44 protein-coding genes and 2 pseudogenes (1 of these 46 running past the window's edge) are annotated in these 57,671 nt (G+C 50.4%); 25 read left to right on the plus strand and 21 right to left on the minus strand.

The genetic code is table 11. The features are described from left to right. On the minus strand, window positions 1–440 hold a 440-nt coding region (locus tag B5F34_RS08385), incomplete at its 3' end, for a tetratricopeptide repeat protein (protein ID WP_239448889.1). A gap of 424 nt (window positions 441–864) precedes the next feature. On the opposite strand from B5F34_RS08385, the gene B5F34_RS08390 reads away from it, so the two are divergent. Further along, a complete protein-coding gene (locus B5F34_RS08390; protein WP_087337300.1) occupies window positions 865–2,796 on the plus strand; it encodes an alpha-L-fucosidase in 1,932 nt (643 codons plus the stop codon). A 1,235-nt stretch (window positions 2,797–4,031) separates the two neighbouring features. On the opposite strand, the gene B5F34_RS08400 is transcribed toward B5F34_RS08390, so the two are convergent. Beyond that, entirely contained in the window at window positions 4,032–4,445 is a 414-nt protein-coding gene (locus B5F34_RS08400; protein ID WP_087337306.1) for a PH domain-containing protein, read from the minus strand. A 493-nt stretch (window positions 4,446–4,938) separates the two neighbouring features. Here B5F34_RS08400 and B5F34_RS08405 point away from each other — a divergent pair, with 493 nt between their 5' ends. Genes B5F34_RS08405 through B5F34_RS08415 form a run of 3 tightly spaced genes read left to right on the plus strand, consistent with a single transcriptional unit; the run spans window position 4,939 to window position 6,105 of the window. Continuing rightward, window positions 4,939–5,265: a multidrug efflux SMR transporter gene (locus tag B5F34_RS08405; protein WP_087337309.1), complete on the plus strand. Its 327-nt coding sequence runs from the start codon at window positions 4,939–4,941 to the stop codon at window positions 5,263–5,265. A 12-nt stretch (window positions 5,266–5,277) separates the two neighbouring features. Further along, the gene (locus B5F34_RS08410; protein WP_087337312.1) at window positions 5,278–5,598 is read left to right on the plus strand and encodes a multidrug efflux SMR transporter; all 321 of its coding nucleotides are present in this window, start codon (window positions 5,278–5,280) and stop codon (window positions 5,596–5,598) included. A 12-nt stretch (window positions 5,599–5,610) separates the two neighbouring features. Continuing rightward, window positions 5,611–6,105, plus strand: a complete 495-nt coding sequence (locus B5F34_RS08415) for a 5-nitroimidazole reductase NimB (protein ID WP_063854490.1) — start codon at window positions 5,611–5,613, stop codon at window positions 6,103–6,105. 955 nt (window positions 6,106–7,060) lie between these two features. Here B5F34_RS08415 and B5F34_RS08430 read toward each other — a convergent pair. The 5 genes from B5F34_RS08430 to B5F34_RS08450 form a co-directional block, all read right to left on the minus strand. Beyond that, on the minus strand, window positions 7,061–7,432 hold the full coding sequence (locus tag B5F34_RS08430; RefSeq protein WP_087337315.1) for a hypothetical protein: 372 nt from the start codon (window positions 7,430–7,432) through the stop codon (window positions 7,061–7,063). Window positions 7,433–7,443: 11 nt separating this feature from the next. Next, window positions 7,444–8,655 (minus strand): site-specific integrase, encoded by a 1,212-nt coding sequence (locus tag B5F34_RS08435; protein ID WP_065739606.1) that lies wholly within the window; start codon window positions 8,653–8,655, stop codon window positions 7,444–7,446. A 322-nt stretch (window positions 8,656–8,977) separates the two neighbouring features. Next, window positions 8,978–9,430, minus strand: a complete 453-nt coding sequence (locus B5F34_RS08440) for a hypothetical protein (RefSeq protein ID WP_087337318.1) — start codon at window positions 9,428–9,430, stop codon at window positions 8,978–8,980. 15 nt (window positions 9,431–9,445) lie between these two features. Beyond that, entirely contained in the window at window positions 9,446–10,654 is a 1,209-nt protein-coding gene (locus tag B5F34_RS08445; RefSeq protein ID WP_087337321.1) for a DUF4221 family protein, read from the minus strand. Between the two features lie 157 nt (window positions 10,655–10,811). Then, the gene (locus tag B5F34_RS08450; protein ID WP_087337325.1) at window positions 10,812–11,075 is read right to left on the minus strand and encodes a hypothetical protein; all 264 of its coding nucleotides are present in this window, start codon (window positions 11,073–11,075) and stop codon (window positions 10,812–10,814) included. A 318-nt stretch (window positions 11,076–11,393) separates the two neighbouring features. On the opposite strand from B5F34_RS08450, the gene nadB reads away from it, so the two are divergent. Together nadB and B5F34_RS08460 are read left to right on the plus strand one after the other, a co-directional pair. Continuing rightward, window positions 11,394–12,983, plus strand: a complete 1,590-nt coding sequence (nadB, locus tag B5F34_RS08455; RefSeq protein ID WP_087337328.1) for an L-aspartate oxidase — start codon at window positions 11,394–11,396, stop codon at window positions 12,981–12,983. Further along, a complete protein-coding gene (locus B5F34_RS08460) occupies window positions 12,952–14,337 on the plus strand; it encodes an MATE family efflux transporter (RefSeq protein WP_087337330.1) in 1,386 nt (461 codons plus the stop codon). Before nadB ends, B5F34_RS08460 begins: the two co-directional genes overlap by 32 nt. 20 nt (window positions 14,338–14,357) lie before the next feature. Here the strand turns inward: B5F34_RS08460 and B5F34_RS08465 are convergent, their stop codons facing one another. Genes B5F34_RS08465 through B5F34_RS08480 form a run of 4 tightly spaced genes read right to left on the minus strand, consistent with a single transcriptional unit; the run spans window position 14,358 to window position 16,242 of the window. Continuing rightward, a complete protein-coding gene (locus B5F34_RS08465) occupies window positions 14,358–15,095 on the minus strand; it encodes a M48 family metallopeptidase (protein WP_087337334.1) in 738 nt (245 codons plus the stop codon). After that, window positions 15,068–15,502, minus strand: a complete 435-nt coding sequence (locus tag B5F34_RS08470) for a DUF4870 domain-containing protein (RefSeq protein ID WP_087337337.1) — start codon at window positions 15,500–15,502, stop codon at window positions 15,068–15,070. The genes B5F34_RS08465 and B5F34_RS08470 overlap by 28 nt, the downstream gene beginning before the upstream one ends. Then, window positions 15,499–15,897: a DUF2752 domain-containing protein gene (locus B5F34_RS08475; RefSeq protein WP_087337339.1), complete on the minus strand. Its 399-nt coding sequence runs from the start codon at window positions 15,895–15,897 to the stop codon at window positions 15,499–15,501. The genes B5F34_RS08470 and B5F34_RS08475 overlap by 4 nt, the downstream gene beginning before the upstream one ends. Window positions 15,898–15,906: 9 nt before the next feature. Next, window positions 15,907–16,242 (minus strand): TM2 domain-containing protein, encoded by a 336-nt coding sequence (locus tag B5F34_RS08480; RefSeq protein WP_087337546.1) that lies wholly within the window; start codon window positions 16,240–16,242, stop codon window positions 15,907–15,909. Window positions 16,243–16,684: 442 nt separating this feature from the next. On the opposite strand from B5F34_RS08480, the gene B5F34_RS08485 reads away from it, so the two are divergent. Continuing rightward, window positions 16,685–18,070: an alpha-L-fucosidase gene (locus B5F34_RS08485; protein WP_087337342.1), complete on the plus strand. Its 1,386-nt coding sequence runs from the start codon at window positions 16,685–16,687 to the stop codon at window positions 18,068–18,070. A gap of 135 nt (window positions 18,071–18,205) precedes the next feature. Continuing rightward, complete coding sequence (locus B5F34_RS08490; RefSeq protein ID WP_087337343.1) at window positions 18,206–20,560, plus strand: glycoside hydrolase family 3 N-terminal domain-containing protein; 2,355 nt, start codon at window positions 18,206–18,208, stop codon at window positions 20,558–20,560. Window positions 20,561–20,566: 6 nt separating this feature from the next. Here the strand turns inward: B5F34_RS08490 and B5F34_RS08495 are convergent, their stop codons facing one another. Beyond that, window positions 20,567–22,843, minus strand: a complete 2,277-nt coding sequence (locus B5F34_RS08495; protein ID WP_087337346.1) for an alpha-N-acetylglucosaminidase — start codon at window positions 22,841–22,843, stop codon at window positions 20,567–20,569. 1,173 nt (window positions 22,844–24,016) lie between these two features. On the opposite strand from B5F34_RS08495, the gene B5F34_RS08505 reads away from it, so the two are divergent. The 8 genes from B5F34_RS08505 to B5F34_RS08535 all read left to right on the plus strand — a co-directional run bounded on the left by B5F34_RS08505 (window position 24,017) and on the right by B5F34_RS08535 (window position 35,142). After that, complete coding sequence (locus B5F34_RS08505) at window positions 24,017–26,314, plus strand: TonB-dependent receptor (RefSeq protein WP_162609304.1); 2,298 nt, start codon at window positions 24,017–24,019, stop codon at window positions 26,312–26,314. 62 nt (window positions 26,315–26,376) lie between these two features. Next, window positions 26,377–26,604 carry a hypothetical protein gene (locus tag B5F34_RS08510; RefSeq protein WP_140392986.1) on the plus strand — a complete coding sequence of 76 codons (228 nt, stop codon included), beginning with the start codon at window positions 26,377–26,379 and terminating at the stop codon, window positions 26,602–26,604. A gap of 140 nt (window positions 26,605–26,744) precedes the next feature. Next, window positions 26,745–28,058 (plus strand): radical SAM protein, encoded by a 1,314-nt coding sequence (locus tag B5F34_RS08515; RefSeq protein ID WP_087337357.1) that lies wholly within the window; start codon window positions 26,745–26,747, stop codon window positions 28,056–28,058. A gap of 64 nt (window positions 28,059–28,122) precedes the next feature. Then, window positions 28,123–30,327, plus strand: coding sequence for a peptidase domain-containing ABC transporter (locus B5F34_RS08520; RefSeq protein ID WP_087337360.1), 2,205 nt, complete (start codon window positions 28,123–28,125; stop codon window positions 30,325–30,327). Then, on the plus strand, window positions 30,324–30,464 hold the full coding sequence (locus B5F34_RS17560; RefSeq protein ID WP_162609305.1) for a hypothetical protein: 141 nt from the start codon (window positions 30,324–30,326) through the stop codon (window positions 30,462–30,464). The genes B5F34_RS08520 and B5F34_RS17560 overlap by 4 nt, the downstream gene beginning before the upstream one ends. A gap of 221 nt (window positions 30,465–30,685) precedes the next feature. After that, window positions 30,686–33,505, plus strand: coding sequence for a leucine--tRNA ligase (gene leuS / locus B5F34_RS08525; protein WP_087337363.1), 2,820 nt, complete (start codon window positions 30,686–30,688; stop codon window positions 33,503–33,505). A gap of 4 nt (window positions 33,506–33,509) precedes the next feature. After that, a complete protein-coding gene (locus tag B5F34_RS08530) occupies window positions 33,510–34,418 on the plus strand; it encodes a YitT family protein (protein WP_162609306.1) in 909 nt (302 codons plus the stop codon). A gap of 145 nt (window positions 34,419–34,563) precedes the next feature. After that, window positions 34,564–35,142 (plus strand): non-canonical purine NTP diphosphatase, encoded by a 579-nt coding sequence (locus tag B5F34_RS08535; protein ID WP_087337366.1) that lies wholly within the window; start codon window positions 34,564–34,566, stop codon window positions 35,140–35,142. 295 nt (window positions 35,143–35,437) lie between these two features. On the opposite strand, the gene nadA is transcribed toward B5F34_RS08535, so the two are convergent. Continuing rightward, window positions 35,438–36,376 (minus strand): quinolinate synthase NadA, encoded by a 939-nt coding sequence (gene nadA / locus B5F34_RS08540; RefSeq protein ID WP_087337369.1) that lies wholly within the window; start codon window positions 36,374–36,376, stop codon window positions 35,438–35,440. Window positions 36,377–37,160: 784 nt separating this feature from the next. On the opposite strand from nadA, the gene B5F34_RS08545 reads away from it, so the two are divergent. Beyond that, window positions 37,161–37,691, plus strand: coding sequence for an RNA methyltransferase (locus B5F34_RS08545; RefSeq protein WP_087337372.1), 531 nt, complete (start codon window positions 37,161–37,163; stop codon window positions 37,689–37,691). 445 nt (window positions 37,692–38,136) lie between these two features. Next, complete coding sequence (locus B5F34_RS08550) at window positions 38,137–39,099, plus strand: YitT family protein (RefSeq protein ID WP_087337375.1); 963 nt, start codon at window positions 38,137–38,139, stop codon at window positions 39,097–39,099. A gap of 225 nt (window positions 39,100–39,324) precedes the next feature. Here B5F34_RS08550 and B5F34_RS08555 read toward each other — a convergent pair whose 3' ends face one another. After that, entirely contained in the window at window positions 39,325–39,933 is a 609-nt protein-coding gene (locus B5F34_RS08555) for a DUF4294 domain-containing protein (RefSeq protein ID WP_239448893.1), read from the minus strand. Between the two features lie 300 nt (window positions 39,934–40,233). Here B5F34_RS08555 and B5F34_RS08560 point away from each other — a divergent pair. The 3 genes and pseudogenes from B5F34_RS08560 to B5F34_RS08570 all read left to right on the plus strand — a co-directional run. Further along, a pseudogene (locus B5F34_RS08560) lies at window positions 40,234–41,547 on the plus strand (alpha-L-fucosidase); the annotation flags it as partial. Between the two features lie 90 nt (window positions 41,548–41,637). Further along, window positions 41,638–43,647, plus strand: coding sequence for a helix-hairpin-helix domain-containing protein (locus B5F34_RS08565; protein WP_087337377.1), 2,010 nt, complete (start codon window positions 41,638–41,640; stop codon window positions 43,645–43,647). 102 nt (window positions 43,648–43,749) lie between these two features. Further along, window positions 43,750–44,523, plus strand: a complete 774-nt coding sequence (locus tag B5F34_RS08570; protein ID WP_087337380.1) for a radical SAM protein — start codon at window positions 43,750–43,752, stop codon at window positions 44,521–44,523. 244 nt (window positions 44,524–44,767) lie between these two features. On the opposite strand, the gene B5F34_RS08575 is transcribed toward B5F34_RS08570, so the two are convergent. Together B5F34_RS08575 and B5F34_RS08580 are read right to left on the minus strand one after the other, a co-directional pair. After that, complete coding sequence (locus B5F34_RS08575; protein WP_343224306.1) at window positions 44,768–45,553, minus strand: hypothetical protein; 786 nt, start codon at window positions 45,551–45,553, stop codon at window positions 44,768–44,770. Between the two features lie 148 nt (window positions 45,554–45,701). After that, a pseudogene (locus tag B5F34_RS08580) lies at window positions 45,702–45,848 on the minus strand (NAD(P)H-binding protein); the annotation flags it as partial. Window positions 45,849–46,086: 238 nt separating this feature from the next. Between B5F34_RS08580 and B5F34_RS08585 the strand changes: the two are divergent. From B5F34_RS08585 to dacB, 4 genes are all read left to right on the plus strand, one after another. Next, entirely contained in the window at window positions 46,087–46,461 is a 375-nt protein-coding gene (locus B5F34_RS08585) for a helix-turn-helix domain-containing protein (protein WP_087337387.1), read from the plus strand. 343 nt (window positions 46,462–46,804) lie between these two features. Further along, window positions 46,805–48,160 (plus strand): dihydrolipoyl dehydrogenase, encoded by a 1,356-nt coding sequence (gene lpdA / locus B5F34_RS08590; RefSeq protein ID WP_087337390.1) that lies wholly within the window; start codon window positions 46,805–46,807, stop codon window positions 48,158–48,160. A gap of 104 nt (window positions 48,161–48,264) precedes the next feature. Beyond that, window positions 48,265–49,479 (plus strand): TlpA disulfide reductase family protein, encoded by a 1,215-nt coding sequence (locus B5F34_RS08595; RefSeq protein WP_087337393.1) that lies wholly within the window; start codon window positions 48,265–48,267, stop codon window positions 49,477–49,479. Continuing rightward, complete coding sequence (gene dacB / locus B5F34_RS08600) at window positions 49,476–50,930, plus strand: D-alanyl-D-alanine carboxypeptidase/D-alanyl-D-alanine-endopeptidase (protein ID WP_087337396.1); 1,455 nt, start codon at window positions 49,476–49,478, stop codon at window positions 50,928–50,930. Before B5F34_RS08595 ends, dacB begins: the two co-directional genes overlap by 4 nt. 13 nt (window positions 50,931–50,943) lie before the next feature. Here dacB and B5F34_RS08605 read toward each other — a convergent pair whose 3' ends face one another. The 5 genes from B5F34_RS08605 to B5F34_RS08625 all read right to left on the minus strand — a co-directional run. Continuing rightward, entirely contained in the window at window positions 50,944–52,131 is a 1,188-nt protein-coding gene (locus B5F34_RS08605; RefSeq protein ID WP_087337399.1) for an electron transfer flavoprotein subunit alpha, read from the minus strand. Between the two features lie 18 nt (window positions 52,132–52,149). Continuing rightward, window positions 52,150–52,929, minus strand: a complete 780-nt coding sequence (locus B5F34_RS08610; RefSeq protein WP_087337402.1) for an electron transfer flavoprotein subunit beta/FixA family protein — start codon at window positions 52,927–52,929, stop codon at window positions 52,150–52,152. Between the two features lie 42 nt (window positions 52,930–52,971). Further along, a complete protein-coding gene (locus B5F34_RS08615; protein ID WP_087337405.1) occupies window positions 52,972–54,198 on the minus strand; it encodes an FAD-dependent oxidoreductase in 1,227 nt (408 codons plus the stop codon). A 9-nt stretch (window positions 54,199–54,207) separates the two neighbouring features. Further along, a complete protein-coding gene (locus B5F34_RS08620; RefSeq protein WP_087337408.1) occupies window positions 54,208–55,536 on the minus strand; it encodes a DUF5690 family protein in 1,329 nt (442 codons plus the stop codon). 511 nt (window positions 55,537–56,047) lie between these two features. Beyond that, on the minus strand, window positions 56,048–57,671 hold the 3' portion of the coding sequence (locus B5F34_RS08625; protein WP_087337411.1) for a beta-N-acetylglucosaminidase domain-containing protein. Its footprint extends 935 nt past the window's final position; only the last 1,624 of its 2,559 coding nucleotides appear in the window; the start codon falls outside the window, past its right edge; it ends in the stop codon at window positions 56,048–56,050.

The raw sequence follows: 57,671 nt of genomic DNA on the forward strand, positions 1-57,671 counted from the left end.
CCCATCTGCGAGATCGTACGACTGCGCAAGTCCGTCATCTCCCCTTCGGGCATCGCATCCAACGCCTGCTGGAAATAATCCAATGCCTGCGGCGCATCACCCAAGTCGCTTGCCACACGACCGGCATAGTAATAGGCTTCAGGCAGGTGGAGGCGGTCCTGTTTATCCTCGTAATAGCGAAGCACCTCCAGCACCAGGCTGTCTGAGGTGTGGGGAAGATATGCCTTGTCGCGTGCCTTGACGCACAGCAGCTGGTAATACATCCGCACACGTTCCCCCTCCTGCTCCATCTGCGGGCGCAGGGAATCCAGCAACGCCACGGCACGCTCCGGACACACCACAGACAGGCTGTCAGCCACATACAAAGCCGACGGATAACGCCCGGACGAACAGGAAGCCAGGAGCAGCACAGACAGGCAAAGGAGGAACAGGTGTTTCATGCTGCAAACTTACATAAAAAACTTCAATTTTTTATGAGGGTGCAATAAAAATCAAGCCCTTACCCGTATGCTCAACATCCATGCTCATTTGAACAGGCGCTCTTACAAAAAAACAGAAAAGATTTGTTCCCTATCCGGAAGATCTATATATTTGCACCAGAGGGTGTGTCAAAATAGATATTCCCTATCATTCTGTCACCCCGAGCTTAGTCGAGGGGTCTCACTATGCGTCATGTGAGATGTTTCGACTTCGCTTCGCCCCGCTACCAATGACAGACTATACCTTAATGAAATAGTCAAAAAAGGTTTTGAGCGAAGCTAATGATAGTGATTTTGAATTTTGACACACCCTCAGTCAACCCTGCTAATCGACAGGCTACCGACAAACCAGACAACTTCTAATTCTAAACAAAAAATAAAACAAATGAAAACGACTATTACACAACGACTGATTTACACATGGCTGCTATGCATCACACTGATTACGGCACAAGCACAACCAGCCGACACGACGAGCTTGTCGTGGTTCAGAAATGCTAAATTCGGACTATTCCTCCATTGGGGACTTTATTCCCAAACTGCCGGCGACTGGAAAGGACACCCCGCACAGGGAGGCGAACACTTCATGCTGTATGAACGCATACCGCTGAAAGAATATGCACGGATAGCCGATAACTTTAACCCTACGGAGTTTGATGCCCGACAGTGGGCCGAAACCGCCCGCAAGGCAGGCATGCGCTACGTAATCATTACCGCTAAACACCACGACGGATTTGCCATGTACAACTCCCCCAGCAGCAGTTACAATATCGTGACATGTACCCCCTGGGGCAAAGATCCCATGAAAGAACTGGCAGAAGCATGCCGACGGGAAGGACTGAAATTCGGATTCTACTATTCATTAGGCAGAGACTGGGAAGATCCGGACGTGCCTACTAACTGGCCCGTCAAAGCCGGACGGAGCAACACTTGGGATTATCCGGACGAAGATGCCAAAAAACTTCCTGCTTACATAGAAAGAAAAGTAAAACCACAGTTGCGAGAACTGCTTACACACTATGGTCCCATAGACTTTCTATGGTTTGATACGCCGGAACTCGTCACCCGTGAACAAAGCCTGGAAATCAGGAAACTAATACATTCGTTACAACCCCAATGCCTCATCAACAGCCGTATCGGAAACGGAATGGGAGACTATAGCATAGTGGAACAGAAACTGACCGGCCAGATAGATAACCGACCGTGGGAAGCCTGCCTGACCATGGGTAGAAACTGGTGCTATAACCGCTATGACACCGTCTACAAGAAACCTGATGTCATGATACGCCATCTGACAGACATTGTAAGCAAGGGCGGCAACCTGCTGCTGAATGTCGGACCGGACGGCAAAGGAAGATTCCCCGCTTTGGCCGGCCCCGGACTGAAAGCTTTCGGTCAATGGCTTGCCCTCTACGGAGAGGCCATCTACGGCACACGACCCTGGCGCACCTACGGAGAAAACTATGACCGACACGTACAGGAAGAAAAAAATGAAAAGGAATTCCATGATGCCGTGTACGACGGTACCCCCCAGGAAATCATACCCGACTTCAGATACACGCAGAAAGGCCACGCGGTATATGTCATCGTACGCCACGTCAAAGCAGCGTCTTTCCTGCTTTCTTCTTTCTACCCATCGGACAACATTGTGTCGGTGGAAAGCATAGACACCCGACAACCCGTCCGCTGGAAACTGACTGACCGAGGATTGCAAATAGAACAAGACACTGCCCCACAACGATTTCCTGTCTACGTGCTGAAAGTAAACATGGACCACGAAACTACGTCGGGCGACGAACAGGGACTCGAAACGGGCACGGCTTCAGCAGAAGAAGACTATGCCATCAGAAAACAGACCGAAAGCTGGTGGCCGCAAAGCATGGAAAACCACGACAAACGCATGGCATGGTGGAGAAAGGCCCGTTTCGGATGTTTCGTGCACTGGGGAGTATATGCACAAGCCGGAGGAACCTGGAAGGGGAAACATACCTTAGGGTATTCGGAACATCTGATGAGGCAGCAGCGGATTCCTCTGCAGGAATACACGGACTCGCTGATAAGGCCGTTCAACCCCACAGCATTCGATGCAGACCAGTGGATGAAACTGGCCCGTGATGCCGGCATGCGTTATTTCATCATCACGGCCAAACACCACGACGGTTTTGCCATGTTTCCAAGCGACGCATATCCGTATGACGAAAATGGAAACAGACCCCATGGCAGAATTGGCACGGGCAGCCAGGAAATATGGCATCCGGTTCGGCTTTTATTATTCACATGCTTTCGATTGGGAGCATCCGGACGCACCGGGCAATGACTGGGAATATGAAAACCCCGGAGGAGACAAACTGCTGTATGGGGCAGAATGGTGGCGTGAGAATCCGGATTTCGTGGAAAGAGCACGCAAGTATGTCGACCAAAAAGCCATCCCCCAACTGGCAGAACTGATACACCGATACCACCCGGACATTCTCTGGTTCGATACTCCTCACAAACTCCCGCTGTCGGAAAACCTGCGCATCCTGCAATTCATACGGGAAACCGATCCGGACATCATTGTGAACGGACGACTTGCAAGAAATGAAAAACAGCAGTTCGGAGATTATAACAGCACGGGGGACCGTGCCGCTTTCTTCTTTCCGGAAAAGGGCGACTGGGAATCCATACCTACCACCAATGAATCTTACGGATACAACGAAAATGACCATTCGCACAAGCCCGCTTCGCACTTCATACGCTTGCTGGCATCGGCTACGGCCAGGGGAGGTAACATCCTGATGAACGTAGGTCCCAAAGGCAACGGGGCGATAGACGAACCCGACCTGAACATCCTGCGGCAAATGGCACAATGGATGGCTCTGAACGGTTGCAGCGTGCATGAGGTGGGACCATCGGGACTGCCTGCCCAATCATGGGGAGAAACCACTCTGCGCGGAGATTCACTGTTCCTGCATGTATTTCAATATCCTGCCGACGGCAAACTGTTTTTAAGCGGCATGAATGCCAGTATAAAAGAGGCCTCATTCCTTGCTTCCGGAGAAAAAATCAAAACGAAACGTATCAACGACTCCGACTGGCTGCTTCAACTGCCGCAGGGGGAAATGAAATGTGCAGATACGGTCATCGTGGTACGCAAGAAAGGAACCATCATTCCTACCGATACCAGACTGCTGGACGAATACCTCCCCAACATACTACTTGCATTCGATGCACGACTATGCGGAGAAGGGTGGCAGCATGGAGATGGGAAAGTGGCACGCAACTATCTGAGCAACTGGACCTCGGAGGATATGAAAATATCCTGGAGCGTAAAGAATAACAAAACGGCCCGCTTTGAAATGATATTGGAATATACAGGAGCTTCCGACAAGGAAAACGGAAGCATGCAGCTCCTCATCGACGGCAAGGCTTGTCCCTTCGACTACCGCGCAGAGGTAGGGAAAACGACCCGGCAAACCATTGCCACCGTCTGCCTGAAGCCGGGCACACACCTCATAACCCTGCAAGGAGACAGACGGGAAGGAAGGGAATATCTGCGCCCCATGAGCCTGACTATTCAGAAAATTGCCGGCCGGACTTGAGCCGATCCCGCAGCACACGGATAAACTCCTCTTCACCGGCAGGCATGAGCGCATCGTGTCTGCCGTCTTTGTAACGCACCAGCACGTAGTGCACCACAGCATAACCTGCCACCCGCATGGACGAAACCTGCCCGACGGATACAATGTCCGACAGAGGACGCTCGCGCAAACGGCTAAAGCGCCCGTGGCTGATTTGCAGCGTACCTCCGGCCGTCACCGTATAAGTGGTATGGATAAGCCGCTCGATGAGGAACACCAACCACAGCATCCAGAAAACAGCCAGCAGGGGCCGCTTGTCCCATAAGAAGTAAACGGCCAGAAAAGTTACGATAGCCAGCATAAAGTATTGCCCGAACACAATGCGGGCGTGAAAAATCCGGTTCATTACATTCTGTTTTGCGCACAAAGATACACTTTTCAGACGAAGTTATCCCCACGCTGATATCATTATAAGTAAATGTGCAAAATTAAATGATACTAAACACGGAGACACAAAATCACAGAGTTTTTATTTTCTGTAAGACATATCCTCACGGAGTCACAGAGTTATTCCCCTCTTTCGTGTGTGGCGAAACCGCGGACTCCCTGTCCTCCTCTCATCATTTTCAACAAAAATCCGATATGTAAATAGGAATATATTAAAAATAAACAACTTATGAACTTTTCTCAAAGAGTGAGGTAATGACTTGGAAACAGTTGCTAATTCTGTGATATGCGGTATATTTCTGTCAAACAACTCTTGTTTGGTACAAAGGTACAAAAAATCTGATAAATGAAGAGAAATGTGGCTTTTTTATCAAATGTAAAATGGAATATGCTGGAAAAGCCTTATCTTTGCATACAAATTTTACATATTATCAAAGAAATAAGAAAGCCGTATGAACTGGATTATTCTGATTGTTGCCGGATTCTTTGAATCCGGCTTTGCTTTTTGTTTGGGGAAGATGAAAGAAGTGTCAGGCACCGAATGGTATCTTTGGGGTACTGGGTTTCTTGTCAGCCTTGTACTGAGCATGACGCTACTCGCCAAGGCTGTGCAAACTCTGCCCATTGGCACAGCCTACCCTGTGTGGACAGGCATCGGTGCAGTGGGAACAGTGCTGCTTGGTATTTTATTTTTCCATGAGCCAGCATCGTTTCTCCGCTTGTTCTTCATCACCACACTGATAGCGTCTATTATTGGTTTGAAAATGGTATCACATTAAAACCTTGCCGGTATGGATTGGATGATTTTGATTGTTGCCGGATTGTTTGAGACGGCTTTTGCTTTCTGTCTTGGCAAGATGAAAGGAAAGCGGGGCGAAGAATACCGCCTATGGGCTATGGGCTTTATCGGATGCCTCATTGCCAGCATGTGGTTGCTTGCTGTCGCTGTACAGACTTTGCCCATTGGTACAGCCTATCCGGTATGGACGGGCATCGGAGCGGTCGGGACGGTATTGCTTGGCATTGCATGCTTCCATGAACGGGCTTCTTTTGCCCGCATCTTCTTTATGGTGACACTGATAGCGTCTATTGTTGGTTTGAAAATGATTTAATAACAGATTGATATGTTTAGAGAAATGCGACGTAAGCGGCAATTATTGCCAACAGAAGAAAGCGTTGCCATCCTTGAAAGGATGACGAACGGAACATTGGCTCTTCATGGGGACGATGGTTACCCGTATGCCGTTCCCATCAGTTATGTATATGCTGATGGCAAAATATATTTCCATAGTGCCATGAAAGGTCATAAAGTGGATGCCATTTTGCAGAATGACAAGGTATCATTCTGCGTGGTAGAACAGGATGACATCAGACCGTCTGAGTTTACCACTTACTTTCGAAGTGTGATAGTCTTTGGCAAAGCCCACATATTGACGGATGAACTCGAAAAACGTGTTGCTTTGGGTTTATTGGCAGACAAGTATTCGTATGGCGAAGCTGGCATGGAGGCTGAAATAGCCAAAGGGTTCAATCATTTGTTAATAGTGAAAATTGCAATTGAGCATATTACAGGCAAGGAAGCCATAGAACTGACCAAAAATAGGAATGACCGTCCTTGACATTGCGACCAACGGGAGGACAGCAAGCGGTTTTGGTCTGCCCAAAACACAAACTTGCTACCATTGAAAAACAGAGTTCTGACTTTTGAGTAACTTACCAGCTTTTGGATAAGTTCAAGGATAGCTTGCCGCTTCTGGCTGAATCAAATGGGGTGTCCAGAGGGGTGTAACTCCGTTGGCTCATTAGGGTGTTTTTAGCATGAGCGAAGCGGTGCGTGAAGAAAACGCCCTAATGAGCTATGGCTTTTTGTTTCCCAAAAGCCTGCGGCGGTATCGGGGGCTGTCGGATGCCTTTTTCTTTTCGCCAGTCTTATAGGACATTCCATGCTGTTGTACCAACACGATTGCGTGTCCGCACGTGAGCATGGATTGTGCTGCCGTTCCCACAGCGGACTTGTTGAGGGGCGAAAATCTGATGAAATGATGAATGGACGACATAGCTTACTGACAACCAAAGAAATATACTTTCAACATCTTTTCATCAAACCGCTCGCCAAAAGAAAAGTGATGAATGGCATTGTGTTTCCATTCTCTTTTCATCAGCTCAATCCTTTTGTTGAGGGTTTGATGAGGATGTAAGTCACTGTAATTCTTTATGTTTATATACACTTTCATCAATTCATCAAAATAACAAATTCTTCTCATACAATTATCGTGTCGTATCCGGCAGACTTGCAGGCAAGTCCGATAGTGTTGAATTGTTGAGGAGCGGAAATAACACATTGATGTCCTGCAACATATACCCTCAACAACCGCTTAACAGACCCGTTCACAAAACATTTGGAGGCGAAAAGAAAAAGGAAAGGCGTTGCGGTGTGCAGTTTGCCTTTTCTTTTCAATAGCCGTTTCTTTCTATTGAGTGTTTGTTGAAAGTGTATCTTATTATATATCAACATATTGTTTACTACATTCAACAATTCAACAAAATATGACGGTAAGATTGGCGATTATCACCCTAACACCCACACCTTTGACCGCTACTCAATGCAACCCATAGGACTTGCCTTTCTTTTCGCAAGCACAGCCTTTCCAATAAAGCATTACGCACCATTATCGCATTTGAAGTATTGATACGGAAAGCGAGTGCCACGACCATTGGCAAGGCGTACACGTCCGTAAAGTAGCCGTTGGGCAGCTTGATGCGCCTTTCAACCTCACAAGGATTCAACACTCCGCTCTTGTACACGGCTCGGATGGCGGCACGGAGTGTCGGGGCGATTACATAGAATAGCTTTACCAACTCCATTTCACTCATCCAAACATTGGCGGTATCGGACGGTACGGCAACCCTGCCGTACCCGTCCATCGTGATTGTTGTCCGTTTCATACTCTGTGCGTTTATATGGTGAAACGTCCGTTTACCTTGCTCTCGAAAGCGGATATGTCGTTTTCAAGTTTCTTGTTCGTCACCTTCGCGTAAATTTGCGTTGTGGTGATATTGGTATGCCCCAAAATCTTGCTTACGCTTTCTATCGGCATACCGTAATTGAGAGCCAAGACAGCGAAGGAGTGGCGGCTCAGGTGGAATGAAATCGGCTTTTCTATCCCGCATTTCTTCGCCACAGCCTTGATGCGCTTGTTCACCGTATCAAGCGAGCCGATGTTGAACAGCCGCTTGTCTTTCCTGAACGGCTCGTAACGCTTGATAATCTGCATGGGGATGTCCATCAGCTTAATTTGGAACGGTACGCCCGTCTTCTGGCGTTTCGACACAATCCACGGTGTACCGTTCATCTCAACGATGTTGTCGGTGGTCAGGTTCCTAATGTCCGTGAACGAGATGCCCGTCCAACACCCGAACAGGAACAAATCCCTTGCCAATGCGAAATTGGGATTGTCCAGCTTGATTGCGCCCAATGCTTGGATTTCATCCTCAGTCAGAAAGCCACGCTCCTTGTGGTCGGGGTCGACGTGGTACATCGCAAACGGGTTTCTCGATATCTTGCCGTTGTAGTGCGCCGTGGTGACGATGTGTTTCAACGGTATGGAGTATATCCACACGGATGATTGCGCCAGCCCGACCTCGTTTCGCAGGTACAGGCAGTAGTCACGGATGAAATCCTCCGTCAGTTCGTTCATCGCCATGTCCGTCCGCTTGTAGTGCCTTGTTATGAACTCTGCCACGTATTTGCGGACGGTCAGGTACTTTTGGTACGTGCGCTTGGAGCGGTCTTTGCCCACCCGTTTGGCAAACGCCTCGTTCTCCTTGTCAAAGGCACGCAACAATGTCTCATACTCCGTGCCGATACCTTGGTAGGCATTGCGCACCATTTCTGCCGTGACAAACGCCTCGCGGTCGGAAAGCCGCTGGTAGTGCTTCGTTATCTGCGCCTTGATGTTGTCAAGGGCGTAGTTTACTGCCACCGCCTCACGACTCTTGCCTTTCGCCCTGTTGCCTTTGGCATCCCACAAATCCTTGGAGATGCTTTGTTTGCAACTGAACTGCGCGATAGTTCCGTTGATTGTAACCCGTCCCATGATGGGGACAATTCCGTTCTTCTCCTTGCTTCCGTTTACATAGAAGACTGTCTTGAAAGTGCTCCTCATAATCCTACTTTTTTGTTTGGTGCAAAATTAGTTTACGGGAGTTGTAAAGGCAGAATGTAAACCTACGCAGAACGCAGAAATAGAGACCGTTAGTGTTAAATGGGCATCAGGTATCGGGTAATGGTTTGGAAGTGCATCTGCTGCTGCAATCTGCCTAAATCCGTTTTCCCGAACTTATGCCGTTCTGTGCCACTCGAAGCCAAACTCTCTGACAGTCAGTGAGAATGCTCAAATTCGCTTATTTTTGCTCTTTATCCTATTCTTTTCCGACAAAAAGTTACGATACTTTGTATCTCTGCGTCTGATATAAACTAAATCTGATTGATTACTTATCATCCACCCTTATCATCCGCTCATCTAAATTGGCAAATCTTTCCGGCCTGCCTTCTTTCAGATAAATCAGACACGGATAAATGCACTTGTCATACTCCGGGAAATAAAACTTGCTGTTTTTATCTATATAAACATTAGGCAACGAAAATTTTTCGCGCCCCATTTTTATCCACAAGTTTTTTACTGAAGAAACCCGCGTAAAGATAAACAGAGTCGAACTATCACAAGCATGGGTAACAAAAAAATTCTCAGCCTCAGTAATACAGCCATTACAACCTGCTCCCGGAATCAGCACAACATACCGATAATGCCGCAACGTATCGATAGGAAACTCTATAGTAAGCATCTGACTCACACGCTCTTCATAAGTGGGAAAGTTGCAAGCCAACAGGGTTGCCAAAATGCCCCCAAGCAAACAGGTCCGCAAGGACTGTTTGTCCTCCATCCAAAACGTCCCATGCTATTCCTGAATAACCACCTGATATTGGCAGAAGGTCACCTCATCCTCCGAAGTAACCCGCAACGACTTGATAAACAATCCTTCCGGAGTGACAAACGCATTGTAGGTGTCATAGCCCACATTAGATTCCGGGAGCTGTTCCTCGCCTAGGTATTGCAGGTCTTTGTCGAGCACAATGAGGACCACCGGCTTGTTGTTGAAGAAGTTTTTCAGGGCATCCTCGCGCGGCAGGCGCACAAAGCGATAATACAATTGCCGATAGGGGTCGTAGAAAACGGCATCGTATGAGGGCTGGGTCTCATACCAATCTTCCACAGCATCGGCCGGAGCCCCCTGGTACATATATTCTTTAGGAGCGGTAGAGAACGGTTTGATGCTCTTCACCAGCCGGCTGCCTGCATACAACGAATCGCTGACCCCCGTCTTCGGGTTGTATCGCCACAGATTGTGGTCGGCAGCAAACCCCACCAACACGTTGCCCTCGCTATCCAGAGCAGTGTTGATAGAGCGGTAATAACCATGGGCACCCCAACTCCACTTCCGGTAGATTTCCGGATAGCGGTTGGCATAGCGTATCTCTCCAGTAGCTAGGTTGTAGTGCAAGGTGGTATAGACCCTGCCGGTGGTCTCGATGCTGCTCTCGGAATAATAGCCGCCTGCCATGCTCACTATGCCGTCGGCATATAGGATGGGATTGTCCGTGGACACTTCCGGATTGGGCAAAACCAGGTTCTCGGTCTGCTGCTGCTCCATGTCCATCAGGACATAACGCTGCTTCACATGCCCTTCGCTGTCGACCAACGCCAGGCGCCCACTGCCGGACTGGTAGGTAAGGATACTGTCTTTGTTAATGTAATGATAGCCTTGCAGTATGCCCACGCCGTTATTTCCTTCTTTCTGGAAAACAAGAGTGTCCAGCAATTCGCAAGTACGCGCGTCATACAAATAAATGGCGTTCAGGTACGTATTGAGAAACGAGAACATCGGCAAGGTGTCGTTCTCTATATATTGCACGTATTTAAAGGTAGCCGTACTGCTTTCGTCCAGCGGAAAAACCTTCTTGCCCACCTGCTTCAAGGTGCAACGGTCTTCATAATCATTGACATGGGGATTGCGCACTTCCTTGACACTGCACGAAACGACCAATAAAGAAAAAGACATCAGCAACCCTGTCGCCGATGTCAGTCTGATATTAAATAAAGGTTTCATTTTCTTCTTTTATAAGTATGTTTTCTTATAAGAATTCCATTCGCAAGTGAACCGGATTCAATGTCCACTCGGCATTTGCAATCAAACACTTCACGCAAAGTTGGACTATGATGAATCTTGTTCCCTTGCCTATACATCTTTTTTTCTCCGTTGTTTTTTAAGGAATAATTGAGGTGTCTACTGTAGTAGTGATGGTTTGAACCCACGTGGCATAGCAGTCTTTCTGGGCATTTATTTTAATATCTTGGCAAGAACTGCCATTGCCATCTTTGTCTTTCACGCAAACCTTCGTGTTCTCTCCTACATTCCCAAGGCAACTACGCGCTATGGTAACCGTTGTGTCAGACTGGTCGTTAGACCCTGCGTATACACCTAAACAAATCAGTGCACTTACGCCCGAAATCAGAAATAACTTTTTCATGATATTTATTTTTTAAAAATGACATGGCAAATATAACTATACAAAATAACAAAACAATCTTTATGACGTTTTTTTAATTTTATTAGCACGGGAGTATCTAAAAACATCGGCAGAGTCATCCGTATTCTCATCCGCACTCCGCGATATCCCCTTCTAAATTGGAGAAGGATTAACGAAGCTTGTCTCATGAAAGCCTCTGAGGTATTGGGGATAGAACATCTTCTGAACAACTTTCATAGGCTTTATTTAATCTTACACTACATTTTCATCTGTTTTTCCATCGGAATCCATACCTTTGCACCATAAATACAAAAACGTATGGTAAGAAAGTTCGATTTCCTCGTCGTCGGCTCGGGCATAGCCGGGATGAGTTTCGCGCTGAAAGTGGCGCACAAGGGAAGCGTGGCCCTCATCTGCAAGGCCGGCATGGAAGAGGCCAACACGTATTTCGCACAGGGAGGTATCGCGTCGGTGACCAATCTGGCAGTGGACAACTTCGAGAAGCATATCGAAGACACCATGATTGCGGGCGACTGGATCAGCGACCGCGCCGCCGTGGAGAAAGTAGTGCGCAACGCTCCGGCACAAATCCGGGAACTCATCCAGTGGGGCGTGAACTTCGACAAGAAGGCCGACGGCACCTTCGACCTGCACCGCGAAGGCGGACACTCGGAATTCCGCATCCTGCACCATCAGGACAACACAGGCGCGGAAATCCAGACCAGCCTCATCGAAGCCGTAAAACAACATCCCAACATCACAGTATTTACCAACCACTATGCGGTGGAAATCATCACGCAACACCACTTGGGCATCATCGTGACGCGCTACACACCGGGCATCAAATGCTATGGCGCTTACGTGCTCAATGAAGAAACAGGCGAGGTGGACACCTTCCTCTCCAAGGTGACTGTCATGGCTACCGGTGGCTGCGAAGCCGTATATCTGCACACCACCAACCCGCTGGTGGCTACGGGCGACGGCATTGCCATGGTCTACCGTGCCAAGGGAGCGGTGAAAGACATGGAGTTCATCCAGTTTCACCCCACGGCCCTGTATCATCCGGGCGACCGCCCCTCGTTCCTCATCACCGAAGCCATGCGCGGCTATGGCGCCGTGCTCCGCACGCTGGACGGCAAGGAGTTCATGCAGAAGTATGACCCGCGCCTGTCGCTTGCCCCGCGCGACATCGTGGCACGCGCCATCGACAACGAAATGAAGCAGCGCGGCGAGGACCACGTTTACCTGGACGTGACGCACAAAGACCCGGAGGAAACGAAACGCCACTTCCCCAACATCTACCAGAAGTGCCTCTCCATCGGCATCGACATTACCAAAGATTACATCCCCGTGGCGCCTGCGGCACACTACCTGTGCGGCGGCATCAAGGTGGACCTGGACGGACAGAGCAGCATCCGCCGGCTGTATGCCATCGGAGAATGTTCGTGCACAGGCCTGCACGGAGGCAACCGTCTGGCAAGCAATTCGCTCATCGAAGCGGTGGTTTACGCCGATGCGGCTGCCAAACATGCCCTGAGCGTGCTGGACCGCTACGACTTCAACACCGACATCCCCGAATGGAACGACGAGGGCACCATCAGCAACGAAGAGCGCATCCTCATCACGCAGAGCATGAAGGAGGTGAACCAGATTATGGAATCGTATGTGGGCATCGTGCGCAGCAACGTCCGCCTGACCCGCGCCTGGAACCGCCTGGACATCCTCTACGAGGAGACGGAACGCCTCTTCAAGAGCTGCAAGGCCACTCGCGAACTGTGCGAACTGCGCAACATGATCAACGTGGGATACCTCATCACCAAACAGGCCATGGAACGCAAGGAAAGCCGCGGCCTGCACTATACCATCGACTATCCGCATGCCGCAACGCCCGCTCAGTCCCGGCAATAACGACAGCCGTGCCTACGAAGAGCGGCTGGGCACGGAACGAATGCTGCCGTTGGTGTTCCGCATGGCGCTGCCTGCCGTTGTGGCACAGTTTGTCAACCTGCTGTATGCCATTGTAGACCGCATCTATATCGGCCATATCTCCGGCATCGGCACCGACGCCCTGGCCGGCGTGGGCGTCACCACGTCGGTCATCGTGCTCATCTCGGCCTTCTCGGCCATTGTGAGCGGAGGAGGGGCACCGCTGGCCGCCATGGCGCTGGGGCACGGCGACCGCGGACGGGCGGGGCGTATCTTGGGCAACGGACTTGTGATGCTGGTGGGATTCACCGTGCTGACTTCCGCCATTGCTTATACATTCATGGAACCCATCCTGCTGATGACCGGCGCCTCGCACCAGACACTACCCTACGCCGTGGATTATCTGTCGGTCTATCTGCTGGGCACGCTCTTCGTGGAAGTGTCGGTAGGACTAAATACCTTTATCAATGCGCAGGGACGGCCTGCCATCGGCATGTATTCGGTGCTGATAGGTGCCGTGCTCAACATCGTGCTCGACCCCGTCTTTATCTTCGGACTGGACATGGGGGTGCGCGGTGCGGCCATCGCCACGGTCATCTCACAGGCATGCAGTGCGTTGTGGGTAGTGGGCTTCCTCTGCTCGAAGAAAGCCTCGCTGAGGCTGGAAAGGAAATACCTGAAAGCCGACCGGCGGGTCATCTTATCCGTACTCGCGCTGGGCGTATCGCCTTTCATCATGGCAAGCACGGAGAGCATGGTGGGTTTCGTGCTCAACGGCAGCCTGCAACGCTTCGGCGACATCTACGTCAGTGCCCTTGCCATCTTGCAAAGCGCCATGCAGTTTGCCTCGGTACCGCTCACGGGATTCGCACAGGGCTTCGTGCCGATAGCCAGCTACAACTACGGACATGGCGATACGGCGCGTGTCCGCCAATGCTTCCGCGTGGCAGTGACGGTGATGTTCTCGTTCAACTTAGTGCTGATGCTGTTGATGATTCTCTTCCCCACGGTCGTAGCCTCCGCCTTCACGACCGACCCGAAATTGTTGGAAACGGTGCGCCAGACCATGCCCGTATTCCTGGCAGGCATGACCATCTTCGGCTTGCAGCGTGCCTGCCAGAATATGTTCGTCGCCTTGGGCCAGGCCCGGATCTCTGTGTTCATCGCACTGCTGCGCAAGGTTTTCCTGCTCATTCCGCTGGCGTTGCTGTTGCCACACGGCATGGGGGTAATGGGCGTGTTTGCCGCCGAAGGCATCTCCGACGCCACAGCCGCCATCTGCTGCACGCTGCTCTTTGCCTGGCAGTTCCCGAAGATACTGAAGAAAGTGGCTTGATTCTTTTAAAATCCACTCGCTTACTTATCCGCTTCGCTTAACTGCCGGATGCGCCGTGCCCGTTCCACCGAACCGGGATGCGTGCTAATCCATTCGGTCAGGGCGGGAAGGTCTTCTTCGGCAGAAAGACGGAGCAGGAAATCGGCCAGCCCGTTGGGGTCGATACGGGCGGCAAGAAGATAGCGCACGGCGAGTGCATCGGCTTCGCTCTCCAAGGTACGGTCATAGGCGGTGGAAGAGAGCACGCGGGCCACTTCGCCCACGGCTTCTGTACCGCTGCTGCCCGACGTCATGGTGATGAGCGCGGAAAGCCCAAGTTCTTTCACCAGCTTCTGCATGACATGCCCTTGTGTCAGGTGGGCAAGCTCGTGGGCAAGCACACCCGCCAGTTCGGCTTCGCTGCGGCACGAATCCAGCAGGGCGGTGTGTACCACCAAGTGGTTGCCGGGGCAGGCAAAGGCATTGACCTCTTCGTCTTCTACCAAATGGAGGGAGGCGAAAGAGCGGTCGATGTCGTTGGCACGGCACAGGGTGGTGAACAGCGTATCTACGGAAGCCAAGCGTGTGGAATCGTCCACGAATTGGACGTCGGATGAATAAAGCTCCCACCACCATTCACCCAGTTTGTCTTCTACCACGGTCTCTTTCAGCCCGAAAGCATTCAGCCAGTCAACCCGGGAAAAGGCAAAAAGTACCACCGTGAAGGTAACGACGGATACGGCTGCCTGCGTCAGGACTTTTCGGAGTTCGGTCGGCATAACAAATCGGTTAAGGGGGCATAGACATACCAGTCCACCTGACGGCCTTTGTTGACGGCCACCATGGTGTGGAACGTGGCGATGAAATCCACCAGGTTAAACAAAATCACCGTAAAGAGATAAGCAAAATAGAACGAAGAGAGCGGCACCACGTCGAGCAGGATGCGCACGCTCCACCAGAACAGCACGCAGTTGACCACAAAGAGCGGCACTTGCGACACCAGCGCCTGCGTGCAGTGCCAGCGCACGAAATACGTCTTCCGGCGGTTGGCCAAGTAGAAGATAAACGTAGCCGCCAGGTTGACGATGGGAAACGGAAGCCCCACCATGACCACCAGCAGCGACATCAGGTAGCTGTGCGCGGCCGCCTCGCGCTCATGTTCCTGCGGCAGGTAATAATCTTTCATAAAGCTTTGCTAATGTTCCAAATCCAGTTGGCGACAATGACGAAAACAAAAGTCAGGAATACCGCCCTGCGGTGCAGCAGAGCATCTATCTGAAGAAAACAGCGGTAGAGCGTGTCGCGGCGGCACAAGACATCTGCCACCCACCACACCGGCACCCCCACCAGCATCAACGCCAACACAAGGCCCAGTGGATTAAGCGTCAAAGCCTGCCCTACGTTGCCTTGCCAAAGGGCTAACAACGCCCGTGTAGACCCGCACGCCGGACACGGCAAACCCGTGAACTGGCAGAACAGGCACAAACTGTCGCCATCGGAATGCCTGTATGCCCATGCCAGCCAGGCATAGCCCAACAGCATGAGCACGATGACCAGCCGGTAAAACGCACTCCGCGTCATGTAGATTCCTTACAGCATCGTCTGGAGCTTCTGCATGTTGCGGTCGCGTGCCACGCCCATCACGAGGAACCAGTCGACAATGGTCCAGATACCGGCGCCTCCGCAGGTGATGAGTTTGATGACACCCAGCCCCATGTCGCCCAAGAAGAAACGGTCGATGCCCAGCGAACCGCCGATGATGGAGATGATGAGCGTGATAGTGGGGTCTTTGAATTGCAACGCTTGAATCATCGGCCACTTACTGTCGTCGGCAGCCAGAAGAAATTCGCGCACGGCACTAATTTGATAGTCATGAAAATACTTGCCGTTTGCCATGATGAAGGCATCTACTTTCTGTGAATCCATAATTCTTGAAGATTTTAAGTTATGATAGGGACAAAGGTAGCGAATCTTAATGAGAATATGCCATAAATCTTCCGTTTTTTTCACTTTCCATTCTCCAAACAGTTCGCTGCCAAACCACAACCATATCCGGCAAAAGGAAAGCATTTTCCGGATGAGGTAAACTAAGAGCCTGCTTCCAAGCGACAAGCAGCAGACTTCCGGGCGATAAGCAGCGAGCTCGTTATATATTAGAAGCAGCCTGCTGACAGTCAGCAAGATACAGGCATCCTTCTCCGGGTGACGGACAAAATCTTTCAACGGAAAATTAAGAAACAGGCTTTAAATTGTTTCTCCATTTTGAGAACTCGCCCCAAAATATTACCTTTGCGATAAAGAAATTCTGCCTTTGGCAGAAACACAGACTGATACTTTTATTTTAAAAACCTTTATACCAACAAACAACATGAGACACAAAAAGCAATTACTGACTTGCCTGGCAGCCCTCGGCATGACTCTTGCCCTCCAGGCACAACAAGTACAAGGCTTTGTACATCAACAATCTGAAGCATCCGGCTACGTATGGCCTACAGACTCAGAAGTGTTAAACAAACTGGACCAATGGCAAGACCAGAAATTCGGCGTCCTGCTCCATTGGGGACTGTATTCCGTGCCCGGCATAGTGGAATCATGGTCTATCTGCTCGGAAGACGTAGACTGGATTTCCCGCAAGGGCAACATGTCCTACGACGAATACAAGAAGTGGTATTTCGGCCTGAAGGACCAATTCAATCCCGTCAACTTCAATCCCGAACAATGGGCCGATGTCATGAAGGATGCCGGTATGAAATACGTCATCTTCACCACCAAACACCACGACGGCTTCTGCATGTTCGACTCCCAATACACCGACTTTTCCATTGCCAACGGACCTTTTAAGAACAATCCGCGCAAAGACGTCGCACGACATGTGTTCGATGCTTTCCGGCAGAAAGGATTCATGACGGGGTGCTATTTCTCCAAACCCGACTGGCATTGCGAATGGTTCTGGAATCCGTATTTCGCTACTCCCAACCGCATGCAGAACTACAAACGTGAACGTCATCCGGACTGGTGGCAAAACTATGTGCAGTTTACACAAAACCAGCTGAACGAACTGATGACCCATTATGGCAGTTTCGACATCCTGTGGCTGGACGGAGGCTGGATAACCGGCGACGAAGTAGGACTGGACGACATATTGGCGAAAGCACGCAGGCAACATCCCGGACTGATTGCCGTAGACCGGAGCATCCGCGGGAAAAATGAAAACTACCAGACTCCCGAACGAGGCATCCCCGAAACACAACTGAACTACCCGTGGGAAAGCTGCATCACCCTGAGCAACGACTGGGGGTGGACACCCAATGCTCCGTATAAACCTGCAGAAAAGGTCATCGCCACGCTGGCCGAAATCGTAGCCAAAGGAGGATGTTACTTGCTGGGCGTAGGACCTACACCGGACGGCGTTATCGAACCGGCCGTGGTAGAACGCCTGCACAAGGTGGGACAATGGCTGGAAAAGAACGGAGAAGCCATCTACAACACCCGGACCACTCCGCTCTATAACGACGGCAACATCTGGTTCACTGCCAACAAAGACGGGAAAAAATTATATGCCATCTACACCATCCAGGAAGGGGAAGAGCTTCCGGAAACCATCTCCTGGACTGGCAACGTACCCCGGGGCAAGATGATACTTCTCTCCAATGGCAAACGGGTAAAATACCGTTGCGACAACGACAGGGTAACCGTAACCCTGCCTAAAGGATTGCCCAACGAATCGCTGGCTTTCTGCTTTGAGAAAAAATAGAAAAAGAAGCACAAAAAACAAAGCAGATACGGAAGGACGGTCGAGCCAAGCAGACAACAGGTGCTTGGCTCGGCTCCATATTGGGCAGAAACTACTTCTTAATGACTTTTATCATTCTATTCAAAAGAAAGAACCATGACTATCCGAACATTCCTATGGGCTCTTGTCTGCCTTTGCATACCCAAGGTACAAAGCCAGGAACCACTCTACAGACAACCCGGTGCGCCCATAGAAGACCGGGTGAATGATTTGTTGGAACGGATGACGCTGGATGAAAAGATAGGACAACTGTGTTGCCCGTTAGGCTGGCCCATGTATGAGAAAACCGGAGCGCAGGAAGTAACCTGCTCCGAAGCCTTCCGACAACAGATGGACAAAGCCCCCATAGGTTCCTACTGGGCCACCCTGCGTGCCGACCCCTGGACACAGAAAACCTTGGAAACAGGACTGAACCCCGAACTGGCAGCCCATGCACTGAATGCCCTGCAACGCTACGCCGTAGAACATACCCGACTGGGCATACCCATCCTCTTTGCCGAAGAATGCCCGCACGGACACATGGCCATCGGTACTACTACCTTCCCCACTTCATTGGGACAGGCATCTACCTGGAACGAAGACCTTATCCACCGCATGGGCGAAGCTATCGGCCTGGAGGCACGGGTACAAGGCGCACATATCGGCTACGGACCGGTGCTGGACATCGCCCGTGAACCCAGATGGTCGCGCGTGGAAGAGACATTTGGCGAAGACCCTTATCTGACCGGTGTCTTAGGTACTGCCTTCGTAGAAGGCCTGCAGGGACATGACCCGAAAGACGGACGGCATGTCTATGCCACCCTGAAACACCTGGCTGCCTACGGCATACCGCGCGGAGGACACAACGGAAATCCTGCCGACGTAGGCATGCGCGCCCTGCTCGATGAATACTTGCCTGCCTTCCAACGGGCTGTAGAAGTAGGAAAAGCGGCTACCGTCATGACTTCCTACAACTCCATCGACGGCATTCCCTGCACAGCCAACGATTACCTGCTGGACACCCTTCTGCGTAAACAGTGGGGATTCGAAGGCTTTGTCTACTCTGATTTGGGAAGCATCGATGGCATGACAGGCACCGTAGCCAAAGACAAAACCGATGCAGCCATACAGGCTTTGCAGGCCGGAACCGATATGGACTTAGGTGCCAACTCTTACAGCCGCCTGGCAGAAGCAGTGAAGCAGGGACGGATAAGCGAAGCATACGTGGACCGCGCCGTGGCACGCATACTCCGGCTGAAATTCCGTATGGGACTGTTTGAAAACCCGTATGTCGACCCGGACCGCGCCAGAAAGACAGTCCACTCGGAAGAACACCGGAAACTGGCACGTGAAGTGGCCCGCCAGAGCATCGTCCTGCTAAAAAACAACGGCGTCCTGCCCTTGAGCAGGAACCTGAAACGAATAGCCGTAACGGGACCTAATGCAGACATGATATACAACTATTTAGGAGACTATACAGCCCCGCAGGAACGCAGCAAGGTAGTAACCTTGGTGGACGCGCTGCGCGCCCGCCTGCCACATACAACCGTGGAATATGTCAAAGGCTGTGCCATACGCGACACGACCCGCACCGATATTCAGGCTGCCGTAGAAGCTGCCCTGCGTGCCGATGTGACCCTGGTCGCCGTGGGCGGTTCCAGTGCCCGCGATTTCAAGACTCATTACCTGGAAACGGGGGCAGCTACCGTATCTGCAGAAGAGGAAGAGTTGCTCTCTGACATGGAATGCGGAGAAGGATTTGACCGCTCTACCCTAAAGTTACTGGGCGACCAGGAGAAACTCATACGCGCACTGAAAGCTACCGGCAAACCGCTCATCATCGTCTACATAGCCGGACGACCGCTGGAAATGAACCTGGCATCAGAAGCCGGTGACGCCCTGCTGATGGCCTGGTATCCGGGAGAGCAGGGAGGTCATGGCATAGTAGACGTACTGATGGGCGAATATAATCCCGGCGGACGACTGCCCATGTCTATCCCCCGGCATGTAGGGCAGTTGCCTGTATATTATTCGCAAGGCAGGCAACGGGATTATATGGACAGTCCCGGCACACCACTCTACGCTTTCGGCTACGGACTGAGCTACACCACCTTTGCTTACAGCGACCTGAAGTGTATGCCGGGCGACGGGACAAACCAAGATGTGTTGCAAACCGTGAAATGCACCGTAACCAATACGGGCAAACGTGCCGGAACGGAAATCGTCCAGCTTTACATCAACGATGAAATAAGTTCCGTAGCTACGCCTCCCCTCCGCCTGAAAGGATTCAAGCGACTGGAACTGCAACCGGGCGAAAGCCGGGAAGTCACCTTCCGGCTGACATACAATGACCTGGCCATCCACGACCGGCAGATGCGTTTCCGCGTAGAACCCGGTGTGTTCCATGTCCGGATAGGCAGTTCGTCGGACAACCTGCCGCTGAAGGGCAGCTTTGAAGTGACAGAAGAATAAAAAGCGTTATCTCTTCCCCAGATTCTCAAAGATATTTCCTTCGCGGATGGTGTCGGCTTTGGTAGTCTCTCCATAATATTCGCGGGCAAGCATGGCATACTTGCGGTACATGCGGGCGGCGGTTTCCAATTCATCACCGGCAACAAGGGGAACCCGAATGTTATGGGGAGCAGCTACAAACTGAAGCTCCCAGTCGGCCAGCCTGTCATAAAAGTCATTGGCACGGAAAGCTTCCCTGCCGTGTGTCTGCGGCAAGCCTTCTTCTACATAAGGCAGGCCTTTATCCAGGTGCTCCTGCAGCATGGCATAAAACTTCTCCCAACGCGGACGGTAATAGTCTTTTATCAGGCCGGTCCATTCCCGCCAGGAATAGTCAAAGATGAGCGGATCGCCATCACCTCCCCAGATTGTCACAAGTGCGGCAGCATCTTTCTCCAGCAAGGCTTTTTCTTCTTCCGTTTCCCCCCACGAGCGGGCCTGCGACAGCCAGCAGTCAAAATTAAACTCCGTCCGCGTACGCAACAGGGTGCCTACATCATCCAGCATTTCCAGGAAACGGCGGCTGTGCAAGGCAAAAGCTTCTTTATCTTTTTGCACAAACGCTTCGGCAACCCGGCGGTGGATAGCCTGTCCGAGATTGGACATCAGCTGGCGCTGCACATCGACAATGTCAAAACGGTAAGGCTTCGAGTCCTTCAATCGTGCGGAATCTTTCAACAGCAGACCTTCGGCCTCTATCAGCAGCCGCGGGTCATAAGGAATGCCCAGACCGGCATTCGGACCCGACTTCTTCACGTTCACAGCCGGACGGGCTGCAATGATGGAACTGCGTTCCGTGCCGTCGGTTCCGGGACGGTACGGTCCTTCCAGCAAGCACTTCCAAGCCTCCACGGCTGCTTCAGATGCAGCACCGTAACGTCTCTGCGCATATTGTCCCAGCCAAGCGGCTATATCGACCGAATCGTGGTGCAAAGGCATTTCAAACAACAAATCATAATAAACAGGATTCTGTCCGATGGCCTCCATGAACAGCCCCGAACCACACACATGAGAATTCTTGGCTTTGGCCCTCTCATACGGATTGCCGGCAATCATCCTCAAGTCGCCGTGCAGATTGACGCGCCCTCCGAAATTGTGCAGGCTACCCGCCACCAGCGGATACCCCCAGGCCGCACTGTCGCGCCGGCTGATGGCACCGTTTATATCCAGAATAAGAAGGTCTTCCTTAGGTACCGCTTTGACAATAGATTCACGGAGGCTCCATCCCTGCATGGCCCAAAGAGCTTGCGGGTCAAAATCCTTAAACAACTTGTGAATAGCATGCCCCACCGCACCGAGGTATTCGGGCGTATCGACCGGAGGCGCACTTTCGTGAAAAGGATCGGCTGCATAGACGCCATAGGCACCGAAGAGACGTTTCTCTTCCTCCAAGAAATCGCGCCCCAACACCTGAAAGAGCGAATCGGTAGGGTCCAGTTGCGCCGCGCCCGTAAACCCGCACCACGAAGGCTGTAGCCTGATTTTGGCTTCCGGATATTTATCCTTCAGTTCGCGGGGCACGTAGCCCGAAAAGCCTTGCTGAAGCGGCTGCATCCCTAACTCCAGTTCGCGTTCCATAATCTGCCTTCCCAATTCGGCATGTTTCTCTATCCACGACTTGGGCAGCGGTCCGCCATAGCTCTGCAGGTTCTGCATCCATTGCCAGGCAAAATGGGCGGGTCCGGCCAGGAAACGGCGGGCTTCTTCGTCGGTAAACCCATGTTTCAGCAACGTATTGTACCACACAGCCTCCAGCCCCACCACCGACAATGGCATGTTGATGGAATTCATGGCCATATAGTCCAACTCACGCTCCCACCGCTTCCAGTCCCACCAGGCAGCCGAATAGCTCAGGGTGCAATAGTTCATATATACCCGGTATTTCCCGTTGATTGTATTCTTCACCGGCTTTTCGGGCAAAGGCAATCGCTCCGGCAGGTGCAGCTGGTCGCCAAACCACGACACGTGCGCGTGGCAAGTATATTTCAGATACTGGTTGAAAGCCGTAGCGAGCGCGATGGTATTGTTTCCCCGCAACACTATCTTTCCGTCGCCTGCATCAATCTCGTAGGCATCTTCTCCGTCCACCTGCCCTATCAGCTCCAGCCGAAATTGTTTTCCGTAACCGGGTGTCACACGTTCTATCAAATCATAAGCCGCTTCGATGCGCGGATCTTTCTCACTACAGCCGGTCAACCAGAGTGCCAGCCATACGACCCATAAACCTATCAGTCTTGTCTGCATAATAAAAAAAGTGGTGTGTTGATTTTGTTTGGACAAAGGTAAGATATTTGAAAGAATTACCCAAACACTCCTGCCAATAAAACGCAAGGCTTTCCAACAAATAGCGCCGTGCCCTCCTTCCTGCCTGCCCAATGCTTCACCTATCTGACAACAAGCAAGATGCCACAAAAGAAAATACTTTCACGGCATCCGTACCCCGGCTTTCCTTCTCCTTGCAAGAGCTATCTTACACGCGCTCCATCTATATAAGAAGCAGGCTTCAAAGCCCTTCGCTCCCGGCTTCTTATATATAAGCAGTATCACGCATTCACCTTCTTATAGCTATTTGAAAATGAGCGAATTGTTGTGAAAGCAAGGCTCTCACACCTGCTTTCACCTCTGCTCATTCGGTTGTGAATGCCGTGAAAGATGCGTGAAGGATGTATCTTTCACAACAACCGGCTGAACCACAACGGGTTATTCGTGCGTGAAGGCGTGAAGCCGGGTTGAAGTATCTTTTCTTTGTAGGGTAGGAAACCGGTTGAAATAGTCAATTTGCTTTCACACGCTTCGCATGGTAAGCATCTGGGAACAAACAAATTGCTGTGAAAGCAAGCATCTTCCGTTTTATTCCTGCACCTCTTGACAGAAAGATAACCCACCCGGTATCTTTCTTCGAACCAATGTCATAGTCAGCTTGCTCAAAGTCACAGTCAGCTTGCCCAAAGTCATAGTTAGCCCGCTCAAAGTCACAGTTAGCTTGCCCAAAGTCACAGTTAGCGCCCCGGTTTGCAAAGTTCGTTTCCTGTCACATACCGTCTGTTCGTTTATGGCAGCGGTTCGCTTTGTCTCTGTCATATATATGCCGTGTCTTTCCACCCTATATGGAGTAAGTTCCACCCCTTATATCCGGTTCGGACAACAAGTGAAAGGGCAGTAAATTGCAGTGCAACGCCAAACCTGCTTGCATGGAAAAAACCGCGAAAAATTATTTCCAAAAAAACAAAGCAGATATTTGTTTTTATAAAAAATATACCTACTTTTGCTATTATAAAAAGTCTTGCGATACCTCAATCGCCAATGTACGAAGGGTAAAAGACAAATAAATTGACCCGTAAAACTTGATTGTCTAATCATTAAAATGCTAAGAACATGAAAACAAAAAATCTTCTTAAAACTCATATATATATATATATGAAACGATTTTTTTTCATCTTCCTGACCTTTCTCATCGCCACACAAGCCCTCCATGCACAAACGGAAGTGAAGGGCAGCGTATATGACGCCGGCAAACAACCGATGGCGGGCTGTTCGGTATGGTTTCTGCAAGCCGACTCCATAGTAGCAGGTTGCCTGACGGATGAAGAGGGACGTTTCACCCTGAAGGGACTGGCTGCAGGCAGCTACTTATGCCGGGTGACCATGCTGGGCTACAAAGCTGCCGAACAGACCTTCAGCCTGCAGCAGAAAGTACGGCTTTCTGCCTTCACCCTCCAGGAAGACCCCACCTTGCTGAAGGAAGTGACCGTGACCGGCGACCGGCGGGACGTGGTAAAGACTGCAGCCGGCTCCATGACCTATTACCTCTCCGAACGGGCCAAACAATCCAGAACCGCCTACGAAGCCCTGAGGGAAATACCCAAACTGCAGGTAGACCCTGTGATGAACACCATCAAAATGAACGGGACAAGTGTACTTATCCTGATAGACGGCGTGAAGCGCCCCAACTACCTGCAGGTGCTGGACCCCGCAATGATAGAATCGGTGGAAGTGGTGGAGTCGCCATCGGCGCGTTACATGGGCGCGGAAAATGTGACGCAAATCCTCAACATTCACATCAACCGCGCCAAAGTGCGCCCTTACGTGAACGTAAATGGTTGGGGAAGGCAGTCCCTCAATACCAACTTCGGCGTTTACAATGTCGGCGCGGAAATAGGAAATGCCACTTCGTCCCTCTACCTCACTACCCAGCAATTCTACTTCAAGAATGACCAGACAGAGAATTCACAACACTCCGTCTCCGGCGACCTTTGGCAGGAAAGATACAACAACCGATCCTACAATTCACACAGTTATTACGTGGGTTTGGGCGGCGACCGGATTTTCTCTGACCGCCATTACGGCTCTTTCAGCCTAACTTATATCGCCAACCCCATGAACTCAGACTACAAAAAGTGGGGTCGGGTGGGATATCTGTCGGACGGCAGTTCGTCGGACATGACCGGATGGCAGCAGGATGAAAGCACTTTCCACTCTGCCAACGCTTACCTGTATTATAAATACACCATCGCTCCCCGACATACCTTGGAGTTGACCGGCAATTATGCCTTCAGCAGCTCCGGCTCGCAGAACGAAAGCAACGAAGTGAACGACTTCTTCAGCAACTACGGTTATATGAAGACGGACAACAGACGCCACTCCGCACAACTGGACGTGGACTACACCAAAGTGTTCAACAACCGCTATGTGCTCACGGCAGGCTCCAACACTTCGTTTGCAGCCACCAACCTCGACAACCTCGCCGACAATCTGCCCATCTTCGACTACGACCGCTGGCAGGAGTATCTGTACGTAGGATTCAACAACAACAGCTCGGCAGACAAGTTCAAATACAATTTCTCGGTGGGCATGGACATGCGAGTTTTCCGGCTAAACGGAATAAAACGCCATTATGTCGAATGGGTGCCCGCCGCTTCGCTGGCCTATACGTTCAACCAGACGCACTCGTTGGCGCTCAACTACAATCACCAACGGTCAGAACCCAGCCTCGCAACGCTGAACCCGCACAATATGTCGACGGACAGCCTGTATATCCAGGTGGGAAATCCCAACCTGACTCCCGGCCGCTGGGATAGGATAAGGCTGGCCTACCGGCTGAACTATAAAAAACTGTTTGTGGAACCTTTTGTACAAGAAACGTTCTATTGGAATTTAGTAACTGCCGTGGGTTCGGTGGAAGACAATATTTATACCAACACGTATGTAAATACAGGAAGTTTTCATGTATTAAACGCGGGCATAAGCATCAACTACAACCTGCCTTTCGGAAATCTGTATGGTTCTTCCTACTTCCAAAAACGATATGACAAAGAGATGGTGTTCACCCCGAACAACGGAGCGTGGGTGACTAACTTCTCAGCCAACTTCTTCTATAAACAGTTTTCACTGAACGTGAACGTGGGAGGGCAAACAGCCACTTATGACCGCAACAGCAAATCAAAAGGCGCTGCCTGGAGCAATGCCAGCCTCTCCTGGAACCTGCCGAAAGGCTGGCAGGTGAGCGTGGTTGGCGAGGGATTCATATACCCCAAGTTGAGTTACAAAACGTGGGTGCAGCAAGAGAACTACCAATCGTACGGCACCAGACTCATGAAAGACCGCAACCTGCGGTTCTTAGTGGGTGTGACCTATACATTCAGGAACAAGGCGGAACGCAAGCAGCGCCAACAGAAACGGTTCAATTCAACAGATACCGAGATACAGGGAATGTAACGCGCGCCTGAAGTCTGACAATGAAAGAAAAAAAAATGTTTCACTCTAAAAAACGATGAAGTATGAAACAAGTAAAAACAACTGGAAACCTACCTATGGATGGCATGGAAATCATGAATGACGAACTGATGTTCGTGACAGGCGGCGCCGCCTCACAAGGCAGCAGCGACAGCGGCTGCGAATGTGAAGCCGGCAAGGATTGCGGCTGCGACTGTTCGGGCGGCAAAGGCTGCGGCTGCGGCTGCGATGGCGGCAGTGGTTGCGGATGTGGCTGCCACAAGGACGAATGACACAACTAACGGCCTATTCCGCCCTTGCGGAGTCGAAAAATCGCCCTATGTAGATACAGACGGTTTTTCGACTCCGTCTTCAGAAAATATTCTGCGCACTAAACAAATCAACGTTTGTCATACTTACATTCTATTACCTCATGAAAGCAAGCTATTATAACCTATACGTCCCCCACAAAGAACATTTCATCTGCTACAACACCAAAAACGACATTTTCTGCCTGCTGACCGACCGTAACCACGACTTGCTGTGCAACCATCTGCCACAATTGGCCCAAGCAGCCCCCCGCGTATACGAACAACTGGTAGAACAACGCTTTATAGTGGACGACGATGCCGATGAATACGGAGAACTCTGCGCCGAATACGACACAGCCATACACAACCCCAACGTCTATTACCTGACCCTGCTCCCCTCGCTGGACTGCAACCTGCGTTGCTGGTATTGCTTTGAAAAACACGTGAAAGGCAGTCACCTGACCCCGGAAAGCACCCAAGCCATCCTGGCCTACGTGCGCCGTCTGTGGGATGAACATCCGCAACTGGCACATCTCAACGTGGAAATGTTCGGCGGAGAACCCTTGCTCTATTTCCGCGAAGAACTATATCCGCTGCTGGCACAAATCAAACAGGATGCCGAAGAACGGCAACGCAAAGCATCGTTCTTCTTCGTCACCAATGCCGTCTGCATCACACCGGACACCCTGCCCTTGTTTGACCGGCTGAACGCCTCGTTCCAAATCTCCATCGACGGCTACAAAGACCGGCACGACCGGGTGAAATTCATACCCGGCACGCGCGAAGGTACCTACGACCGAATGATAGAGACCGTTTACAGCCTGACGCGCAACCTGAAGAACACCTACATCAACCTGCGGCTCAACTATGATGACGAAACACTGCCCCACATGGCAGACCTGATACAAGACCTCATCGACGTTGACCGTCACAAAGTGGGCGTACACCTGGAACGGGTGTGGCAGACCGGACATTCGGCCAAACATGACAACCAAGCCCTGAAAGCCGCTATCGACCTGTGGATGCTGAACGGATTCAAAGTGTCATACATGAACTTGGGAAGGCGCAGTTTTTCGTGCAAGGCATCAGCCGTCAACCAAGCCATCTTCTCGTATGACGGAACGGCATACAAATGCTCCGGACGCGACTTCACTCCCCAACACTGCGAAGGCACGCTCACCGCCGACGGCTTCCTGCATTGGGATGCCGGCAAGCTGGAACGCCGGATGAACATCGTCACGTATGACAACGACTTGTGCCGTTCCTGCAAACTGATGCCGCTATGCTGGGGCCCGTGTTGCCAAAAACAACTGGAAAGTCCGTCGGACCTGGAACGCTTCTGCCAGAAACGGCACATGGAACTGAGCATGCCCGATTACATCTGCTACCAATTCAACGAAGCCTGCATAGAAACCGAACTCCGCACCCCATCCTGACAAGATTCCCGTTTCCTTTGTTTCTCCCCGTCCTGTCCCGTTTCCTGCCATCACAGTTCTCCTTATGTTCAAACGAAGTTTCCCCTACCTCAAACAGCCGGATGCCATGGAGTGCGGCGCAACCTGCCTGCGCATGATAGCACGCTATTATGGCAAGACCTACTCGGCCGAAGCCATGCGGAGATTATGCGTGCCTGGACATAACGGAATATCCCTGCAAAGCCTGAACGAGGCTGCCCGGCGGATAGGGTTCCGCACCGTATGCGGACGGATGACCATAGAAAAACTGGTAGAACAGCATCCCTTCCCCTGCATACTTCACTGGAACCAGGAACATTTCGTGGTCCTGTATGCCGTAAAACAAAACCGGCACGGAACCAAAACATTCTACCTTGCCGACCCCGGACGGTATCTGCGCACGGTAGACGAAGATACTTTTTGCCAATCGTGGACTTCGAACGACAAAGACGCACAAGCCAAAGGTATCCTGATGGCCCTGCAACCTACCGACGAATTCTATGCCGGACAAGGCGAGGCAGGCATGGGATATTCGCTTACTTTTCTTTGGGGGTATCTGAAAAACTACAAGGGCCTGTTTGTCCAACTGCTCATCGGGCTGTGCATCGGCTGTGTATTGCAGTTGGTATTTCCCTTCCTGACACAGGCTATCGTGGATAAAGGCATTGCCGGGAAAAACCTACACCTCATCTACCTCATCCTGCTGGGACAGTTGATGCTGGTGGTAGGACGTACCTCGGTCGATTTCATACGCCGCTGGTTGCTGCTGCACATCAGCATACGCATCAACCTGACATTGCTGTCCGACTTCTTCCAGAAGCTGATGAAGCTACCTATGCCATTCTTCGATACCAAATTGAAGGAAGATTTGCTGCAACGCATCAACGACCATCAGCGGGTAGAACAATTTCTGGGCACACAGACACTGAACACTTTATTCTCCATGTTCAGCTTTCTGGTGTTTGGAGGAGTACTGCTGTATTACGACAGCCGGGTATTTGCCCTCTTCGCCGCCGGATGCGGGCTCTATACCGCATGGATATGTGCTTTCCTGCGGAAGCGCAAGGCCATAGACTATGAATTCTTTGACCTCTACGCCCGTCGACAAAACAAAACCTTGCAAATCATCGACGGAATGCAAGACATCAAACTGCAAAACTGTGAACAACGCAAACGATGGGAATGGGAAGACACACAGGCCGATGTGTTCCGCACGCAAATGGCATCCATCAAGCTGCAACAGACACAGGAAGCCGGCAGCTTGGTTATCAACGAAGTGAAAAACATCCTTATCACCATTGTGACGGCCACCGCCGTAATAGACGGTAGCCTTACCTTGGGTATGATGTTATCCATACAATACATTATCGGACAACTGAATGTGCCCATCGAACAGCTGATGAGATTCATCTATGCCTGGCAAGACGTACAACTCAGCATCGAACGTATCAACGAAGTACATAAAAAGAACGATGAAGACCAGGACCGGCATGCCACCCCTGCGCAAACAGACCGGGAAGACATGGTGCTGGAACACGTAACATTTGCTTATCCCGGCACCACAAACAATGTACTGAAAGACATCTGCCTGACCATACCCAACGGTAAAGTGACAGCTATCGTGGGAGCCAGCGGCAGTGGAAAAACCACACTGTTGAAATTACTGTTGGGATTCTACCAACCTCAATCTGGACAGATAAAAATAGGAAAAAATAACCTGAAAGACATAAACCTGGCTTATTGGCGCCAATTGTGCGGTGTAGTGATGCAAGACGGATATATCTTCTCCGAATCCATTGCACACAACATCGCTTTGAGCAACGAGGAAACAGACTATGCACGCATGGAACAGGCTGCACAAAAAGCCAACCTTACGGAAATGGTGCAACGGTTGCCACTAAAGTACGACACAATAATCGGAGCTAACGGGCAAGGTCTCAGCCAAGGACAAAAACAACGCATCCTGATAGCCAGAGCTGTTTACAAAAATCCTGCTTTCTTGTTTTTCGATGAAGCCACCAATGCCTTGGATGCTTGCAACGAACGACAAATAGTAGACAACCTGAAAAAATTCTACCGAGGCAAGACCACGGTCATTGTAGCCCACCGACTAAGTACCGTGAAAGATGCCGACCGCATTGTGGTACTGACACAAGGACGAATAGAAGAAATAGGTACGCACGAAGAACTGGTAGCCCGAAAAGGTGCGTACTACGCATTGGTAAAAAATCAATTGGAACTGGGGATATGAATGAACAAACGAACGAACACAGCAAAAAAATGCAAAACATCCTGCAACAACGACCCACCTTCCTGGTAAGGTGGGGAAACACACTGTTGCTGATACTCTTACTATTGCTTGCGGCAGCTTGGCTGGCATGGACATGAAATTGCTTTACTTATCATGGCAGCGAAATAACCCACTTAAGGCATGGTGTGAGTTTCTTATTATGCCCAGAATAAGAAAAGAAGAAAATTTAAACGGGCTCTTCTATACCTTCTCCAGTGTTTTTCCTTTTTCTATCGCGTTGAATCTGAAAATAAACATGTAAATTTGCAGCGTTTATAGCAACTAACTAAGTATTTACATTACATACAAAGACACCACTATGGAATATAATTTCAGGGAAATTGAAAAGAAATGGCAAAAGCGGTGGGTAGAAAACCAAACGTACCGCGTAAAGGAAGACGAAAGTAAGCAGAAATATTACGTGCTCAACATGTTCCCCTACCCCAGCGGCGCAGGACTACACGTGGGACATCCGCTCGGATACATCGCATCGGACATCTATGCACGCTACAAACGACTCTGCGGATTCAACGTGCTCAACCCCATGGGATACGATGCTTACGGACTTCCCGCCGAACAATATGCCATCCAAACCGGACAACACCCTGCAATTACTACCGTTAACAACATCAACCGCTATCGCGAACAGCTGGACAAGATTGGATTCTCCTTCGACTGGAGCCGCGAAATACGCACTTGCGACCCGGAATATTACCACTGGACGCAATGGGCTTTCCAGAAAATGTTCAACAGCTATTACGATAACGACAAGCAACAGGCACGCCCCATCGAAGAACTGATACAAAAATTCGCGGAAACGGGCACAAAAGGCTTGAATGCGGCTTGCTCCGACGAACTTTGCTTCACGGCCGACGAATGGAACGCCAAGAGCGAAAAGGAACAACAGGAAACGCTGATGAACTACCGCATCGCCTACCTGGGCGAGACAATGGTAAACTGGTGTCCGCAGCTGGGCACAGTACTGGCCAATGACGAAGTGGTGGACGGCGTGTCGGAACGCGGCGGCTATCCCGTGGTGCAGAAGAAGATGCGCCAATGGTGCCTGCGTGTATCAGCCTACGCACAGCGTCTGTTGGACGGACTGGATAATATTCAGTGGACAGATTCCCTGAAAGAAACCCAACGCAACTGGATTGGCCGCTCAGAAGGTACGGAAATGCAGTTCAAGGTGGCCGGACAAGACTTGGAATTCACCATCTTCACCACCCGTGCCGACACCATCTTCGGCGTTACCTTCATGGTACTGGCACCGGAAAGCGAACTGGTGGAACAGTTGACAACACCCGGCCAGAAAGCTGAAGTAGATGCTTATCTGGACCGCACGAAGAAACGCACGGAGCGTGAACGCATCAGCGACCGCAGCGTGAGCGGTGTATTCTCCGGTTCGTATGCCATCAATCCCTTCACTGGCACAGAAATACCTATCTGGATTTCCGACTACGTGCTGGCAGGATATGGCACCGGCGCCATCATGGCTGTGCCTGCCCATGACAGCCGCGACTATGCGTTTGCCAAGCATTTCAACCTGCCCATCATCCCGCTGATAGAAGGTGCCGATGTGAGCGAAGAAAGCTACGATGCAAAGGAAGGAATTGTATGCAACTCAGCCAGCGACAAGTTCTCGCTCAACGGACTGACCGTAAAAGAAGCCATCGCTGCTACCAAGAAATACGTGGAAGAGAATCATTTGGGCCGCGTGAAGGTGAATTACCGTCTGCGCGATGCTATCTTCAGCCGCCAACGCTACTGGGGCGAACCGTTCCCTGTGTACTACAAAGACGGAATGCCTTATATGATTCCCGAAAGCTGCCTCCCGCTGGAATTGCCCGAAGTGAGCAAATTCCAACCCACTGAAACGGGCGAACCTCCTCTGGGTCATGCTACCCGCTGGGCATGGGATACTGTCAACAATTGTGTGACGGAGAACGAAAAGATTGACAACCAAACTGTCTTTCCGCTGGAGTTGAACACCATGCCGGGTTTTGCAGGCTCCAGCGCTTACTACCTGCGCTACATGGATCCACATAACCACCAGGCTCTGGTAGATTCGAAAGTAGATGCTTATTGGCGCAACGTAGACCTCTACGTGGGCGGTACGGAACATGCTACGGGCCATCTGATTTATTCGCGCTTCTGGAACAAATTCCTGCACGACCTGGGTGTGTCCGTAGTGGAAGAACCGTTCCAGAAATTAGTGAACCAAGGCATGATTCAAGGACGAAGCAACTTTGTTTACCGCATCAAAGACACCAATACTTTCGTGTCGCTGGGACTGAAAGACCAATATGACACTACCCCACTCCACGTAGATGTAAACATCGTGCAAAATGACATACTGGACATCGAAGCCTTCAAGGCATGGCGCCCGGAATACCAAACGGCCGAATTCGTTCTGGAAGATGGCAAATATATCTGTGGATGGGCTGTGGAAAAGATGTCGAAGTCGATGTACAACGTGGTGAATCCGGATATGATTGTCGAGAAATACGGTGCCGACACGTTGCGTATGTACGAAATGTTCCTTGGTCCGGTAGAACAGTCCAAGCCTTGGGACACAAACGGCATCGACGGCGTACACCGCTTCCTGAAGAAATTCTGGTCGCTGTTCTACGACCGTTCGGGCAAATTCCTGGTAACGGACGAAAAAGCCACACCGGAAGAACTGAAATCATTGCACAAGCTCATCAAGAAGGTGACGGGCGACATCGAAGCCTTCTCATACAACACGTCCGTCAGTGCCTTTATGATATGCATCAACGAACTGGCAGCCTTGAAGTGCGGCAAACGTGAGATATTGATGCCCCTCATCGTTACCCTGGCTCCTTTTGCTCCCCATATCTGCGAGGAACTGTGGGAACAACTGGAAGGACAAGGCTCGGTGTGCGACGCACAATGGCCGACATGGAACGAAGAATACCTGGTAGAAAATACCATAAACTACACGGTATCTTTCAATGGAAAGGCCCGTTTCAACCAGTCTTTCCCCGCCGATGCACAGGCCGACAGCATACAGGCCGCCGTATTGGCAGATGAACGCTCTGCCAAATGGATGGAAGGCAAACAGGTGGTAAAGGTCATCGTGGTGCCGAAGAAGATAATCAACATCGTAGTGAAATAAGCGTATGCACTTAAATCAACCAACAAAAGCAGTGATTCTGAGGGAAAGCCGTGACTATCTGCTCATCTCCCTGGGACTTTTCAGCTACGCACTGGCGTGGGCAGTGTTCATGATTCCCTATCAGATAACTACAGGCGGTACCACCGGTATCGGCGCCATCATTTACTACGCGACGGGGTTTCCTATTCAGTACACGTATTTCATCATCAACGCAGTGCTGATGACATTGGCCATTAAGGTGCTGGGGCCTAAGTTCAGCATCAAGACCACCTATGCCATTATTATGCTGACGCTGATGCTGGAATTCACGCAATGGCTGGTAAAGAACCCCGACGGCACCTTTCCGCAACTGCTGGGCGAAGGGCAAGACACCATGGCCTGCCTGATCGGCTCGGTGATGTGCGGCGCAGGATTGGGTATTGCCTTCAACTGCGGAGGTAGCACAGGAGGCACGGACATCATTGCAGCCGTAGTACACAAGTACAAAGACGTAGCTCTGGGACGTATGGTCATGTTAGTAGACTGCCTGATCATCAGTTCCTGCTATTTTGTATTTCACGACTGGAGACGCGTTATCTTCGGTTTTGTCACGCTGTTTGTCATGGGCTATGTCATCGACTATATCGTCAACAGTGCCCGCCAGTCCGTGCAATTCCTTATCTTCAGCAACAAATACGAAGAGATTGCCGACCGCATCACCCGCGAGACACACCGCGGCGTAACTGTGCTGGACGGTACCGGCTGGTATAGCCAGAACCACGTGAAAGTGCTCGTGGTGCTTGCCTACAAGCGGCAATCCAATGAAATATTCCAACTGGTGAAGGAAATCGACCCCAACGCGTTCGTCTCACAAAGTTCTGTGATTGGCGTCTACGGCGAAGGGTTTGACCGGTTGAAGGCGAAAAAGAAGTAATTCAAGGCTACGGGCATTTTTCAGCTACAAGTCATGGGTGACTATTAAACATTACCCTATTATATGCACACAGCCACAGCTAAACAAAACTCATCACTTGCAGCTGAAAAAGCCCCGTAGCTAATAACTAAAAAAGATTCAGGATATGAAAAGGTTTGTATTTGCCACCAACAACCCACACAAGCTGGAGGAAGTAAAAGCCATCATAGGCACGAAAATAGAAATCCTCAGCCTGAAGGACATCGGCTGCCACGCCGACATTCCCGAAACAGCCGATACACTCGAAGAGAATGCCTTGCAGAAAGCAAAATTCATTTACGAAAAGTATCAGTGTGACTGTTTTGCCGACGATACCGGACTGGAAGTAGAGGCTTTGGGAGGAGCACCCGGCGTCTATTCGGCACGCTATGCCGGTGACGCACACAACTCAGAAGCCAATATGCGCAAGCTGATGCACGAGCTGGAGGGGACAGACAACCGCCGTGCCCGTTTCCGCACCGTATTTGCCCTTATACTGAACGGCAAGGAACATTTGTTTGAAGGCATTGCCAACGGACACATAGCCACCGTGCGGCGTGGAACCGCCGGATTTGGCTACGACCCTATCTTTATTCCCGATGGATATACACTGTCATTCGCCGAAATGGGAAATGAACTGAAAAACAAAATCAGCCACCGGGCCATCGGAGTACAGAAGCTCTGCAAATTCTTGCATACACTCTGACAAAGAGGGTGTGTCAAAATAGATATTCCCTATCATTCTGTCACCCCGAGCTTAGTCGAGGGGTCTCACTATGCGTCATGTGAGATGTTTCGACTCCGCTTCGCTCCGCTCAACAGGACAGACTATACCTTCATGAAATAGTCAAAAGAGGTTTTGAGCGAAGCTAATGATAGTGATTTTGAATTTTGACACACCCTCTTTTTTATAACCATCTCCCGCCTTTCCGTCCATTCATCGCCATCGGGCACGAATACCTCCTTTCAGTAAAGACGGCTGAAAACGGATTCTCAACTCATTATAATCCCAGACGTGCTGAAATCTCCAGCATCCGTTCGATAGGCTTCACGGCCCGTACAGCAACAGCAGGGTCAACAGTAATTTCCGGCGTTTCGTCGCGCAGGCAATCGCGCAGTTTTTCCAATGTATTAAGCCGCATATAGCTGCATTCATTGCAGGCACAGGTGCTATCGGCAGGCGGTGCAGGAATAAAGACAGTATTCGGACACTGTTTGCGCATCTCATGCAGAATGCCCGACTCAGTGGCTACGATATAAGACTGCTCCGGATGTTTCACGGCATATTTCAGCAAAGCTGCCGTAGACCCTACCACATCTGCCAACTTCAACACGGCACTTTTACATTCGGGATGCGCAAGGATAAGAGCATCGGGATGCTCACGCTTTATTTCAACTATCTTTTCCACCGAGAATTGTTCGTGCACGTGGCAAGCTCCATTCCATAACAGCATATTCCGCCCCGTCACAGCATTGATATAACTTCCTAAGTTACGGTCTGGTCCGAAGATGATTTTCTCGTCCTGAGGGAAGCTTTCCACGATTTGGCGTGCATTGGTAGATGTCACCACTACATCGGTCAGTGCCTTGACGGCTGCCGTGGTGTTGACATAAGATATAACTGTGTATCCCGGATGTGCCTTGACAAACCGTTCGAACTCATCGGCCGGACAACTGTCAGCCAAAGAGCAGCCGGCGGCCAGGTCGGGCACCAATACTTTTTTGTCCGGACAAAGCACTTTGGCAGTTTCACCCATGAAATGGACTCCACACATTACAATAATATCAGCTTCGGTTTTGGCAGCCCATTGTGCCAAAGCCAGACTATCGCCCACAAAGTCGGCTACGTCCTGAATATCGCCCCGCTGGTAGTAATGACCCAGCACTACGGCGTTTTTCTCTTTTTTCAGTTTCTCGATTTCTTCCCTGAGATTATCCATAACCTATTATATTTATATCTTTTCTTATTTAAAATTGAAAAAATACATGTTGATGATGATAGGCGGTTAATTGTGTAGAAAACTATTTGGCCTTTTTCTTGCACAAGAAGTTATTGTATCAAGGCTTCAGGTTATCCGAAGTTTATTAACACTTTTCTTTTTCCTTAATACCTTGTTGAATAAATAGATAGCATGTGCTATCCCTATTAAATTAACTACCTGTCAGTAACGTGCAAAGTTAATAACTTTCGGGATATAAACAGTGTTTATTGGGGTGAAAAATAGGTTGAATACTTGGGTGAAATTCAGGGTTAACTTATTTGGAATGTTCATTCGGGACTTTGTATAGCGGTAGTTATGAAGAATGCAAGGAAAAACTTTCAGATTCTTTCCCACGGCTATTGACACGTTTTCCACAGTTATTAACCGTGATGTGAACAGAAAGGGGTATCTTTGTAGCCTGTTTGTGGAGCAGAAGTCTGCTAACTATGATAACTGCCGGTGTAATGCAACTGATGGAGAAAGCATGTTGAAAAGCAGATGGCTTATTATGAGCGATTTAACTGTGTTATTAACAGGTTTATTACCTATGGTTGTATTTATAAACGCATCGCTATCTGCACAGCTTGTGTGATAGCATTTTCTGTTTGAGGAATCTTTGTGTGCAGAATACTACTGTATCAGAAATGCCGTGCATCTTCCAGAGTTGACAGACTGCATATCCTTGGCTGCCTATCCGGCAGGCTTGACGTTATAAACAACTTATTAACTATTTATTAACCGTATGCGAAAACTTAATATTACTGAGCTTCACCGTCTTAGCGCAGAAGAATTTAAAACGGTTGAAAAACTGCCTCTGGTAGTCGTATTGGATAACGTTCGTTCACTGCATAACATAGGTTCGGTGTTTCGCACGTCAGATGCTTTCCGTGTAGAGTGTATTTATCTGTGTGGTATCACTGCCACTCCCCCACATCCTGAAATGCACAAGACAGCCTTGGGAGCGGAATTCACCGTAGATTGGAAGTATGTTAATAACACGGTCGAAGCTGTTGATAACCTCCGTTCCGAAGGATATACCGTTTATTCGGTAGAACAGGTAGAAGGTAGTACTTTGTTGCAAGACTTGCAGTTGGAAGCAGGCAAGAAGTATGCTGTGGTGTTGGGGAACGAAGTAAAAGGTGTGCAGCAGGAAGTAGTGGATCACAGTGACGGCTGCATTGAGATTCCCCAGTTCGGCACGAAGCATTCGTTGAACGTATCTGTCACGGCGGGTATTGTCATTTGGGATTTATTTGGTAAACTGCATCGTTGAATAGAGTTATTAACATACTGTTAGTTTGTTGTAAATCTTATTATTAATCACTATTACCAACACTTTATTAACCTCGTTTTCCTGTTTGTCCGCTGAGGCAGGAAGGCGAGGTTTTTATATAAGTTTCATAGACAGGTAAAGTTATTATCAAACGGTTGATAAACTATTATCCACAAGAGTGAATAACTTCTTTCAGAAAGCACTTATAAACAGTCTGTTCATATTTTATTAACTATATAAATGCTTATATAATAAGAGATTAACAGATAATGTATGAAGTTTATCAGTCAGATATTAACAATAATAGCTTATTGATAATAGTTGTGAATAACAGAGTGAATATGTATGGATGCCCGTAGCAAATAAAGTTTTCTGTTCTTCTTCCTTATTTTTGGTATGTATGTGAGTATTTTTGTGTATATTTGCCGCATAAATATAATGCGTTATGGGTAAACTTATTTTCTCTTGGATAAATATTTTTGTAGGATGTACGATTATGGCCGCAGGCTTCGTGTTTTTTATCAATCCCTACAACATTGTGCCGGGTGGTGTATATGGTGCCAGTATTGTGTTGCACAATCTGTTTCCTTCCATCCAGGTAGGTACTTTCGGTTATATGTTCGACATTCCGCTGATGATACTTTCCGTGCTTTTGCTGGGGTCTAAACTGGGGGGCCGTACCATTGCCGCTGCATTAAGTACACCGTTCATCATGAATGCCATTTCGTATTTGTCTTATCCTACAGAAGAAGCGCTTCATGCCCTTGATCCTACGCAGTTGCTGGGAGGCACGATGGACATGACGGACCACTTGATGCTGACCACACTTATCGGAGCAGCGGTCATCGGCATTGGTCAGGGCATTGTAGTGCGTCAGCAGGCCACTACAGGCGGCAGCGATATTGTGGCGATGATTTTGCAGAAATACGCACACATCAAGTTTTCCAATGCCATTCTGCTGGTAGATGGGGTAGTGGTATGTTTCGGTTTGGTTGTGATAGGCTTTGGCGTGGGTGGCACGGAAGATGTTTCGCAACCTTCGTGGCATTTGTCTTTCTACTCTCTTATTGCCATTTTCGTTACTTCACGTGTATTGGCCCGCGTTATCAACGGCGAGAAAAATGATAAACTCATATTTGTCATCAGCAGCAAGAGCCTCGTCGATTTGCACAATTACATCATCGAAGATTTGGATCGCACGGCTACCTGCATCAAGAGCAGCGGTCTTTATACGAAGGAAGACAAAGAAATGCTCTTTCTTGTGGTAAGTTATAAAGAGGTGGCCGGATTGAAAACCAAGATTAAAGAAGCCGATCCCAATGCGTTTGTGGTAGTGACCGATGCGTACGACACCTTTGGTGAGGGGTGGAAACAGTTGCCTTCGAAGAACGAATTGCAGCCGGAGTGAATACCTGTTTCTATCGGATAAGTAACTATGCGAAACGATTTGTGAATCAGTGAATTGAGATTGAAGAGCGCAGAGATGTCCGGAGAAGATATTTCTGCGTTCGGGTGGAAAGGTATATCGAGTCTGCTTCTTATCTGTATCAGCCTGCTTTCTTATACCTTAGAAATAGACCTTTTATAAATAAGAGTGAGCGCTACAAAAGCGGCGGTTTGTTAGTCGGACATTTCACAGCTGTCCGTTTTCTACCATGCGCACTATTCTTTCGGTCAGTGCATCTTCGCCTTCCGGGTCGTATTCTTTCTTCAGGCTGGCACCGAACAGAGCGGCGAAAGCCTGGTAGAATCCTGCGCGGAAGGGGCCGAGAAAAGCTTTCACTAATTCGTAGCCGGTAGATTGTGTCTGTCGGTCTACCAGTTTTATCAGCAGTTTACCTTGCGCAAAGGTAAGTTTCTTCATCCGTGGTGTATATTGTTCCTTGATGCTTTTTTCCACGGCTTTCATGTGGCGTTGGCGTGCCTTGTCATCGGGCAGGGTCATCAGGTATTCGTAGGTCTCTATGATGGCATGCTGCACTTCATTGGCCAGTGGCAATACCTTCTTTACGTCGCGCACTAATTTGCTGTAACGTTTCTCCTGGCGTTTGTTCTTGAACTGCATCGGCCGGTAGATGTAGACTGCCGGCAACGCGATGTAGGGAATGGTGTCACCTTTGTAGACCATCGTGCGGACACGGTAGGCGGTAGCAGGTTCCGTTGTTTCTTCTTCCGTATGTTGGGCCAGGCAGGTAGTGGCCAGGAAGAAGAAGACCAGAGACAGTATGGTTTTCCGTGACAGATACATAATGGGACAAATGTACGCTATTCTGCCGAATTTCTCTGCCGGGTTTGCCATTTTAACTTATTTCTGCGTAAAGTCCGGCGTATTTTGTCGTCTGTCCGAACTTGTTTTTCCCAAAAAAACTCTACCTTTGTCTTACATTTATTAAACATAAACAGCAATACCGTGAATAAGAAACTTTTTTCTGCTTTATTTGTAGCAGCTCTTTGCTTCTCTTGTACTCAGAAGGAAACTGCCGTAGCTCCTCCCGAACCCGTGTATCCCATTCCACAACCCAAACAGGTGGCTTGGCAACAGATGGAAACGTATGCTTTTATCCATTTCGGTCTGAACACATTCAACGACAAAGAGTGGGGGTATGGCGATTCGGACCCCCGCACGTTCAATCCTGTCAAGCTCAATTGCGAACAATGGGCACAGACCCTGAAGAAGGCAGGCATGAAGGGAGTTATCCTTTCTGCCAAACACCATGACGGCTTTTGCCTGTGGCCGTTTGAAGGAACGGAATACAGTGTGAAGAATTCTCCCTGGCGTGACGGCAAGGGTGACTTAGTGAAAGAATTGTCTGATGCCTGCCGGAAGTATGGCCTGAAAATGGGAATTTACCTTTCGCCTTGGGACCGTAACCGGGCCGATTACGGCACGCCTTCCTACGTGGAGTATTATCATGCACAGTGGATGGATTTAATGACACATTACGGACCATTGTTTGAAGTCTGGTTTGATGGTGCCAACGGTGGCGACGGCTGGTATGGTGGTGCCAAAGAGAAACGTACCATCGACCGCAAAACATATTATGACCTGCCGGGCATTTTTGCAGCTTTAGACAGCCTCCAGCCGCAGGCCGTTATTTTTTCTGATGGCGGACCAGGTTGCCGTTGGACGGGCAATGAACGGGGTATAGCCAGTGAGACCAACTGGTCGTTTCTGCGCAAGGGAGTGGTATATCCGGGTTATCCGAATGCCGACGAACTGCATACCGGACATGCTGACGGCGACATGTGGGTGGCATCCGAATGCGATGTGTCCATCCGTCCGGGCTGGTTCTATCATCCGGAAGAAGACAACCAGGTGAAGAGTGTGGAGCAGTTGGTAGACATTTATTATAAGAGTGTGGGACGCAATGCTACCTTGTTACTGAATTTCCCTGTCGACAGAGACGGATTGATACATCCCACAGATTCGGCTTGTGCTGTCCGTTTCCATCAGGAAATAGAGCGTCAGTTGTCTAAAGACCTGCTGGCGGGAATCGTTCCTGCCGTGTCTGATGAACGAGGTAAACCTTATACGGCCGAAGCACTTACCGATGGGAAATATGATACCTATTGGGCAACGACAGACAGTGTGAGCAGTGCTGTGGTGGAATTCAAGCTACCGGCTGTCACTTCGGCCGATTGTCTGATGCTGCAGGAATATATTCCGTTGGGGCAACGGGTACAGTCATTTTCCGTAGAATGCCTGGTGGATGGAAAGTGGCAGCCTGTAGATACAGGAGGCGAGGTCACCACCACTATTGGCTACAAACGCCTGATTCGGTTCAAACGCCTGTTAATATCCGGTCTCCGTATCCGTCTGGAGAAAGCCAGAGGACCGCTTTGTCTGAATAATATGGCACTTTACGACACACAAGCAGTGGTGGCAATACAGGATTGCGGCGATTGAGAAAAGAATAATCTGTTTGTTAACGATAATGATTGACGGATGAAAGTAATTCGGACGGCTGTATGTGTGTGTCTGTCGTCTTTCTTTCTTACGTTGGAAGCGCAGGTTCCTTCTGTGTCTTTGTGGGAAGAAAACCTCGAAGAGTTGGCAGAAGAAGCCGACGCTTCCACGTGGGAAGATGAATTGGAAGAATTGTCACACCGTTTGCACGAGCCTCTTAACTTGAACACTGCCACCCGGGAAGAATTGGAGCAGTTTCCTTTCCTCACTTCTCTTCAGGTGGAAAACATACAGGCATATCTTTACATTCACGGCCAGATGCAGAGCATTTATGAACTGCAGTTGGTAGAAGAAATGGACAAACGTACCATCGAGCTTTTGAAACCGTTTGTCTGCGTAAAACCCGTGGAGGAGGAGAGAGGTTTCCCTGCACTGAAGAACATACTGCGTTATGGCAAACAAGAAGCCCTGGCCCGCTTCGATGTGCCGTTTTATACACGCAAAGGCTATGAAGAAAACTATTTGGGACCGCCTCTTTACCATTCATTGCGCTATTCTTTCCGCTATGGCGATTATGTGCAGGCAGGCTTTGCTGCTGAAAAAGATGCGGGAGAACCGTTCTTTGCCTTGCACGACAAGCAGGGATATGATTATTATTCTTACTATTTTCTGCTCAAAAAGCGAGGTTGGCTGAAGACATTGGCTTTGGGCACGTTCCGCTTGGATTTCGGGCAGGGGCTGGTATTGGGAAACAGCTTCGGGCAGGGTAAATCGTTTTCATTGGCCACATCCGATTATCGTAGCCGGGGCATCCGCAAACATGGCTCTACGGACGAATACAATTACTTCAGAGGAGCTGCCGTTACGATAGAGGCAGTACGCCGGCTGGAAGTATCGGCTTTCTATTCGCATCGTGTCATGGATGGCCGGATAGAAGAAGGAAGCATCGTTTCTATTTATAAGACAGGATTGCACCGTACGCAGTCGGAGGCAGACAAACGACATACCTTTACCTTGCAACTGGCGGGCGGAAATGTTTCCTGGCAAGGACGCCGCCTGCAAGCGGGACTAACGGGCATTTACTATTTCTTCAATCATCCCTACGAACCTGCTTTGCGTGAATATGCCAAATACAATCTGCGCGGCAACCACTTTTATAACATAGGCTTGGATTACCGTTACCGGCTGGGACGTTTTGGGTGGACGGGCGAGGCTGCATTGGGTAAACGAGGATATGCTTTGTTCAATAGACTGAGTTACGACTTTACTTCCGATTACCGTCTGTTGTTGGTGCATCGTTATTACGCACACGATTACTGGGCGATGTTTGCTCATGCCTTTGGCGAAGGAAGCACTCCGCAAAACGAAAACGGCTGGTACCTGGCAGCCGAAATATCACCCTTTGCCCGCTGGCGTTTCTTTGCCTCGGTTGATTTGTTTTCTTTTCCTTGGTGGAGATACCGCATCAGTAAACCGTCGCAGGGAACAGATTTCCGCTTTCAGGCGACTTATACCCCCCGCAGGGACTTGCTGCTGTTGGTCAATTATCGTTTCAAGCACCGTGAGCGTGACGTAACAGGAACAGGCGGAGAAGAGATTGTGTCGACTTTTCATAACAGGGGGCGCTTCCGTCTGACTTATACTCCAGGTGCCTGGAAGTTGCAGACTACGGCAGATTACAATGTCTTCGCCCAGCAGAACTTGTCTGCCAGCCACGGTTGGCACTGCACCCAATCGGTAGCCTGCACCCTGCCTTGGTTTCCGTTGACATTGTCGGTGCAGGGTACATATTTTGATACGGACGATTATGATTCACGTATCTATGTCTACGAGAAAGGGCTGCTTTATACGTTCTATTCTCCTTCTTTTTCAGGGAATGGTTTTCGTTGCTCTGCCCATTTGCGTTATGACGTGGGAAAAACGCTGATGTTGCTGGCTAAGCTGGGACACACTTGTTATAAGGATCGGGATGAGATAGGTTCCGGAAATGACCTGATACGCAGCAACCGGAAGACTGACCTACAGATGCAGGTAAGGTTGAAGTTCTGACACAAGACCCGGCTGGAAAATGTCCCGTCGGCTTTCTGCTTTTTCTGTTGGAGGTTCAGTATAAAACCCTTATTTTTGTCGCAAGAATAAAACTTTGTAATTATGACTGTCATTTATCCGTCTCCCATTTTCGGACCAGTACACTCCCGTCGTCTGGGAGTTTCTTTGGGAATCAACCTGATGCCTGCTGATGGCAAATTGTGTACGTTCAATTGTATTTATTGCGAATGTGGTTTCAACGAAGATTTCCGCCCTAAGTTGCCGCGCCCCACCCGCGAAGAAGTACGTACAGCTTTAGAAGCCCGTTTGCAGGACATGCGGCAAAACGGTCCTGCACCCGATGTGCTGACTTTTGCCGGCAACGGAGAGCCGACAGCGCATCCGCATTTTCCTGAAATCATTGAGGATACCTTGGCACTGCGCGATAAGTATTTTCCTCAAGCCAAGGTAAGTGTGCTGAGCAATTCTACCTTCATACATAAACCCGCAGTGTTTGCCGCTTTGCAGAAGATAGACAATAACATTCTGAAGCTGGACACGGTGGATGAGGAATACATCCGGACACTCGACCGCCCGTCTGGGCATTATTCGGTAGAGGCCATCATCGAAGGAATGAAAGCGTTTCACGGTCATTGCATCATTCAGACCATGTTCTTGAAAGGAGAATATCGGGGGCGTGACATGGACAATACGACCGACCGCTTCGTATTACCTTGGCTGGAACGGGTGAAAGAGGTGGCTCCTCGCCAGGTGATGATTTATACCATCGACCGCGAAACTCCCGACCATGACCTGCGCAAGGCGTCGCACGAGGAGCTGGACCGTATCGGTAATTTGGTGCGTGAGGCTGGCTTGGAGGTAAGTGTATCGTATTGATTAGGTCTGAAATTCTGCCGGTCTGTTTCCGGACTTCTTATCTGCTTATGGATTAAGCGTTTTCCTATTTGTTAGACAGAGCGTTGCAGAGACACTAAGTGCTCCATGATTGGCTGCAAGAAAACATCAGAGCGTTTACAGAGGAGGCTTTGCCGTGTAGGGCATTCCTCTTTTCTGTAAACGCTGTAGACTTTTTGCCTTTGTGGCTCTGTGTTTGCTATCAAACCGTTAGGGTGTTTACCCATTATTTATAGAGAGCTTTGCCCAACTCTTCCAGGCCAGTTTCTCCCGGCAGACCGGGGAAAGCTTCTTTCATGGCATTCACAAAAGTTTGTGCGGTACGGTTGTCTTCAAACACTTCTTTCATCTTATTCAGGTAGGCGATTTTGAATTCTACCGCATCGCGTTGTGCTGCACCGCCGTGTCCACCGATAAACAATTCCGCTTTCGACGCCAATGAGTTTTCCGCTTCGGCAATTTCCGCGTCAATGGCAGCCGGTGATGAAACCTGCAGGTGACTGACATGTGCTTTGGCCGGAGTCCAGTGTGTATAATAGACTTTGCCGCCTATGAGGATGCTTGCGCCCGGAAAATCGGATGCCGCCCCGTGACGGAATTCGAACGAAATGCCTGCCCATGTCTGCGTTGTGCCAAATGCCACTTCCGATGCCTTGCCCGTAGGCATGTCGGTAAGGGCATCGCCGAATGCTTGTGCAAAACCCTGCATCATGCCGCCATAGATTTCACCTTTCGTAAATGCGGGCATGCCTTCCGCCATAACCACCTCGTGGCTACCGGTTCCACCAACATGATAATCGGTGATACGTTTCTCGACCGTTTTGCCTAATTGGGAAAGATAGGCATCAAACTCTGCCACATTGTCTTTGAACAGCGGCTGTTCCATTGTCACGAGCGCATTTTTGCCCTCGATGATGTAGCTTGCATCGCCCAACGCATCGTTGGTGTAATACACATGTAGTTTGAAATTGCCGAGGTCATGTACCTCAAAATGTCCTTTTGTCTGTGCCATAGCTGTTAATGTTAAGAGGTTGAATAGAATAAATAATACCTTTTTCATTGTTTACGGTTTTCTTGTGATGATACGATTGAGTTTCTTAATATCCGATGGTAAAGCGCTCGTAGTGGTGTTTGGGAGTCTCCAGTTCATCTACCATAAGCTTTGCAACTGCCAGGTTGGAATTCGATACGCCTATTTTGTCGGGATTGCGTACAACAGCTGTCACTTTGTGGCCTCTTGCCAACAGTTCGTTCAGGAGGGCGGTTCCGACGAATCCGCTCGCTCCAATCAATGTTACATTCTTCATGTCCTTCATTGTTTAATGAGTTTATTACTTACTAAAAGTGTCTTTGTTTCCTTTACGCTGCAAAAGTAGCAAGAGAAGTTTAGATGCACAAGAAGGCACTTGAACATCAGAAACTTACGTCGAAGTAACCATTGTTGGATATAAGCTGTTTACAAGCAAAAAATTTTTTGAAAAAAGTTTCTTGCTACTCAAAAGGTATTTACTTACCTTTGTAGAGTAATTTGAAATACATTGTATTATGGATAGAACGATGATAGAAGATGCATTCTTCCCAGATTGTCCCATACGGAATATTCTGGCAAAACTCTGCAACAAGTGGTCGCTTTTAGTTATATACACGCTGAACAAGGCAGATAAGACAACGGTACGTTTCAAGGAATTGCAGCGCGAAATACCCGACATATCGCAGAAGATGCTGACGGTAACCCTGCGCACGTTGGAGGATGATGGTTATGTGACCCGTACCGTATATCCGGAAGTGCCTCCAAGGGTAGAATATGCACTGACATCACGTGCTCATTCTCTGCTCCCGCACATCAATGCGCTGATAGGTTGGGCTTTGGAGAATAAAGATGCTATTATAAGCGACAGAAAGAAGGCCAGTGAAAGGTGATACGCGCCTGTATGAGGGGTGGGGCAGGTGATTTTGTTGTATAGCATCGGAAAGCGAAGTCATTTGTCGGTTCCGTTTTCTGTGATAGTATGTGTTTGTAAATCAGCATATTGATTCTAAGGTATAAGGAGCCTGCTTCCGAGCCTTTGGCAGTTTGTTTCTCATAGCTTGGCCATGTGCTTCCAAGCCTTTGGCAGTTTGTCGCTGAGTGTTGTCGGGATGCAATCTGCCTGCCGTGCCTTGGTGAGATGCTGCATCAAATAATCATTTAAATCATCGTGTCTCTTTCCTGCGGACGAAAATAATTTCGTATCTTGCGGCCAAATTTTAAAACAGAATATCCATGAAATATCAAGTTGCCATTATCGGCGGAGGCCCTGCGGGTTATACGGCCGCCGAAGCCGCCGGACGGGCGGGACTCAGTGTTGTGTTGTTTGAGAAACGTGCCTTGGGCGGTGTCTGCCTCAACGAAGGCTGTATCCCTACCAAGACTCTGCTCTATTCGGCCAAGGTGTTCGACACGGCCCGCCATGCGCAGAAGTATGCCGTTGCCACTGCCGAACCTTCTTTCGACCTTGCCAAAATCATTGCCCGCAAGCAGAAGGTGGTGCGCAAGCTGGTGCTTGGCATCAAGTCTAAGCTGACAGGTTGCGGTGTGCATATCGTGACAGGCGAGGCTGTGATTGCCGACAAGAATCATGTGCAGTGCGGCGAAGAGGTGTACGAATGCGACAATCTGCTGCTCTGCACCGGCTCCGAGACGTTCATTCCGCCCATCCCCGGTGTGGAGAGTGTGCCATATTGGACACACCGCGATGCCTTGGACAGCAAGACGTTGCCGCAGTCGCTCATTATCGTGGGCGGCGGTGTCATTGGCATGGAGTTTGCTTCTTTCTTCAACAGTTTAGGCACCCAAGTGACGGTGGTCGAAATGATGGACGAGATTTTGGGAGGTATGGACCGCGAACTGTCCGCCTTGCTTCGTGCAGATTATGCCAAGCGCGGCATCACGTTCCTCACTTCCACCAAGGTCGTTTCATTGGAAGGCGATGAACAGGCTGTGCGTGTGGCTGTAGAGAATGCCGGCGGTCCTGCTGTGCTCGAAGCCGAAAAAGTATTGCTCAGTGTAGGACGTCGTCCCGTCACGAAAGGTTTCGGGCTGGAAAATCTGGACTTGCAGAAGACGGAGCGCGGACAGCTCTGTGTGGACAGCCACATGCAGACCTCCGTGTCTGGCGTATATGCCTGCGGCGACCTGACAGGCTTCTCTCTGCTGGCTCATACAGCTGTGCGTGAAGCCGAAGTGGCTGTGCACCATATTGCGGGCGTTGCCGATGAAATGTCCTATCGCGCCATTCCCGGTGTGGTTTATACCAACCCGGAGATTGCCGGGGTGGGAGAGACCGAGGAATCCTTGCAGCGCAAAGGCATCGCTTGTCGCACGGTGAAGCTTCCAATGGCTTATTCGGGCCGTTTTGTGGCAGAGAATGAGGGCGTGAACGGTGTCTGCAAGCTCATTCTCGGTGAAAATGATGTCATCTTGGGCGCACATGTCTTGGGCAATCCGGCTTCGGAAATCATTACTCTGGCAGGCATGACCATTTCCTTAGGGTTGACTGCGGGACAGTGGGCACGCATGGTCTTCCCGCATCCTACAGTGGGCGAGATATTCAAGGAAGCTTGTGCAGAATCCCGTTAGATTGCGGGTTATGTTCCAGAAGATAATGGAGCAGTGTGCCGTCTGACAGTTGTCTGTTGACGGCACTACATATATATAGTGAGTAAAAAATAAGGTAATAACTTATGAAGAAACAGCTTTTCGGCGGCTTGTGTGGTGCCGCTATGTGGCTTATCTCCTGCGGTCCTTCGGTACCGGGGAATGAGTATCGGATAGAAGGTACGCTGACGGGCGTGCCGGACAGTACGGTCATCAGTCTTTTACGCGATAACGGCGACCTGTTGGAGATGATGCAATGCGATACGGTTGCAGGGGGGCATTTTACTTTCAGCGATACTCTCTCTGCCACCCGGAAATTTTATTTATTATGCATTGCTCCGGGTTTTCCCAGCAGTTACCTTACTGTATGGGTGGCACCCGGAGAAAAGGTAGAAGTGACGGGTAATGACAAACTGATTAACTTATGGGAGGTGCGGAGCAACCTGCCCGAACAGGTGGAACAGAACCGTTTTGCCGACTGTACCCGCAACCTGCTTCGTCAGCAGGTGTTGTGCGACCTTCAACGCGACAGCCTCGTGCAGATGTTGAAGGATGCACAACAGCATGGCGCAATGGATGTGCCTGCCTTTCAGCAGTTGAAAAGCCGGATTGATTCGTTGATGCGTCTCTCTTTCCAGTTGGAGTACCAGAAAGCGCAGCGCACGGTAGAGTGCCTGCAGACGGCTCCTTTTTCGCAAGTTTGGATGGATGAATTGGAGATGCAGGCCATGATGTTGGGCAATGCTCCGGATTATGACTTCCTCCATGATTTCCTGACGTTGGAAAAACCGCTGAAGGAGCTTTATGCTACCCTACCAGACTCTGTACGGCAGACGACAGACGGGCAGCGCATTTATAACCTGCTTTATCCGGTACAGACAGTAGGGGTGGGCGATGAAATGGTTGACGGCACCTTGTATGACACTGAAGGGCAAGAGCGCCACCTGGCCGAGTTCAAAGGGCGCTACATCTTGCTGGACTTCTGGAGCCAGGGATGCGGTCCCTGCGTGCAGTCCATCCCTGAACTGGAGAAGATAAGTGACGACTATGCCGACTGTCTGACTGTTGTCAGCATTTCGTCCGATCCCAAAGACCTATGGCTGGAATTCCTGAAAAAGAAAGGCTTGAAAGGCAATCAATGGAATGAGTTGCGTAACGATGCAAGCGGGTTGGCGGCAGCTTATAATGTGCATGGCATCCCCCATTATGTCCTCATTGCGCCCGACGGAAAGGTGCAGGATGTCTGGAACGGTTACGGGAAAGGCTCTTTGGAACGAACTATAAAGAAGCATCTGCCATGAAAATCGCAGTACTTATAGGACTTTTATTGTTCTGTTTGCCCGGATTCTCTTGGGCTGCAGCATCCGGCGACAGTCTGTTGGCCGCTCATCTCGATTCTTTGGTAGAGCATCGTCTGCCCAAGGGCTCTGACGTTGGTTTGTCTGTCTATGACCTTACGGCAAACCGGATGCTTTATGAGTATCAGGCCGACCATTTGTCGCGTCCTGCCTCTACGATGAAACTTGTTACTGCCATCACGGCTTTGTCACAGCCTGAGTTCGATGAGCCTTTCCGCACCGAAGTCTGGGCCCGCGGACGGGTAGTGGCCGACACGCTCTACGGCGACTTGTATGTGGTGGGCGGTTTCGACCCGGAATTTACCGATGAGAATCTAGATTCGCTGGTGGCTGCTGTGGCACGTGCTCCTTTCTCTGTGGTAAAAGGTCGCATCTTGGGCGATGTTTCCATGAAAGATTCCCTGTATTGGGGCAGCGGCTGGTTGTGGGATGACAATCCGGCTTCCTTCCAGCCCTATCTTTCTCCTCTGATGCTCGACAAAGGAGTAGTGACGGTCACTGTGTCTCCTGCCGCCCAGGGCGAACCCGCTACGGTAACGGTCAGTCCCGTTTCTTCCTATTACCGGATAGTGAACCGAAGCCGGAGCCGTATGCCGTCGGCTGGTCCTTTGCGTATCACACGCCCTTGGATGCAGAATAGCAACGACCTCCTTATCACCGGCAATGTTACCCGCAAGGAAGCACGCACCCTGAATCTTTATGCTTCACAAGACTTCTTCATGCACACTTTTGCCGAACGTCTTCGTGCCGCAGGGATGTCCTGCCTGTCCCCGGCAGACAGTCTGACGGGTGATTCAGCCTCCGGCTATGCTTTCGGACAACTGGTGCGCGACAGCCTCTGCACACTGCTGGCTTCGCATGCCACACCTGCCCAAAAGGTGCTGGACGAGATGATGAAAGAGAGCGACAACCTCAACGCCGAAGCTGTGTTCTACCGTTTAGGGGCCCATTACACGTCTCATCGTCCGGTACGTGCCCGCGATGCCCAGAAGGCCGTGCGCGAGTTGATAAAGCGTGTGGGACATAATCCGCTGGATTTCCGTCTGTCCGACGGTTGCGGCCTTTCGCATTACGACTATATATCGCCTGCCCTGTTGGTGTCGTTTTTGCGTTATGCCTATTCAAACACCGACATTTTCCGCAAGCTTTATAAGGCTTTGCCCGTGGCGGGCGTAGACGGTACGCTGAAGCATCGCATGGGCCGGAGTAAGTCTGCCTGTCGCAACGTGCATGCCAAGACCGGCTCCTATACCGGCATCAATTGTCTGTCTGGTTATTTGCAAGCCCGCAACGGCCATTGGATAGCTTTTGCCATTATGAACCAGAACGTGCTGTCTGGGCGTAAGGCAAGGGCTTTTCAGGATGCAGTGTGCGAAGAATTGGCAGATTGGTAAGTGCTGGAACTGGTCAGATGCCCAGTTCTGATAGCGCTTCTTCCGCCTGGACAGCCCAGCCATAGTCGGCTACATGGAAGATAGGGGCGGTACGGTCGGGGTTGATGGCGATGATGGTTTTCGCGCCTGCAATGCCTGCCGTATGCTGTATCTGTCCGCTGATGCCGATGGCGATGTACAGTTCCGGAGCAATAGCTTGTCCTGTCTGCCCTACTTGCAGGCGGGCGTCTATCAGTCCGGCCTCTACAGCTGCGCGTGAACCTGCCACGGCTGCTCCTATCCGGGTGGCCCACTGGCGGATTCGGTCGACTGTTTCCTTGCTTTTCACGCCACGTCCTATGCCTATTACAATCCGGCTGTTGCCCAATGTCCCGCCACCCGTGGCGTCTGCTGTTTCGGTGATCAGCCGGATGCGTTTATCGCTTTCAAACCCTGGCAGTTCGTGCCGGATAATTTCGGCTTTTAGCGATGTCCTTCTTTCGGGGGCTTTCATGATACCCGGACGGACAGAGGCCATCTGAGGACGGCAGTGCGGAGTTTTGATTGTGGCTATCAGATTACCTCCGAAAGCCGGACGGATTTGCAGCAACAGTCCGCTGGCAGTGTCTATGTCCAGTTCGGTGCAGTCGGCAGTCAGTCCGGTGTGCAGCAAGGCAGCCATGCGGGCAGACAGTCCCCGTCCGCGCTGTGTGGCTCCCACCAGCAGAATTTCCGGTCGACATTCCTTGACTATTTCCACTACTGCGTGGGCTTGGTTCTCTTCTACAAACGCGGCCAGTTCTGCTTTTTCTGCCAAGTGTACACGCTTGGCACCGTATGCAGCCAGTTCGTCTGCCAAGGCAGCGATGCCGTATCCCACCAATACTGCTTCTACATCCTGATGCAGTTTTTCTGCCAGCACGGCGGCTTTGCCTAACAGTTCTTTGGTGACTGGGGCCAGGGCATTTCCTACCGTCTCGGCCAATACCCAAACGCCTGTTGTCTTTTCCTGAGGTGCAGTTGGGGTGTCAGGTGTGTCTATCTGTAGAGCTTCGGCCGGGCAATTTTGTACGCAACTTCCGCACAGGCGACAGACCGAAGGGTCAATTTCCGGATATTCGTCAAAGCGGATGGCATTGTAAGCGCACGAATCGGCACAAAGTCCGCAACCGGTACACCGGTCTTTCAGCACATGTAGTGCAAACGATGTATTGTCTATCATATTGTAAGTATCCAGTTGTTAGCGTGAGGGTTGAATGAAGGAATGGATCATCTCCGATGCAGGTTGCCCTCCATCGAACCATTGGATGGATTTGGCAGTTTGCGGAACGGAAGTGGACACCACCTGAGTGGGTGAAGCGTGCAGCCCTACTGTTGAACGCTCCAGTCCAAGATCGGTTTCGTTCCATCGGACAATTTCCTGTTGCTGTGCTATTCGCCACCCAGCCAAGGTGGGGCAAGCCAGTTTGCCGTTTTCCCGGCTTACCATCACGGCACAGGGGATGTCTATTTCCAGATGTTGCATTTTGTTTCCGCATTTTCGGCTGACGCGGATGCTGTTTTCGGAAAAATCTTCCAAGGCAATCAGTCCGGTGACCTGGGGCATGTCAAGGTGGGCAGCCACTTCGGGTCCTACCTGGGCTGTGTCACCGTCGATGGACATGCGGCCGAAGAACAAGAGGTCACAATGTCCTATTTTACGTACGGCTGCGGCCAGTACCAGACTGGTACACCACGTGTCGCTTCCGGCAAAGGCGGGTGAAGAAAGCAGGATGGCCCGGTCGGCTCCGCGCTGCAAGGCTTCCCGTAAAACGGTTTCGGCAGAGAGAGGACCCATGCTGACAGCCACGACTTCGGCACCGGTCTTTTGTTTCAGGTCAAGTGCAGCCTGCAGAGCATACAAGTCGTCAGGATTGGTTTGCGTGACAGCCGATGAGCGTTTCAGAGTATGTGTGTCAGGATCCAGCTCTACTTTAGTGGAGCGGGGCACTTGTTTCAGGAATACGGTATATCGCTTCATATAATATCTGTTATTCGGTTCATGTGGATTGTCGGGAGCGCATTATCCGCCTTTCTTGTTGGAGCGGGCATCGGCGCAACGGCGTTGGAATTCGGTAGAGAACGGGTCGATTTCTCCGAAGCGTTCCGGGGCAAACAAAGTCGGGGGTACAAACGGGGCATGGCCACAGATCATTTCCGCCGCCAGACGCCCCATGCCTCCTCCGGCTGCTACGCCACCACCACAGCACCCTGCCACAGCGAAAAGACCGTTGTACGCTTTCACAGGACCTACGATGAACATGGCATCGGGCACGTAGCAGGAAGGTCCGGCCATGTAGTGGGCTATGGGCAGGTCGTCGATGTCGTGCAGATAGCGTTTCAGCAGGGGAGCACATTCGTCGAGCACCGTCCATTCTGCCGAGCGGTTGAAGTCGAAATCCTCCAGTTTGTCTGTCTGCGTGGAGGGGTCGAAAGCTTGGCAATGGCTTTCACGCAGTCCGATAATCAAGGCACCTACGTCTGAACGGGTGAAAGCGCGGGCATCGGCAATCACGGTGAAGGGATGTCCGGCAGGGAATCGTTTCCGGTCGATGTCCGTAATCCAGAAGTGGCTGCGCACCGGTGTGAAAGGCAGTCCTACGTGCAGCGGACGCATCAGCAGGTTGGCCCAGGCACCGGCGGCGTTCACCGCAATAGGTGCCTGAAGCCGTTCGCCGTTTATTAGTTCTACGCCGCATACCTGTCCGTTTTCCGCGACAATGCTTTTCACTTTGCAGTTGGGGCGTAGGGTTACTCCCAGCTTTGCGGCTGCTTTGGCATAGCCAGAGCAGAGCAGTGCCGAGTCTATGAAGGCATCGGTGGGCATATACAGCGCCACGTCTATGGCATCGGTGTCTATCCACGGCAACAGTTGCCCGGTTTGTTCCCGGCTGATGCGTTCATTGGGTATGCCGAAGCGTGTGGCAGCTTCTTCCAACGCTTCCACTCCCTTCAGCGAAGCTTCCGATGAGGCTATGGTGATGCTGCCGCATTGTTGGAGTTCGAGCGATTCACCCAGCAGTTCTTCTATCTCTCCGATGCAGTCATACGTTTCCTGCACCATCTCCATCAGGGCAGGTTTGGTACGTGCTCTTGTCAGCAGGCAGGCTGCCCGCGACGAAGCTTGCGAGGCTATCTCGTTTCCGTCCAGCAGCAAGATGTGTCCGGCTTGGCGTTTGGCCAGCTGGTAGGCAGTGGCACAGCCCAGCAGTCCTCCTCCGATAATGATTATGTCAAAGTCAGTTTTCATTCTTATATTTTATATTGCGTTATAGTTCACGTTCAGGTAGATATCGTCCGTGTCTGTTGCCTTTCTCTTAGCCTTGAACGTGCGGGCGTATTTTTTGTATATCAACACGGTGGTTACGCTGAACAGCAGGGTACATATCGCTCCCACTGCAAAGGCGATGTGGTTGAACAAGGCAAACCATTCGATGTCGATGTTGAGCATTTCTTTGGTAGAGAGCAGGGTGACAGTGCCTAGGTAGCCGATGAAATCTATCATGGCGATGAAGAATCCGACGTTTCCTTTGATGCGGAAGCAGGCAATGAATCGGTCGAAAAAGATTGTCTGGAAGGTGAGGTAGGCAATGTAAAGTGAAAGACTCTGGACGAACAGCCAGGCTACCGGTTCGAGGTGGAGTGTGTCGTAGTGGTAAGACACGTATGTCATGGTGGCACAGCCGGTCACTACCAAACACATCAGGCAAATCAACGCCTTGATGTTGCTGCGGCAGAAAGTGAACAGGGCGAAGATGCCGAGGATAATCAGCGTGACGATGGTGTCAACGCGGGCAAACATCCACGAAGACTGGCCGCTCATGTCGAGTATGTTCACCAAGAAGTCTTCTTTGATGTCGCGCAGCATCAGCAGCATGAAGTTGCCTACAAACAGCAGCGAGAGTATCGGTGCATATTTCCGGAACAAAGCCTTTCGTCCCTTTCCGTCGAGCGTCACGCGTTCATTGCGCAGGGCGATGTCTTCCGCAGTGGGTGGGGGCAGGCATTTCATCAGATAGCCCATGAACACCAGCAGCGGCAGGGCGATACCGCCGATGACGGCAGGCATCCAGAATTGGTCGATGTGCAGGTCGTTCATGGCAAACAGCCCGAAGCTTTTGGCAAGGCCCGAACTGAACACCATGCTTACGCCCAGCAGGCTGGCCAGGATGTCCGTCACTTTCCGTCCCTCGATAAAGCTGAATATCACACCCCACATGCACCCCAGCGAAAGTCCGTTGAGAAACATGGCTGCCACGTTCCACGGGGCGGGCAACAATCCGAAACCGATAAGGGCGGCTTCTGCCAGCACGGCCGAACCGACGAAGAAACGGAAACGGTTCTCCTTTTTCAGTTCCGAAATGATTTTGATGCCGAAGAATTTGGCAATGACGTAACCTAAAATCTGGATAGTGGTGACTGCAACTTTATAGTCGCTTCCCAAGAAAGTGAGCCCCTCAAATGAGGCGGCGGTGTAAGGTTTGCGCAACGCGTAGACCAGTGAGTAGGACAGCAAGGCCGCCCCGCCTGCCCAAAGTATCAGCAGGATGTCTGAAATCTGTTTGTTTTTTGCAGTGGATGGTTTCATATCTTTGTAATCGCTTGTTGCCGTGATGAATAAGCGCTGCAAAGGTAGAGGATGACCCTGTATGAAAAAATTAATTTTGGGCCGTTTTTTGTGCTGTTTTATAATGTCATGTTAATATAAAAATAATGTCACAGGATTGCAATATCTGAAACGTCTCTGTAACTACCGAAGGGGTTTGATTCTGATTTGTCGAAGGGAAAAGGAGTTGGTCTTTATCTCTGCGTGGCAAATTGTGTTTCTCTGCCAAGCCTTTTGCAGGAAGTTGCCAAGCGATTGGCAGCCAACTGCTAAGCGATTGGGAGCATGCCCGTTGGATATACGGAGTAATAGATTAAAAGTCAATAGACTAACTTCGCCGTTTATCCGACGGAAAGTTTAAGAGCCTGTTTCTTTTATCGGCACCTTACCTGTATCCGTTATTCTTTTTCCGTTGAAAGAGGGATAAAGAAAACGCGGGATTTCGAAGTAAACAAACTTCGGAATCCCGCGCATTTTTATGTTTCGCGAAAAGTTACTTGGCGATAATCTCAAAGATTTCCACCGTTCCGTTCAGCTGAATCTTGGCGGCGTTCTCCGGCACTTCCAACTGCTCGAAGGGAGTGCTGAGAATGGCGCCTCCTACTTTCTGGCCGTTTTTGTCGAGCATTGTCACCGATACTCCGTTGGCTGTAGGCTGGCCCATCAGCAGTGTGTAGCTCTTGGTGCCGGGCACTACCTCAAAAGACAGCGTGCCTTCGTTGGTGTAGGTCGTAGCCAGACGCTTGTCGAAAGCATAGAGGGCTTTCTGTGCATCGGCAGCTTCGATGGCAAAACCGATATTGTCCAGACGCAGCGGGTTGACATCGAAAGTGCGCACGGCGGCATAATTCTGCTTTTTCGAATCCAGTCGGTACAGGCGCACGTAGCGTGCTTGTACGGGTTCGCCTTTCCAGTTGATGATGTATTGTTTCTGCATGTCGTCCATCAGCGTCGTCCAGTTCTGTCCGTCAGCCGAGTATTGCAGAGCCACATGGTCGAAGTAGTCTACATCGTCCACCGAGTTGCGTCCTTGCAGGATGTTGATTTCCTTCACGTCCATCACACTGCCCAAGTCTACGCCAATCCAGTCGTTCTTTTTCTGGCTTATTCCAGAGGTATAGAACGTGGTAGAGTCGTTGTCGAACATCAGTTTGGTGAGCGTGGTGCCGGCATTCCTGAACGAGCCGACTCCCTTATACATCTGCGGTTTATAGCCAACCATCTTGATGAGAAATCCTTCGCCCATATCATCCATGATGTTGTCATAGAACGGTTGCAGCTTCATCGTGCCCGATTTATGTGCCTCGTAGGCGGCACGTCCTTCCGGCGTCATGAGGTTCTGCACATACTGGTTCCAGAATTTGGCATCGTCCTTGCCTTCGCGGTAGATGCGGCCCAGTTCGATGGCACGTTTGCCACGTGTACCCAGTTTGTTGAACTCATCCAGCCACGGCTTCAGTTCTTTCAGCAGTTCTGCGTTGGCACATCCTTGTTCGATGGCAGCAGGTGCTTTCTCTACGCGGTCGAACTCATTCCATAGTTCTTGTGCCTCAGCATCGTTCCAGTCGCTCAGCTTGAAAGTAGTGGTTTCCCACGATTCGTCACGGCGGTAACCCGTCTCCGTGTCTCCGGAGTGGATGGCAAAAGTACGGTAAGCCTCTTTAGCTTTCGGCATCAGGTTCTCCATGCCGCGCTCCCAGTTGTCCATTGGGTTGTAGGCTTTGATGTTCCAGGCATAATCAGCCACGCCATAGAGGGCGAGTTTCGAAGCTTCTCCATATTCCATCGGGTTGCTGACCAGGCCGCAGAGATCTTTTTCAGTCAGCGAGGTGTCCAGTCCGTAAGTAGGTCCTTGCAATACATACTGGCGTGCGTAGTCCGTTACCGGATAGTTCCACCAGTAATATCCCGGTCGTTTGATGCGGCTGTTCAGCCAGTCCATGGTTTCTTTGGTGAGGTCGCTGCATACCACATCGCCCGTATAGAAAATCTTGATGGAGGGGTCCAGTGTACGGCCGAAGATAGCCAGACTGCCTCGCTCCGTGGGGTTCGCCCAGAGTCGTGAGTAATCTGTGGGACACATGGTGAGCGATTCCACATCCCCCTTGGCTTCCACA

Source organism: Mediterranea sp. An20, assembly GCF_002160055.1.
Classification (GTDB): Bacteria; Bacteroidota; Bacteroidia; order Bacteroidales; family Bacteroidaceae; genus Bacteroides; species Bacteroides avicola.

Coding starts and splice junctions, on each gene's coding strand:
- B5F34_RS08445 (WP_087337321.1), bottom strand. CDS start 10,654: ATGAAACCTTTATTTAATATCAGACTGACATCGGCGACAGGGTTGCTG.
- dacB (WP_087337396.1), top strand. CDS start 49,476: ATGAAAATCGCAGTACTTATAGGACTTTTATTGTTCTGTTTGCCCGGA.
- B5F34_RS08515 (WP_087337357.1), top strand. CDS start 26,745: ATGAAAGCAAGCTATTATAACCTATACGTCCCCCACAAAGAACATTTC.
- B5F34_RS08520 (WP_087337360.1), top strand. CDS start 28,123: ATGTTCAAACGAAGTTTCCCCTACCTCAAACAGCCGGATGCCATGGAG.
- B5F34_RS08475 (WP_087337339.1), bottom strand. CDS start 15,897: ATGACGCGGAGTGCGTTTTACCGGCTGGTCATCGTGCTCATGCTGTTG.
- B5F34_RS08440 (WP_087337318.1), bottom strand. CDS start 9,430: ATGGAGGACAAACAGTCCTTGCGGACCTGTTTGCTTGGGGGCATTTTG.
- B5F34_RS08400 (WP_087337306.1), bottom strand. CDS start 4,445: ATGAACCGGATTTTTCACGCCCGCATTGTGTTCGGGCAATACTTTATG.
- B5F34_RS08570 (WP_087337380.1), top strand. CDS start 43,750: ATGACTGTCATTTATCCGTCTCCCATTTTCGGACCAGTACACTCCCGT.
- B5F34_RS08610 (WP_087337402.1), bottom strand. CDS start 52,929: ATGAAGCGATATACCGTATTCCTGAAACAAGTGCCCCGCTCCACTAAA.
- B5F34_RS08530 (WP_162609306.1), top strand. CDS start 33,510: ATGCACTTAAATCAACCAACAAAAGCAGTGATTCTGAGGGAAAGCCGT.
- B5F34_RS08480 (WP_087337546.1), bottom strand. CDS start 16,242: ATGGATTCACAGAAAGTAGATGCCTTCATCATGGCAAACGGCAAGTAT.
- B5F34_RS08430 (WP_087337315.1), bottom strand. CDS start 7,432: ATGAAACGGACAACAATCACGATGGACGGGTACGGCAGGGTTGCCGTA.
- B5F34_RS08565 (WP_087337377.1), top strand. CDS start 41,638: ATGAAAGTAATTCGGACGGCTGTATGTGTGTGTCTGTCGTCTTTCTTT.
- B5F34_RS08495 (WP_087337346.1), bottom strand. CDS start 22,843: ATGCAGACAAGACTGATAGGTTTATGGGTCGTATGGCTGGCACTCTGG.
- B5F34_RS08550 (WP_087337375.1), top strand. CDS start 38,137: ATGGGTAAACTTATTTTCTCTTGGATAAATATTTTTGTAGGATGTACG.
- B5F34_RS08465 (WP_087337334.1), bottom strand. CDS start 15,095: ATGCCGACCGAACTCCGAAAAGTCCTGACGCAGGCAGCCGTATCCGTC.
- B5F34_RS08410 (WP_087337312.1), top strand. CDS start 5,278: ATGGATTGGATGATTTTGATTGTTGCCGGATTGTTTGAGACGGCTTTT.
- B5F34_RS08450 (WP_087337325.1), bottom strand. CDS start 11,075: ATGAAAAAGTTATTTCTGATTTCGGGCGTAAGTGCACTGATTTGTTTA.
- B5F34_RS08575 (WP_343224306.1), bottom strand. CDS start 45,553: ATGGCACAGACAAAAGGACATTTTGAGGTACATGACCTCGGCAATTTC.
- B5F34_RS08415 (WP_063854490.1), top strand. CDS start 5,611: ATGTTTAGAGAAATGCGACGTAAGCGGCAATTATTGCCAACAGAAGAA.
- nadA (WP_087337369.1), bottom strand. CDS start 36,376: ATGGATAATCTCAGGGAAGAAATCGAGAAACTGAAAAAAGAGAAAAAC.
- B5F34_RS08470 (WP_087337337.1), bottom strand. CDS start 15,502: ATGAAAGATTATTACCTGCCGCAGGAACATGAGCGCGAGGCGGCCGCG.
- leuS (WP_087337363.1), top strand. CDS start 30,686: ATGGAATATAATTTCAGGGAAATTGAAAAGAAATGGCAAAAGCGGTGG.
- B5F34_RS08605 (WP_087337399.1), bottom strand. CDS start 52,131: ATGATAGACAATACATCGTTTGCACTACATGTGCTGAAAGACCGGTGT.
- B5F34_RS08510 (WP_140392986.1), top strand. CDS start 26,377: ATGAAACAAGTAAAAACAACTGGAAACCTACCTATGGATGGCATGGAA.
- B5F34_RS08595 (WP_087337393.1), top strand. CDS start 48,265: ATGAAGAAACAGCTTTTCGGCGGCTTGTGTGGTGCCGCTATGTGGCTT.
- B5F34_RS08585 (WP_087337387.1), top strand. CDS start 46,087: ATGGATAGAACGATGATAGAAGATGCATTCTTCCCAGATTGTCCCATA.
- B5F34_RS08405 (WP_087337309.1), top strand. CDS start 4,939: ATGAACTGGATTATTCTGATTGTTGCCGGATTCTTTGAATCCGGCTTT.
- B5F34_RS08535 (WP_087337366.1), top strand. CDS start 34,564: ATGAAAAGGTTTGTATTTGCCACCAACAACCCACACAAGCTGGAGGAA.
- B5F34_RS08390 (WP_087337300.1), top strand. CDS start 865: ATGAAAACGACTATTACACAACGACTGATTTACACATGGCTGCTATGC.
- B5F34_RS08505 (WP_162609304.1), top strand. CDS start 24,017: ATGAAACGATTTTTTTTCATCTTCCTGACCTTTCTCATCGCCACACAA.
- lpdA (WP_087337390.1), top strand. CDS start 46,805: ATGAAATATCAAGTTGCCATTATCGGCGGAGGCCCTGCGGGTTATACG.
- B5F34_RS08460 (WP_087337330.1), top strand. CDS start 12,952: ATGCCGCAACGCCCGCTCAGTCCCGGCAATAACGACAGCCGTGCCTAC.
- B5F34_RS17560 (WP_162609305.1), top strand. CDS start 30,324: ATGAATGAACAAACGAACGAACACAGCAAAAAAATGCAAAACATCCTG.
- B5F34_RS08485 (WP_087337342.1), top strand. CDS start 16,685: ATGAGACACAAAAAGCAATTACTGACTTGCCTGGCAGCCCTCGGCATG.
- nadB (WP_087337328.1), top strand. CDS start 11,394: ATGGTAAGAAAGTTCGATTTCCTCGTCGTCGGCTCGGGCATAGCCGGG.
- B5F34_RS08620 (WP_087337408.1), bottom strand. CDS start 55,536: ATGAAACCATCCACTGCAAAAAACAAACAGATTTCAGACATCCTGCTG.
- B5F34_RS08490 (WP_087337343.1), top strand. CDS start 18,206: ATGACTATCCGAACATTCCTATGGGCTCTTGTCTGCCTTTGCATACCC.
- B5F34_RS08545 (WP_087337372.1), top strand. CDS start 37,161: ATGCGAAAACTTAATATTACTGAGCTTCACCGTCTTAGCGCAGAAGAA.
- B5F34_RS08615 (WP_087337405.1), bottom strand. CDS start 54,198: ATGAAAACTGACTTTGACATAATCATTATCGGAGGAGGACTGCTGGGC.